This is a genomic window from Deinococcus aerius (genome assembly GCF_002897375.1).
Taxonomy (GTDB): domain Bacteria; phylum Deinococcota; class Deinococci; order Deinococcales; family Deinococcaceae; genus Deinococcus; species Deinococcus aerius.
Genome location: NZ_BFAG01000007.1, coordinates 55,205 through 112,875, shown reverse-complemented (window position 1 = coordinate 112,875; position 57,671 = coordinate 55,205). Strand labels below are relative to the sequence as shown.

Annotated in this window: 50 protein-coding genes and 2 pseudogenes (2 of these 52 running past the window's edge); 23 read left to right on the top strand and 29 right to left on the bottom strand. The window is 71.6% G+C overall.

Going from position 1 to position 57,671, the window contains the following annotated elements; all coding sequences use genetic code 11:
• The 4 genes from dinB to DAERI_RS11155 form a co-directional block, all read left to right on the top strand.
• Positions 1-235: the 3' portion of a DNA polymerase IV gene (dinB, locus tag DAERI_RS11170; RefSeq protein ID WP_103129508.1), read on the top strand. It extends 836 nt beyond the left edge of the window; the window shows 235 of its 1,071 coding nt (coding positions 837-1,071); its start codon lies off the left edge, out of view; its stop codon occupies positions 233-235.
• Positions 236-308: 73 nt separating this feature from the next.
• Positions 309-737: a hypothetical protein gene (locus DAERI_RS11165; RefSeq protein ID WP_201262737.1), complete on the top strand. Its 429-nt coding sequence runs from the start codon at positions 309-311 to the stop codon at positions 735-737.
• A 268-nt stretch (positions 738-1,005) separates the two neighbouring features.
• Positions 1,006-1,629 carry an NADPH-dependent F420 reductase gene (locus DAERI_RS11160; RefSeq protein WP_103129507.1) on the top strand — a complete coding sequence of 208 codons (624 nt, stop codon included), beginning with the start codon at positions 1,006-1,008 and terminating at the stop codon, positions 1,627-1,629.
• A 312-nt stretch (positions 1,630-1,941) separates the two neighbouring features.
• Entirely contained in the window at positions 1,942-3,807 is a 1,866-nt protein-coding gene (locus DAERI_RS11155) for an Ig-like domain-containing protein (RefSeq protein WP_165794170.1), read from the top strand.
• A 332-nt stretch (positions 3,808-4,139) separates the two neighbouring features.
• On the opposite strand, the gene DAERI_RS11150 is transcribed toward DAERI_RS11155, so the two are convergent.
• The 14 genes from DAERI_RS11150 to DAERI_RS23090 form a co-directional block, all read right to left on the bottom strand.
• Positions 4,140-6,125 carry a thiol-activated cytolysin family protein gene (locus DAERI_RS11150; protein WP_103129505.1) on the bottom strand — a complete coding sequence of 662 codons (1,986 nt, stop codon included), beginning with the start codon at positions 6,123-6,125 and terminating at the stop codon, positions 4,140-4,142.
• Between the two features lie 29 nt (positions 6,126-6,154).
• Positions 6,155-6,337 (bottom strand): hypothetical protein, encoded by a 183-nt coding sequence (locus DAERI_RS11145; RefSeq protein ID WP_103129504.1) that lies wholly within the window; start codon positions 6,335-6,337, stop codon positions 6,155-6,157.
• 88 nt (positions 6,338-6,425) lie between these two features.
• A complete protein-coding gene (locus DAERI_RS11140) occupies positions 6,426-7,004 on the bottom strand; it encodes an RICIN domain-containing protein (RefSeq protein ID WP_103129503.1) in 579 nt (192 codons plus the stop codon).
• Between the two features lie 95 nt (positions 7,005-7,099).
• Positions 7,100-7,474 carry a DUF6006 family protein gene (locus tag DAERI_RS11135; RefSeq protein ID WP_103129502.1) on the bottom strand — a complete coding sequence of 125 codons (375 nt, stop codon included), beginning with the start codon at positions 7,472-7,474 and terminating at the stop codon, positions 7,100-7,102.
• A 130-nt stretch (positions 7,475-7,604) separates the two neighbouring features.
• Positions 7,605-10,763: an ATP-binding protein gene (locus DAERI_RS11130; RefSeq protein ID WP_133162020.1), complete on the bottom strand. Its 3,159-nt coding sequence runs from the start codon at positions 10,761-10,763 to the stop codon at positions 7,605-7,607.
• 64 nt (positions 10,764-10,827) lie between these two features.
• Positions 10,828-11,577, bottom strand: a complete 750-nt coding sequence (locus DAERI_RS11125; protein WP_103129500.1) for an SDR family oxidoreductase — start codon at positions 11,575-11,577, stop codon at positions 10,828-10,830.
• 52 nt (positions 11,578-11,629) lie between these two features.
• Positions 11,630-12,358 (bottom strand): hypothetical protein, encoded by a 729-nt coding sequence (locus tag DAERI_RS11120; RefSeq protein ID WP_103129499.1) that lies wholly within the window; start codon positions 12,356-12,358, stop codon positions 11,630-11,632.
• 11 nt (positions 12,359-12,369) lie between these two features.
• On the bottom strand, positions 12,370-13,896 hold the full coding sequence (locus DAERI_RS11115; protein WP_103129498.1) for a hypothetical protein: 1,527 nt from the start codon (positions 13,894-13,896) through the stop codon (positions 12,370-12,372).
• A gap of 11 nt (positions 13,897-13,907) precedes the next feature.
• Positions 13,908-14,048, bottom strand: coding sequence for a hypothetical protein (locus tag DAERI_RS22420; RefSeq protein ID WP_165794169.1), 141 nt, complete (start codon positions 14,046-14,048; stop codon positions 13,908-13,910).
• A complete protein-coding gene (locus DAERI_RS21795; protein ID WP_165794168.1) occupies positions 14,045-14,284 on the bottom strand; it encodes a zinc ribbon domain-containing protein in 240 nt (79 codons plus the stop codon). Before DAERI_RS21795 ends, DAERI_RS22420 begins: the two co-directional genes overlap by 4 nt.
• A 31-nt stretch (positions 14,285-14,315) precedes the next feature.
• Positions 14,316-14,843 (bottom strand): hypothetical protein, encoded by a 528-nt coding sequence (locus tag DAERI_RS11110; RefSeq protein ID WP_103129497.1) that lies wholly within the window; start codon positions 14,841-14,843, stop codon positions 14,316-14,318.
• A 32-nt stretch (positions 14,844-14,875) separates the two neighbouring features.
• Positions 14,876-15,646, bottom strand: coding sequence for a beta/gamma crystallin family protein (locus DAERI_RS11105; RefSeq protein ID WP_103129496.1), 771 nt, complete (start codon positions 15,644-15,646; stop codon positions 14,876-14,878).
• A 44-nt stretch (positions 15,647-15,690) separates the two neighbouring features.
• Entirely contained in the window at positions 15,691-16,203 is a 513-nt protein-coding gene (locus DAERI_RS11100) for a hypothetical protein (RefSeq protein ID WP_103129495.1), read from the bottom strand.
• A gap of 348 nt (positions 16,204-16,551) precedes the next feature.
• Entirely contained in the window at positions 16,552-19,917 is a 3,366-nt protein-coding gene (locus DAERI_RS23090) for an ATP-binding protein (protein WP_103129494.1), read from the bottom strand.
• 430 nt (positions 19,918-20,347) lie between these two features.
• Between DAERI_RS23090 and DAERI_RS22015 the strand changes: the two genes are divergently transcribed.
• Entirely contained in the window at positions 20,348-20,941 is a 594-nt protein-coding gene (locus DAERI_RS22015; RefSeq protein WP_133162019.1) for a hypothetical protein, read from the top strand.
• A 209-nt stretch (positions 20,942-21,150) separates the two neighbouring features.
• Here the strand turns inward: DAERI_RS22015 and DAERI_RS11090 are convergent, their stop codons facing one another.
• The 5 genes from DAERI_RS11090 to DAERI_RS11070 form a co-directional block, all read right to left on the bottom strand.
• The gene (locus tag DAERI_RS11090; RefSeq protein WP_235610348.1) at positions 21,151-22,080 is read right to left on the bottom strand and encodes a formylglycine-generating enzyme family protein; all 930 of its coding nucleotides are present in this window, start codon (positions 22,078-22,080) and stop codon (positions 21,151-21,153) included.
• Between the two features lie 246 nt (positions 22,081-22,326).
• Positions 22,327-23,730, bottom strand: coding sequence for a sulfatase family protein (locus DAERI_RS11085; RefSeq protein ID WP_103129492.1), 1,404 nt, complete (start codon positions 23,728-23,730; stop codon positions 22,327-22,329).
• A 31-nt stretch (positions 23,731-23,761) separates the two neighbouring features.
• Positions 23,762-24,334, bottom strand: a complete 573-nt coding sequence (locus DAERI_RS11080) for a carbohydrate ABC transporter permease (protein ID WP_235610347.1) — start codon at positions 24,332-24,334, stop codon at positions 23,762-23,764.
• On the bottom strand, positions 24,247-24,918 hold the full coding sequence (locus DAERI_RS11075; RefSeq protein WP_235610346.1) for an ABC transporter substrate-binding protein: 672 nt from the start codon (positions 24,916-24,918) through the stop codon (positions 24,247-24,249). Before DAERI_RS11075 ends, DAERI_RS11080 begins: the two co-directional genes overlap by 88 nt.
• Before the next feature lie 29 nt (positions 24,919-24,947).
• Entirely contained in the window at positions 24,948-26,171 is a 1,224-nt protein-coding gene (locus DAERI_RS11070; RefSeq protein WP_235610345.1) for an ROK family transcriptional regulator, read from the bottom strand.
• A 352-nt stretch (positions 26,172-26,523) separates the two neighbouring features.
• Here DAERI_RS11070 and DAERI_RS11065 point away from each other — a divergent pair, with 352 nt between their 5' ends.
• From DAERI_RS11065 to xylA, 17 genes are all read left to right on the top strand, one after another.
• Positions 26,524-27,543, top strand: coding sequence for a LacI family DNA-binding transcriptional regulator (locus DAERI_RS11065; protein ID WP_103129490.1), 1,020 nt, complete (start codon positions 26,524-26,526; stop codon positions 27,541-27,543).
• Between the two features lie 105 nt (positions 27,544-27,648).
• Complete coding sequence (locus DAERI_RS11060; RefSeq protein ID WP_103129489.1) at positions 27,649-28,599, top strand: ABC transporter permease; 951 nt, start codon at positions 27,649-27,651, stop codon at positions 28,597-28,599.
• A complete protein-coding gene (locus tag DAERI_RS11055; protein ID WP_201262736.1) occupies positions 28,596-29,534 on the top strand; it encodes a carbohydrate ABC transporter permease in 939 nt (312 codons plus the stop codon). Before DAERI_RS11060 ends, DAERI_RS11055 begins: the two co-directional genes overlap by 4 nt.
• Before the next feature lie 63 nt (positions 29,535-29,597).
• Positions 29,598-31,172: a type 2 periplasmic-binding domain-containing protein gene (locus DAERI_RS11050; RefSeq protein WP_103129488.1), complete on the top strand. Its 1,575-nt coding sequence runs from the start codon at positions 29,598-29,600 to the stop codon at positions 31,170-31,172.
• A gap of 7 nt (positions 31,173-31,179) precedes the next feature.
• A complete protein-coding gene (locus DAERI_RS22580) occupies positions 31,180-32,184 on the top strand; it encodes a glycoside hydrolase family 31 protein (RefSeq protein WP_201262735.1) in 1,005 nt (334 codons plus the stop codon).
• Positions 32,100-32,720 (top strand): glycoside hydrolase family 31 family protein, encoded by a 621-nt coding sequence (locus DAERI_RS22575; protein WP_201262734.1) that lies wholly within the window; start codon positions 32,100-32,102, stop codon positions 32,718-32,720. The genes DAERI_RS22580 and DAERI_RS22575 overlap by 85 nt, the downstream gene beginning before the upstream one ends.
• On the top strand, positions 32,717-33,508 hold the full coding sequence (gene iolB / locus DAERI_RS11040) for a 5-deoxy-glucuronate isomerase (RefSeq protein WP_103129487.1): 792 nt from the start codon (positions 32,717-32,719) through the stop codon (positions 33,506-33,508). The genes DAERI_RS22575 and iolB overlap by 4 nt, the downstream gene beginning before the upstream one ends.
• Positions 33,505-34,149 carry a ThuA domain-containing protein gene (locus tag DAERI_RS11035; RefSeq protein WP_103129486.1) on the top strand — a complete coding sequence of 215 codons (645 nt, stop codon included), beginning with the start codon at positions 33,505-33,507 and terminating at the stop codon, positions 34,147-34,149. Before iolB ends, DAERI_RS11035 begins: the two co-directional genes overlap by 4 nt.
• Positions 34,134-35,219 carry a Gfo/Idh/MocA family protein gene (locus DAERI_RS11030; protein ID WP_103129485.1) on the top strand — a complete coding sequence of 362 codons (1,086 nt, stop codon included), beginning with the start codon at positions 34,134-34,136 and terminating at the stop codon, positions 35,217-35,219. The genes DAERI_RS11035 and DAERI_RS11030 overlap by 16 nt, the downstream gene beginning before the upstream one ends.
• A complete protein-coding gene (kduD, locus tag DAERI_RS11025) occupies positions 35,216-35,974 on the top strand; it encodes a 2-dehydro-3-deoxy-D-gluconate 5-dehydrogenase KduD (RefSeq protein ID WP_103129484.1) in 759 nt (252 codons plus the stop codon). The genes DAERI_RS11030 and kduD overlap by 4 nt, the downstream gene beginning before the upstream one ends.
• Before the next feature lie 9 nt (positions 35,975-35,983).
• Entirely contained in the window at positions 35,984-37,327 is a 1,344-nt protein-coding gene (locus DAERI_RS11020) for a GH1 family beta-glucosidase (RefSeq protein ID WP_103129483.1), read from the top strand.
• Positions 37,324-37,968, top strand: a complete 645-nt coding sequence (locus DAERI_RS11015) for a bifunctional 4-hydroxy-2-oxoglutarate aldolase/2-dehydro-3-deoxy-phosphogluconate aldolase (protein WP_103129482.1) — start codon at positions 37,324-37,326, stop codon at positions 37,966-37,968. The genes DAERI_RS11020 and DAERI_RS11015 overlap by 4 nt, the downstream gene beginning before the upstream one ends.
• Positions 37,965-38,885 carry a sugar kinase gene (locus DAERI_RS11010; RefSeq protein ID WP_103129481.1) on the top strand — a complete coding sequence of 307 codons (921 nt, stop codon included), beginning with the start codon at positions 37,965-37,967 and terminating at the stop codon, positions 38,883-38,885. The genes DAERI_RS11015 and DAERI_RS11010 overlap by 4 nt, the downstream gene beginning before the upstream one ends.
• Positions 38,882-40,036 (top strand): glycoside hydrolase family 88 protein, encoded by a 1,155-nt coding sequence (locus tag DAERI_RS11005; RefSeq protein ID WP_103129480.1) that lies wholly within the window; start codon positions 38,882-38,884, stop codon positions 40,034-40,036. The genes DAERI_RS11010 and DAERI_RS11005 overlap by 4 nt, the downstream gene beginning before the upstream one ends.
• Positions 40,037-40,040: 4 nt before the next feature.
• A complete protein-coding gene (locus DAERI_RS11000) occupies positions 40,041-41,648 on the top strand; it encodes a glycoside hydrolase family 43 protein (protein ID WP_201262733.1) in 1,608 nt (535 codons plus the stop codon).
• Positions 41,641-43,101, top strand: a complete 1,461-nt coding sequence (gene xylB, locus DAERI_RS10995; RefSeq protein WP_103129479.1) for a xylulokinase — start codon at positions 41,641-41,643, stop codon at positions 43,099-43,101. The genes DAERI_RS11000 and xylB overlap by 8 nt, the downstream gene beginning before the upstream one ends.
• A gap of 44 nt (positions 43,102-43,145) precedes the next feature.
• Positions 43,146-44,357, top strand: coding sequence for a xylose isomerase (xylA, locus tag DAERI_RS10990; protein WP_103129478.1), 1,212 nt, complete (start codon positions 43,146-43,148; stop codon positions 44,355-44,357).
• Positions 44,358-44,829: 472 nt separating this feature from the next.
• On the opposite strand, the pseudogene DAERI_RS10985 reads toward xylA, so the two are convergent.
• The 10 genes and pseudogenes from DAERI_RS10985 to DAERI_RS10940 form a co-directional block, all read right to left on the bottom strand.
• Positions 44,830-45,047: pseudogene (locus DAERI_RS10985) on the bottom strand (transposase); the annotation flags it as partial.
• Between the two features lie 114 nt (positions 45,048-45,161).
• A complete protein-coding gene (locus DAERI_RS10980) occupies positions 45,162-46,085 on the bottom strand; it encodes a hypothetical protein (protein WP_235610344.1) in 924 nt (307 codons plus the stop codon).
• Between the two features lie 562 nt (positions 46,086-46,647).
• Positions 46,648-47,208, bottom strand: a complete 561-nt coding sequence (locus DAERI_RS10975) for a hypothetical protein (protein ID WP_103129477.1) — start codon at positions 47,206-47,208, stop codon at positions 46,648-46,650.
• A 215-nt stretch (positions 47,209-47,423) separates the two neighbouring features.
• Positions 47,424-50,990 (bottom strand): discoidin domain-containing protein, encoded by a 3,567-nt coding sequence (locus DAERI_RS10970; protein WP_114149449.1) that lies wholly within the window; start codon positions 50,988-50,990, stop codon positions 47,424-47,426.
• 106 nt (positions 50,991-51,096) lie between these two features.
• Complete coding sequence (locus tag DAERI_RS10965) at positions 51,097-52,341, bottom strand: alginate lyase family protein (protein ID WP_103129475.1); 1,245 nt, start codon at positions 52,339-52,341, stop codon at positions 51,097-51,099.
• Between the two features lie 78 nt (positions 52,342-52,419).
• Positions 52,420-53,442 carry a LacI family DNA-binding transcriptional regulator gene (locus DAERI_RS10960; protein ID WP_201262732.1) on the bottom strand — a complete coding sequence of 341 codons (1,023 nt, stop codon included), beginning with the start codon at positions 53,440-53,442 and terminating at the stop codon, positions 52,420-52,422.
• A gap of 228 nt (positions 53,443-53,670) precedes the next feature.
• Positions 53,671-54,459 (bottom strand): DUF2264 C-terminal domain-containing protein, encoded by a 789-nt coding sequence (locus tag DAERI_RS23335; protein WP_369689457.1) that lies wholly within the window; start codon positions 54,457-54,459, stop codon positions 53,671-53,673.
• Positions 54,460-54,489: 30 nt separating this feature from the next.
• Positions 54,490-55,545: pseudogene (locus DAERI_RS23330) on the bottom strand (DUF2264 domain-containing protein); the annotation flags it as partial.
• Positions 55,546-55,600: 55 nt separating this feature from the next.
• Positions 55,601-56,188: a DUF4397 domain-containing protein gene (locus DAERI_RS10945; RefSeq protein ID WP_103129471.1), complete on the bottom strand. Its 588-nt coding sequence runs from the start codon at positions 56,186-56,188 to the stop codon at positions 55,601-55,603.
• Between the two features lie 5 nt (positions 56,189-56,193).
• Positions 56,194-56,517, bottom strand: coding sequence for a PadR family transcriptional regulator (locus DAERI_RS10940; RefSeq protein WP_103129470.1), 324 nt, complete (start codon positions 56,515-56,517; stop codon positions 56,194-56,196).
• A 552-nt stretch (positions 56,518-57,069) separates the two neighbouring features.
• Here DAERI_RS10940 and DAERI_RS10930 point away from each other — a divergent pair.
• Positions 57,070-57,671 carry the 5' portion of a hypothetical protein gene (locus DAERI_RS10930; RefSeq protein WP_103129468.1) on the top strand. It continues 253 nt past the right edge of the window, so only the first 602 of its 855 coding nucleotides appear in the window; its start codon is at positions 57,070-57,072; its stop codon lies beyond the right edge, outside the window.

The following is a 57,671-nucleotide window of genomic DNA, read 5'->3' as shown; positions in this document are numbered from 1 at the left end:
GGGCTACGTGGGCCGTACCGTGGTCCTGAAGCTCCGGTACGAGGACTGGACGCCGGTGACGCGGCGCAAGACGGTGGACCGCCCATTAAGTCGGGCCGAGGACCTGACGAACCTCGCCTCCAGTCTCCTCACGCCGGAGGTGCTGGCCGGGCGGGGCGTGCGGCTGCTGGGGGTCAGCGTCCTTAACCTGACTCGGCGGGGAGGCGGGCGGCCCGAGCCCCTGGTCCCCTCATGAAGCCTTGAGACAAGCACTTCGCCCGCATACTCCCCCCGGCCTCTCCCCCACCCTGGGGCGAGGAGGGAAGCACATGACCCGAAAGCCCGAGGAGAAGTACACCGACCCCGAACTGCGGGGGCGCCTGAAGGAGGAGATCATGGCCTCCGACAAGGGCGGCAAGCCCGGCCAGTGGTCCGCCCGCAAGAGCCAACTGCTCGCCCGCGAGTACGAGGGGCAGGGGGGCGGCTACATCGGCGAGAAGGACGAGGCCGCGCGCTCGCTGGAACACTGGACCGGGGAGGACTGGCAGACGGTGGACGGCGACGACCATGCCCGCCACGGGGGGAGCGTGAGCCGCTACCTCCCCAAAGCCGTCTGGGAGGCCCTGAGCCCCGAGGAGCGGCGCGAGGCCGAGCAGAGCAAGGTTCACGGCTCGGAAGAGGGCGAGCAGCACGTGGACTGGCCCCCCGCCGTCCGCCGCGCGATGGAGCGGTTCGAGCGCGAGCAGGGCGGGAAGTAAGTAGCTGCCGGGTGATGATTGCATCATCGCCCCGAGCGGAGCGAGAAGGCAAAAAGTGGCTGGTAGTGAAGGTAGAGCCCTCCCCGGGAACGGCACCGGGAAGGGCGGAACCGCCAGCCGCCAGCCCCTTAGACAGTCGGGCCTCATGAACCACCGTATCCTCTTCGGCTGAGTTCTCCCTTTCGTTCCCTCGCTTTCGCCCGGGGAACGTGTTCGATCTGCCCTTCCCGGAAGCCCATCAGGAGGTTTGATGGGGCGGGGGTGACCCATGAGAATCGGCATCATCGGTTCGGGGAACATCGGCGGCACGCTCGCCCGGCTTCTCTCGGCGCGGGGCCACGAGGTCTTCCTCGCCAACTCGCGGGGGCCGGACAGTCTGCGGGAGCTGGTGGCGGACCTCGGCCCAAACGTCCGCGCGGTCACGGTGCAGGGCGCGGCCCGGGAGGGCGAGGTCGTGATCGAGGCCATTCCTTTCGGGCGGCTGGCCGAGCTGCCGCGCGCCGAACTCGACGGAAAAATCCTCGTCACGGCGGCGAACTACTACCCGCAGCGCGACGGGCAGATCGACCTCGGCGGGCGGTCGGAGGCCGAGTACACCGCCCGGCTCCTGCCTGGCGTGAGGGTGGTCAAGGCCTTCAACACGATCTGGTTCAAACACCTCGCCCAGCAGGGCGACCCGGCGAAGGGGCCGGACGAGCGCCGCGCCATCTTCGTGGAGGCCGACGACCCGGAGGCGAAGACGGTCGTGTCGCGGCTGATCGATGAACTCGGCTTCGCAGCGGTGGACGGTGGCAGCCTACGGGACAGTACCCGCTTTCAGCCGGGCGCGCCGCTGTATAACCGGGACCTTACCGGGCGGGAGGCCAGGGAGGCTCTGGGTAAGGGGAGCTGACCCTTCCGGTCAGGCCGCCAGCGGGAGAACGAGGGCAAGAGCAACGGGGCGAGGGGTCGAACCAGGTCGGAGCCTTCATGGGGGGCGTATCTCCTCAGTGGACGGAGCGTAGAGGAGAGGTCCTGATTCCAGGATGACTGGGCGGCTGGGCGGCCTTGAGTGGGGCGAGGACCCCCAACAAACCGGAAATGGATGGGGGGGTTGCCCGGCGGGGCCGTCTCCTCTGCCTTCCCGCCGGGGCATTCCCCAATCACGTCCCAGTCAGGCCGCCTTGCCTACGGTGCGGGAGCCAAACGGCAAGGAGGTTTCCCCATGCGAAGCTTTACCCTGATCAGCGCGGTTCTACTGTCCGGCAGTCTCGTGGCCTGCGGCGGCGGCAGCGCGGTCCAGCCCGACACGACGATCAAGACCATCGAACTCACCCCCGCAAGCGTCAGCGTGAAGGTGGGCGAGGCGAGGACCCTCAGCGCCACCGCGAGGGACGCCCAGGGCCAGGTCGTGCCGAACACCACCTTCACCTGGAAGTCGAGCAGCGAGACCGTGGCGAAAGTGGCGGGCGGCGTCGTGACCGGCCAGAGCGCCGGGACCGCGAACATCACCGCCAGCGCGAACGGCGTCACCAGCAACGCCGCGGCCGTAACGGTGACCCAGGCCCAGCCCGCAGGCAACTTCGACCTCAGCCTGAGCGCCGACCGGCTGCCCGTGATCACTGGGACGAGCGCCAGCCTTACGGTGAATGTGACGCGCCAGGGCAGCTTCACGGGGGCCGTGACCCTGAACCTCAGCGGGCTGCCGGGTGGCGCGAGTGCCGCCCCCGTCACCATCCCCGAGGGCCAGACAAGCGCCACCGTGACGGTGAGCGCCGCCGCGAACGCCCCGCACTCCCAGCCCACGCCCGTGACGCTGACGGGCACGGGGGGAACCACGGTCACGAAGACGATCACCGTGACGGTGCGCGGCCCGGCGGGCAGCCTGGACACCACCTTCGGGTCGGGCGGGATCGCCGTCACGCCGGTGGGCGCGGGCGAGGACATCCCCTACGCCATGGCCGCCCAGCCCGACGGCAAGCTGGTCGTGGCGGGCCGCACCGGGGGCACTACCTCCGACGACTTCGGCGTGGTCCGCTACACCCGCGACGGGGCGCTGGACACCACCTTCGGCACCGGAGGCAAGGTGCTGATCGACTTCGCGGGTAAGTCGGACATCGCGCGTGCCGTGGCCGTGCAAGCTGATGGGAAGATCGTCGTCGCGGGCGGCGCCACCAATGCCGCCGGGGAGGAACGCTTCGGCGTGGCCCGGCTGACGGCGGACGGCACCCTGGACTCGGGCTTCGGGACGGGGGGTAAGGTCGTCACCGCCTTCCCGGACAGCAGCGGGGACCGGGCCACGGCGCTCCTCGTGCAGCCGGACGGGAACATCGTGGTCGGCGGACAGGCCAGCTTCGCCAGCAACGCGACGGGCGTGGACTTCGCCCTGGCCCGCCTCACCCCCTCGGGAAGTCTCGACGCGACCTTCGGCACGGGCGGGCGGGTCACCACCGCCATGACCTCCGGGGGCGCGGCGGACGCCATCCACGCCCTCGCGCTGCAAGGGGGCAAGATCGTCGCCGCCGGGGGCGAGGGCGATTTCAAGGTCGCCCGCTACACGGCCTCGGGTGCGCTCGACGCCTCCTTCGGCAGCGGGGGCAAGGTCAGCAGCGTCTTCGGCGGCAACATCGCCACCGCGAATGCGCTGGCCGTGGACGCCCAGAACCGCCTGGTGCTCGCCGGGCAGAGCCAGAACGACACCGCCGCCGTGCGCCTGACCGAGAACGGGGCGCTCGACCCCTCCTTCGGGGACGGGGGCAAGAAGATCATCCCCGTCAACCCGGACAACTGGGACAGCGCGACCGGGCTGAGCGTGCAGACGGACGGCAAGATTGTGCTGGGGGGCTGGGTGTACGGGGTGGGCTCGCAGAGCAACTTCGCGGTGACGCGGTTGAATGCGGGCGGGCAGCCGGACACCGGCTTCGGGCAGGGGGGCACGACCGTCACCCCCGTGGCCCCCGGCGTCAAGCCGGACGAGGCGCAGGCGCTGGTCCTCCAGCCCGACGAGCGTATTCCCGCCACCCGCATCGTCGCCGCCGGGCTGCGCAACGACAGCAACCAGGACTTCGCCCTCACCCGCTACTGGCCCTGAGCCTTTCCTGAACAGCGCGGCCTCCCGGTCAGAACCGGGAGGCCGCGCTCGTGGTTTGGGGGCTACCAGACCTGTCCCCCTGAGCATGGCGAACGGTCCCGAGACTTGGGGATGCTTCCCGGCGCTCGGCATGACCACACGGTTGCCCCGGCCTTCGCCAGTTCGGATTGAGGCCCAATCTGCCCCATCATCAGAAGGACCCTCCCCCTCTAGAGCCGGAAGGCCGGGGGGAGGGTCGCTCAGGGCTGGATTCTGAAAGTTTCCCTTGCCAAGTACGGGACCGCCGTTCAACCTCGCCGGAACCGCGCGCGTCATCTACTCGCCTATCCGGGTCAGTTCTGCTCGCGCACCCAGGTCACCGTCACCTGATCGCCGCCGCGCAGATGTTCGAGGTCGCCGAGGATGGCGGCGTGGCTGCGGGCGTTCACGCCGAAGTTGTCCTTGTCGATGTACAGCCGGGCTGCGGAGTTCAGGCTGGCGAGGGGGACCCGGAAGCTCGCCACCCGCCGGCTTGGCGTGACCTGCACCTCCTGAATCCCGTTGCCGCCCATGTCCACCAGTTTCAGCCACTTGTCGTAGATGTTGTTGCCCGCCTCGGGCGTTCCGGCCCCCAGCACGAGGACGAACTCGACCTGACCCTCGGGAATCTGCGGCTGGCGGCGCTTGATCTCGTAGTTCACGATGTTGGCTCGGTCATTCGTCGGGATGCGCCCGGTCGGCACGCCCGCCCAGGTGCCCTCCGCGCTCGTCACGGTGCAGTCGCGGCGGTCGTACACGACGCTGAAGCTGGTGCGGGCCACCTCGTTGTTCTTCAGGTAGCGCAGGGTGTACTTGATGGGCAGCCCCGGGTTGGCGGGGGAATAGCCCGCCGCCTCCGCGTCGGCGAGCAGCCCCTTGACCTGCTCGAACATCTCGGCGGCGTTCGCGGCGCGGATCGGCCCCACCGCCCGGGGCGCGCTGCCCCCGAAGGCGTAGTAGTAGATCTGGGTGCGGTCGAGGGTCCGCCGGGTCCGGGCGTCCAGCTCGGCGCGCGCCGAGGCCCCGCCGAAGTTGGCGGCGGCACCCAGCGCGGCCTGAAGGTCGTCCCGGCTCGCCTCGGTCTCGGCCACGAAGAAGATCGCCCGGCCGTAGCTCATGCTGGCGACGTACAGCGGCGGGTTGTCGGGCGTGATCTGCCCCTCGGGGTCGGTGAAGCGCTCGCCATCCCGGAAGACCGCCGTGGGGCTGCTCGGCGGCTCGAAGTTGACGGTGTAGAAGGGCTGGAGGAACTTGATGAAGTAGCGGTTCTTGCGGGCCTCCTGGTTCAGCCCCAGGTTGCTCTGCATCTCGAAGGTGCCGTAGCGGGCGTCGAGGCTGAGGCCCAGCAGCAGGCTGTTGTAGTCCGAGATCTGCTCCAGTTGCAGCCCGAACTGCGCCGCCGTGCCGCTCACCCCCTGGCGCAGCATGTTCTGCACGGCCTGGCGCACGGCGGGGCCGGAGACGCTGTCCAGGGGCGCCGAGTACCGCTCCTTGCCCCCCAGGTTCACGTTGTCCAGGGTCAGGGTGCCCCCCGCCCGGGAAATGGTGACGGGCGTGAAGACCCCGCTCTCGAACCCGCGCCCCTGCACGATGGCCCCGGGGTACAGCACCCCGGAATTGGGGTCCAGCAGCGGCAGCCCGTCCAGCGCCCGCACCTGCGAGTCGCCCCAACGTTGCGTGGTGCAGACACTCTGGGTGGCGAAGTCGAGGTCGCTCACCCGGCTCTCGGGGTCCCCCTGCGGCCCGTTCGGCCCGAGATCGGTGTTGAGGTCGCGCCCGTTGCGGAGGGCGGCGGCGGGGGTGCCCGCGGCGAGCAGGGCCCCCGGATTGATGAGGGTGCCCGGGTTGAGGAGGCCGATGGTGCCCGTGTTCGCGGGCGGGGCGCAATTCCCCCCGTCACCTATAGTCGTGGGATTCGGATAGAAGGCGACCCGGTTCGTCGCGGCGGTCCACACCGCCCGGCCACCCTCGAAGACCTGGTAGCGGTCTCCCTTACCCGGGCCAGCGCAGGGAATCTCGTCGCTTGCGGGAAAGCTCCAGCTCCCCTGCTCGTAGTTCTGGGTGGCCCAGGTCTGGCCGATGGTGCCGTGGACGGCATTCGCCCCGTGTTGCGGCGTCCAGTACACCATCCCGCCCTCAAACCACTGGCCGAAGGAGTCGGGCCGGGCCGGGGAACGGTTCACCGTCGTCGTGGGCGCACCGAAGCCCAGGGCCTGGGCCTTCTGCGCGATCTCGCTCTCCGGGGAGGCGAGGGCGGTGGAGGCGGTGAGGAGCAGCAGGGTCAGGGGAAGGTGCTTCATGGTGGGCTCCTTGGGAGGGAAAGGGACGCTCAACGCAGGCCACGCGGGGCGGCAGGCGGCTCACCCAGGGTGCGGAGGTACTCGGCCAGGTGCGCGGGGTCGGAGAAGTGCAGGCTCTCGCGGCGGCCCCGTTCCCGAAGTTCGGCGTGCCAGCCCCCCGACGGGCTGCCGGGCACGAGGGTCAGTTCCAGTTCGATGCGCGGCCGGGGCATGGGGCGGCCTCCTCACGACCCTTCGTGTGGCCGGGGTCGTCCGGGAGAAAGGGGGAGGAGCCGGGCGGCGGATGGGCGCCGCCCGCCCTCACCGGTCGCTGATCACGGGCAGGAAGGACCAGCGCTGGTTGTCGCCGCCGTGGCACGGGAACTGCTGGACGGGACCGTTCACCCGGGGGCTCCCGTAGGAGAGCGGAAGGTCCAGGCACAGCCCGCTCCTGACCGAGACCAGGCTGACGCCGCCGCCCGGGCCGGGCACCAGGTTCCAGCGCTGGTTGCTGGAGTCGAAGAGATTCGCACCCCAGATCTGGATCGCCGCGTGGCTCGCCGTACTCCAGTCCGCCACTTCCATGCGCCGCCCGTCCGCCGCGCGAACATCCGACGCGAGGGACAGCACGGTGACGCCGCCCGCCGGGTCGCGCCGCACCTGCCACAGGAAACCCAGCTCGGGGCGCCCGCCGGAATTGAAGGGGCAGGGCCTGGCCTCCACGGGTGTGCGGTCGCGCGTGTTCGGCACGAACAGGCACAGACTGCCGCCCGCCCCGCTCACCGAAGAGACGATCATCGCCCCGGCTTGCAGGGTCTCCTGCGCGGCGGCCCGCACCGGGAGCGAGAGGCCGAGTGAGGTGAGGGCGATGACGCCCGCCGTCTTCAAGGGGTGGTGCATGTCGTTCCTCCTCGTCGGGGTTTCAGGGGCCCGGGGGACGCCGCGCCGATCCCGGCTCGCGCCCCCACCGGGCTCATGGGAAGGGGACCACCCGGTCAGCGCTTCACGCAGCTCAGCGGGTAGGCGTTGTCCTGCCAGATCGTGTTGCCCGCGGCGGAGCGGCGGCCAGCGGCGGCCCGCAGGAACCAGTTCGTGCGGTCGCCGGTATACACGAAGCGGAAGTCGTTGCCGCTGACCCGGGGGCGCTCCAGGCGAACCCAGGGGCCGGAACCGTCCTTGAACCAGCCGCGGATGGCGACCCCGGAACTCGTGGTGCAGATGTCGCCGTCACACGAGGTCTGCGGGTCGTCCACCACGCGCCAGACCATCTGGGCGGGGCGACCGTCGATCAGGCAGGCCCAGTTGCCGAAGTACCACTGCGAGGGCACCGTGGACGCGCCCGCCAGCGAGGCCGAAGCGGCCAGAACCATACCCAACACTCTGTTCATCTCTTTCCCCCTTCTGGCCGCGCTCCGGCGACCGTGGCCGCAGGGTAGGAAAGGGGGCGACACCGGCCCGACACCGCCGCCGGGGCGGAGCGACACAAGCCGCCCGTCCCGCTCAGGCGGGCACGTTGAGCAGTTCCCGGGCGAGTGGCGTGTGCAGGAAGGCGGCCCGGAGGTCGGGGTCGTGCAGGCGCTCCAACCGGGCGCTCAGCTCCATTCGGGCGCGGTCCAGCGCCGCCGAGGCATCCTGGCCGTTGGCGGCCAGGGCGCGGGCGTGGGCCAGCCAGACGCCCTCCCCGAAGTGTTCGCGCAGCTCGCCCTGGGCGAGCAGTTGGGTCGCCTCCCGGGTGTCGGCGAGCGCCTGCGCCGCCTGTCCCAGCGCCAGCCGGGCCCCGGCGCGGGCGACCAGGGCCGACACGCGGTTGCTGCGCGAGTGGGTGGAGGTGGCGGCTTCCAGGGCCGTCTCGGCGGCCTCCAGCGCCGCCCGGTGATCCCCCAGGTCATTGAGCAACTCGGCCCGGACGTACAGGCAGTGGGACGTCAGGCGCTCGTTGCGGGTGGCCCGCGCGAGGTCCAGCGCCTCGTCGAGCGTCCGCCGCGCCTCGTCCAGCCGCCCCAGGCCGCGCAGGGCGCGCACGCGGGTGTCGAGGACGAACCCCGTCAGGTGCCGGAAGCCGTCCTCGCGGGTGATCGTCAGGGCGGCGTCGGTATCCGTGAGCGCCCGCCCGAAGGCCCCGAAGAGGGCCAGGAGCGTCGCGCGGTTGTTGTGCAGCCGGGCGAGGAGGTAGCGGTCGCGGGTGCCGGGCCACACCTCCAGCGCCCGGGTGAGGGCGGCGAGCGCCGCGTCCGCCTCGCCGCGCGTGAAGGCCATCACCGCCCGCCAGTTCAGGGCCTGCACGAGGAGGCCCGCGTCCAGCCCGGCGGCCAGCTCCTCGGCCTCCCGCACGAGGGAGAGGGCGCGGGCGTGGTCCTCGGCGTAATAGGCGGCTTCGGAAAGTTTTTGCAGCGCCTGGGCGGTGCCGCGCGCGTCGCCCGCCGCGCGGAAGAGGGCGAGCGACCGCTCGGCGGCCCCCAGGGCGACTTCGGGCCGCCCCTGGACCGAGTGGAGGGCCGCGCGGCGCAGCAGGGCGGCGGCGAGGGTGGGGCCGCCCGCGCTCGCCTCCAGCTCGTCCAGGTCGCGGGCTTGCCCGGCGTGGTCGCCCAGGCGGTAGGCGAGGTCCACCCGCTCCAGCAGGGCGGCGGGTCGGGCGGGGTGTCCGGCGGGCAGGCCCTCCAGGGCGCGGCCATACTGGGCGAGGGCGGTCGCGTGGGCGTAGCTCGCCACCGCCGCCCTCGCCGCCGCCAGCCAGTGTTCGGCGGCCTCGCGGGGCTGCCCGGCCTGCTCCAGGTGGGTGGCGATCACGGCGGGCGGGGCTCCCCGGCGCTCCAGGTCCTGCGCCAGGCGGCGGTGGATCAGGGTGCGGCGGGCCGTGCCCAGCGACCCCGCCAGCGTCCGGCGAACGAGGTCGTGGGCGAAGGCGTAGCCTCCTGGGCTCTCGCGCAGCAGCCGGGCGGCGGTGGCCTCCTCCAGCGCCGCCAGCGCCTCCCAGTCGTCGAGGGCGCTCGCCGGCGCCACCCCCTCCAGCGCGAAGGGTTCCCCGGCGAGGCTGCCCACCTCCAGGAGCCTGCGGGCCGCCGGGGAGAGGCGGGAGACGCGGCCCAGCACCGCCTCGCGCACGGTGGGGGGGATGGGGAGTTCGCGGTAGTCCTGGGTCTCCTCGTCGTAGGGGGTGGCCCACCCGCCCCCCGGAAGTTCGCGCAGCTCGCCCGCCTCGAACAGGCCCCGCAGCGTCTCCAGCAGGAAAAAGGCGTTGCCGCCCGTCGCCCGGTGGAGCCTGCGCGGAAAGAGCCGCGCCCGCTGCCCGGAGAGGGCCGTCACGAGTTCAGCGGTGTCCCCCTCGGTCAGCGGCTCCAGCTCCAGCACCTCGACCACCCCCTGCCGGACGAGGGCGTCGAGCGCCGCCGCCGCCTCGGGCCGCAGGGCGCCCACGCGCAGGGCGGCGAGGGTGGGCCGGGGGCGGCCCCGCTCGGCCAGGCGGGCGGCGGCGTAGTTGCCCAGCTCCAGGCTCGCCGGGTCGAAGTCGTGCAGGTCGTCACTCACCAGCAGGTCGACGCGGGTATACAGCACCTCCAGGAAGTCCGTGAAGGCGTCGAAGAGGCGCAACCGGTCCTCCTCGGAGCGCAGCGGCGGGGGCGGCTCGGGCCACAGCTCGGGCACCAGCCGCGACAGCTCGCGGCGCACGCCGGGCGCGAGGGGCAACTCCCCCTCCCGCGCCCACACCTTGCGGATGGCCCGGGCCAGGGTCGAGAAGGGCACCCCCGCGTCGAGCGGCTGCCCCCGGTTGACCAGGAAACGGCCCCGGGTGGCGGCGAAATCGCGCAGCAGGCGGCTCTTGCCCACCCCCGCCTCGCCCGTCAGCACCAGGGGCCGACCCGCCGCCCAGGCCGCCTCCAGCCGGGTCCAGGCCGACCCGCGCCCAATCAGAGGGGCATCCAGACCGGGGAGCCTCGGGCGGGAAAGGGGCTCGGGGGGCGGAACGCTGCGTCGTGCCCGCTCGGCCAGGGCGACCGTCTCCGGCAGGGGGTCGAGGGCAAATTCGCGCGCCAGCATCGCGCGGCAACGCTCGAAGATCGCCAGCGCCGCCTCCCGCTCGCCCAGCGCGAGGTGCAGCCGCATCGCCTCGCGGTAGGGCCGCTCGCGCAGGTCGTCGGCTCCCCGCAGCGTCTCCCAGGCGCCCAGGGCGCCCCGCAGGTCGCCCGCCGCCTCCAGCGCCGCCGCGTGCCGTTCCAGTGCCGAGCGCCATTCGGTATCCAGCGCCGTTCGCCGCGCTTCCAGCCAGTCCTCGAAGGCGGGGGCGCCGCGCAGGGTCAGCCCGTCGAGCAGGGGACCGCCGTAGAGGGCGAGCGCCCCGGCCAGGTCGTTCGCCCCCAACCGGGCTTGAAACTGTGCCGCGTCGCTGTCCTCCCAGCCGCGCAGGGCCACCGTGTCCGGGGTGAGGGCCAGGAATGGGCCGAGGGGCGTGCCGCCCAGGCGGTGCAGTTCCTGGCGCAGGTTCTTGCGGGCCGCGCCCTCGTCCAGCTCGGTCCACAGCAGGTCGGCCAGGACGGAACGGGATGCGGGGCCTTCCAGGGCCAGGTACGCGAGCAGCGCCAGCGCCTTGCGGGTGGGGAGCCGCACCTCGCCGCCCTCCAGCCAGACCCCGGCCTGGCCGAGCAGTCGCAACCGTGGGGGCATGGGCCGAGTGTACGTCCGGCGGGCGGCGTACGGGGCGCACCAGAACGCCTGGACGTTCAGGCCCTCAGCCCAACGTCTTCCCTCCATTCACCGAGAGCGTCTGCCCCGTGATGAAACTGGCCCCCGGGGACGCGAGGTAGGCCACGAGCGCCGCCACCTCCTCCGGCTGCCCCTGCCGACCCAGCGGGACGCCCCGGAGGTAGGCCTCCACCGCCTCCGGGTCGGCGTCCGTGTGCCGCTCCACCGGCACCCAGCCGGGCGCGACGAGATTCACGGTGATCCCCTGCGGCCCGAGTTCCACCGCCCACGAGCGCGTCAGGCCCACCATCGCCGCCTTCGCCGCCACATAGTGCCCGAACTCGGGGTTACCGAGGTCCACCACCTCGCTCCCGATGTTGACGACTCGTCCCCGCAGGGCGCGCAGGTCGGGCAGGGCCGCCTGGAGCAGCAGCAGGGGCGCCTTGACGAAAAACGTCAACTGGCCCAGGTGATCCTGCCAGGTCTGCCGCTCGACCGGGATGGTGGGTTGCGGCCCGGTCGCGTTGTTCACGAGCACTCCCACCGGGCCGAGTTCGGCGCGAATCCGCGCTATCCCGTCGGCCACCGCCCCCTCGTCGGTCACGTCGAAGCGGAAAGCCTGCGCGATTCCCCCGTTCGCCACGATCTCCTCGACCGTACGCCGCGCCCCCTCGTCGTCGTGCGCGTAGTTCACGGCGACGGGCCAGCCGTCCGCGGCGAGGCGCAGGGCCATTGCCCGGCCGAGGCCGCGGGACGCTCCGGTGACGAGGGCACAGCCGGGAAGTGTGTTGGACATGCCCCCATCGTGCCATCCCGAGCAGGACAGGCCCCGCCGGAGCCTGGCCGGCCTACCTTTGGCAATCCAGCCGCACCCGGAAGCTGGGGGTGGGAGTCGTGTAGCTGGCCCCGCCCGCGCGGCGGCGAATGGCATCCTCGAAGCCCTTGGGATTGATCTGGAACAGGAACTTGACGGGCTTTTGCGCTCTGGCCGGGTCGGTGCCGGAGGAATAGAACTTGAGTTGCCGGATCACCACCCCGCCCTGGGGCAGGGAGGCGAAGGTCAGCCCCTGCACATCCAGCGGGTCCACATTCAGGGTCCGGCCGTCCGGCAGGGCGAGTTGAATCCCCTCGCCCGTGCCGCTCACTCCAGTGTCGGTGGGGGACAGCGTGCCCCGGGCTCCATTTCGCAACTCGACCGTGAGGCCCCACCCCGGCGCCTCCAGGGGCGTGCCCGGATCACGCTTGATCGCCTCCAGCCTCGTCACCTTCAGCCGCCAGATCCCGTTGAACAGGGTTTCGCCCAGGCACCCCTCCAGCGAGGGCCGCTGGTTGGCGCCGCCCGGGGTTTGGTTGGCGGCTGTGGCCGCGCTGCCGAGCGTGAGGGTGGTGCCCTTCAGGGTCGAGTTGATCCCCAGTAACTTCAACGCCGAGAGCGGCACGTAGGTCTGGCCGTTCACCACGATGGCCTTGTCCGGGGCGACCTGGCCGCCCACGATGATGCTGTACTGGGTGCCCGCCGCCAGCGCGAGCCCGGTGAGGAGGGCGAGGACCGGAAGGAAACGTTTGGATCTGGACATGGGACCTCCCATCAGAACAGCAGCAGGGTGAACCCCTTGTCGGGGTTGGCGTAGTAGTCGTCCTCGGTGCGGCGGGTGACGACCACGACCGAGTCGTCCTCGTAGACCACGCCCGAGAGCGCCGGGAAGGGGCAGGAGGGCGCGAAGCAGGTGCCCTCGTCGTCCGTCAGGGTGGCGGAGGCAAAGGTGTTCCGGGTGTCGAAGCCGAAGACGACGCGCCACTGGCCCCTGGCACTCTCGATGGAAAACCCGCAGGGCGCGGTCGTCGCGGCGGCCCCGGTGAGTTGGGAGTTGTAGCAGCGCACGATCTGCCCCCCGGCGGGTTTCGTCACGTCCACGATCACGGCGGCCTTGAGAAAGCCCCCGAAGCCCAGGCTCTGGACCGCGTTGCCCTCGGCCCTGATCGCCGTCGGCCCGCGCCCCAGCACGCCGATGCCCGTGGGGGACTCGCCGCCCACGCCGGTGGCCCGGGAAGTGCCGTACACGCCGAAGCCCGAGCCCTTGTGTTCGCCGCGCACCCCGTACCCGTACTGCCCGCTGTTCACCCCCTCCACGCCGACCGAGTTCACGTCGGAGGGGGCCGCCGTGGTGCCCCGCACGCCCGTGCCGGTGGCGCTCGTGCCGCTGACGCCGGTGCCCGCCGTGCTCGTGCCGCCCACGCCGACGGAGTTGACGGCATCGGCCCGGCCCTGAATTCCGGCCCCGGCGGCGTTCGAGGTGTTCTCGCCGTACACGCCCGTTCCCGAGACGCTGACCGTCCCCTTCACCCCGTAGCCCTTCTCGCTCGTGCCCTGGACGCCGGTGCCGCTCGCGCTGCTGCCGCGCACGCCCGAACCCGCGGCACTCTCGCCCCAGACGCCACTGGAGCCGGGTCCGCCGCTGTTCACCCCGCGCACCCCGGCGCCGCCGCTGACCCTCCCCTCGCCGTACACGCCCGCCACACCGCCGCCGCTCACCGCCGACACGCCGTAGCCCGACTCGCTGTAGGCCCGCACGCCCGCGCCCCCCAGACTGATCCCGCTCACCCCGTCGCCGCCCGCGTTGGGGCTGGAGGCCAGCAGCGCCGTCCCCGCCCCGCTGTTCGTGACGGAAAAGGCCGGGTTGGGGCTGTTCACGCTGCCGGAGAAGGGCAGGGGGAGCTTTCCGCCGCCCCCCGATCCGCTCACGATGAGCTTTCCGCTCTGCGAGCTGTCGATGGTGATGTTCGGCCCGGCCTCCAGCGCGAGGCTGCCCGTCTTGCCGTTGAGGCTCGCCACGCCCGCGCCCCCCGGCGGGCCGACCTGATCCACCCCGCACTCCACCGCGCCGCCCTCACCGATGCCGCGCACGAACTGCCCGGCCTGACACGGGCCGCCGGTGATCCTCGCCTGCTTCCCCTCCAGCCCCGATCTCAGGGTGCTGAAGTTGGCGTTGACCTCGCCCGCGCGGATGGGTGTGCCGGGCGTGAACACGGTAAAGCTCTCTGCCCCCAGCGCCGCCGTGCCCAGCAGGGCGAGGGAAACGCCGGTGACGAAGGCCCTTTTGTCGCCTCTGTGCATGGTTGTCCCCCTCACTGCCAGGTCGCCCCGTCCCAGGTGCTGCCGTCCCAGGTGCCGCCCGCCGCAGTCGAGCCGCCCCCGCCGCAGGCTGTCAGCAGGCCCACGAGCAGCGCGAGGACCAGGAGGTCCCGGGCCAGTGTTCTCCTTCTCATGTCTCACCTCGCTGAAGTCGTGGCGACGGGCCTTCCTTCCCGTCCTGTGCGGCGAGGGCCTGCCCGCACCCCGCGCAGTAGCGGCTGTAGGGGGAGGTGATGCCCGCCCCACACGCGGGACAATGCTCCAGCAACCGCGTCCCGTCATTCACGCAGTACCGCTCGCCCGACTGCACCGGCACCGCGCGCAGGCAGCGGGGGCAGAGGCGGTAGGCCACTCTCGGGTCCTCGGGCACGGGCGCCCCTTCCTTTCCCCGGGGAGGGCCGTCACTGCGGGTAGCCGTGCAGGGCAATCGCGTCGATTTCCTCGTAGGCGTCCGGGTCGTGGTTCGGGTCAATCACCACCTTGACGGCCCGCACCAGGTAGCTCGTCTTGGGAAAGGTGGCGATGAAGTTCACCGTGTAGCCGGGCTGGGTGGTGTCCTTGCCCGACCAGACGAGGTGGGGGGTGCCCCCGGGATCGATGGCGAAGATCCGGCGGACAAAGCCGTTGCCGAACGTCTGCCGCACGAGCACCGCCGTCGCGTAGACGGGTTTGGCGAAGGCGACGGTGATGGACTGCTCCAGGCCGTTCCTGCTCGCGGGTGCCCAGGCCGTGTCACGGTCCCCGTAGGTCATGGTGTTGGGTTCGCCCAGGGCCTGTTTCGCACTCCAACTGGAGCTGCCGTACTCGGAGCTGCGGGTGACGACCGCGCTCGCCCACTGCTTGAGGAGGTCCCCCTGGGCGGAGGCGGGGAGGGCGGTCAGGGCGGCGAGGCCCAGGAGGAGGAGCCCGCGGCGGGATGCTCTGTTCACGTCCTGCTCCTTTCTGAGAGTCCGTCTCGGCCTCAGAACAGCCCGATGGCGGAGGAAATGCGGTCGTTCCAGAAGTCGCCGACCCACGGCACGCTGGTATTGCGGCCCACCGTGAAGGAGCGGCCCCCGAAGTGGATGTGCTCGAAGCAGGTGATCGCCTCGTCGCCCGTGCGGAGCGACGAGATCTCGTCGTTCCACGACACCCGGTCCCACGAGAAGAACAGGAACCCCGTAACTTTCATCGTGCGCTGCGTGAGGTCGTCGAAGGCGTGCCGGGGATCGAGCGTGATCCTCTCGCCACCGAAATCGATGTGTTCGAAAAACTCGGCTGGGCGACCTGCGACGTGGTGGAGGGGCACCACGCCCCCGCGTTCCAGGGCGGCCGTCAGGTCCTCCGGCAGTTGCCCGGTCTCCCGCAGGTGACGGCGCAGCGCCGCCTTCGAGGGGAAGGCCTTGAGGTGGCCCGTCTCCAGCAAGGCAGTATCCAGGTAGAAGTGGAGGGGCTGCCCGCCAAAGCGGGTCACGTCCCCCGGGCCGTACAAGGTGCCCTCCAGACGGAAGGGGCGGGGCACCGGGGCCTGCTCGGTCGGGGGTGGTCCCTCCTCCAACAAGGCTCGCCGGAGCATTTCAGGGGTGGTGGGGGTGGCGGCCGGTTCCGGCTGTCCGGCCCGCCGCACGGCCCGCACCTGAGTGGGGGTCAGGGTGGGGGCGGCCTGCCGGGCGAACTGTTCGAGGGTGGTCACGCCGCCGCGCTCGAAGTGGGCGAGCAGTTCTTCGGGGGTCATCAGGGGAGAAGTGGTCATCTCGGCTCCTTGGGGGTGAACCGCAGCAGGAACGGCAGGCCCGCTCACATCTGGCTCAGGCCTAGTTCCATCAGCCGGGCTCCGGCGGCCTCAAAGTCGGGGTGGAGCGCCGCCGCACTCGCCAGCCCCGCGCCGATCAGGGCGAGTTCCTCCGGGCCGATGGGTTTGGGCTCGTCGGGGTTGGGGGGCCAGGGGCCGTGCCCCGGAATCTTGATCACGATGCGCCCGTTCCCGCAGTCGTCGATAAAGCGGGAGATCAGGCCGCTCGCGTAACCCTGGACACTCCCCCGGGCCTCGCCGGGCAGGGCCTCGGCGAGCGCCTGGAGGGACACCACTTGGCTCACCAGCGCCTCCCCGAGTTCCCGCGCGACGGCGAGCCGCGGGGGCAGCGGCTGGGGATTGAGCGCGGCCAGCCGGACACGGTCCAGGGCCTGCCGGATCACCGGCCCCCACGGCCCGACCGGCTCGGGGTCGTCCGGGTTGGGGTAGCCGCCGGTCAACCCGCCGATCAGCGAGACCAGCGCCCGAGAGGAGAGGGTGAGCTGAGAATTCGTCATGTCGTGCTCCTTGTGATCGTCCGGCAGCCTCCGGTCCTTGGAAGCCGCCTGCCTGTAGCCCGCGAATGGACACCGCCCCTGAACCTCACGTCTCCTTCCACCGCCAGGGTGAGGGAGGCCAGGTCAGGGGCCGGTCAGGGAAAGAGGGCTTTTCGCCGGTGACGGGATCAGGCGGGCCGGGCGTTCAGATGGGCGCGAGGGTCAGGAAGGCAGTCCGACCGGGCGGGGCAAAGGGCAACGACCGGAGACGGAGCCCCACACCGGAGTTGCGGTGAGACCCCTCCCCCGTTTCCAATGGGGCAAGCACTCCCCAAGGTGAGCCCTCAGGACAATTCCTGGCACGCCGGCCTACGACAGGGCGTGTCCGGCAAATTGGCCTTCGAGAAAGCGCGCCCGGAACTCGGGAGGCACGTGCCGCTCGGCGGTCGCCCGCACCCACTCCCGGGCCAGGGCGAAAGCGGGGGCGCCGTCTTCCCCGGCGGCCTCCAGGGCGCGGCCCAGGGTGAAGAGTGCCTCGCCGCGCGTGAGAAAGGCGGGTTCGAGCGTCCGCAGGAGCCGCTCGGCCTCCCGGGCGCACCCCAGGGCCTCGGCGGGGCGGCGCAGGGCGAGCAGGGCCTGGGCCGAGCGCGTGGCGGCGGCAATCTCCAGGCCGCCCAGGTCGTTCGCGCGGGCCAGGGTGCCCGCCCCCCGGGCGAGCGCCAGGGCCTCCTCGGGCGGGGCGGCGAGGGCGCTGGCGAGCCAGACCCTAGCCTGCGACAGCGGGCGGGGCGCGGCGCCCAGGGCCTCCTCGGCGTCGGCGAACCACTCGGACGGGTCCTCACCCCGGCGCAGCGCGAGCATTCCCAGCGCCACCAGCGTGCGCGAACGGTACGGTCCCGGCACGCCGGGCCAGCCCTGGGCGAGGGCCAGATCATTCGCGGCCCGCTCGGATTGCCCCAGCGTCAGCCACACCTCGGCGGCCAGGGTGGGGAAGTATCCGGCGTGCCAGGAGCCCTCCCGGGTCGCCTCCCGCGCCCGGGCGAACTCGCGCAGGGCGAGGTCGTACTGCCCCAGGCTCGCGTAAGCCTGCCCGATGTTGGCGTGCCCCACGGCGGCGCCGCTGGAATCGCCGTCCATGCGCGACTCGATCTCGTGCGCGCGCTGTGCGGCGGCGAGCGACCCCCGCGCGTCCCCCTGGTCGAGGAGGTTCACCGAGAGGTTATACAGCGTGGCCGCGAGGTCGGAGAGGTGGCCGCCGCGCTCGAACAGGTCGCAGGCGCGGCGGTGCAGCGCGGTGGCCTCGCGGTGCCGCTCCAGGTGGTCGAGAACCGCCCCCAGGTTGCTCAGGTTGGCCGCCAGGCTCTGCGACTCCCCCAGCCCCTCCAAGGCGGCGACGGCCCGCCGCAGCGCCTCCGCGGCCTCGGTCATGCGTCCCTGGAGCCACAGGGCGCTCCCCACGCTCGCCTCCAGGTTCGCGCGCTGCTCGGTGACGGCGGGCGTCTCGGTGAAGGTCTCCGCCAGCGCCTCCAGCCCCCGCCGGGCCGCCGCCTCCGTCTGCGCCCCCTCCTGGGAGGCGAGGTGCAGTTCGGACTGGAGCTGCCAGGCGCGGGCGCGCTCCAGCGGGGTGCGGGCCACGGCAAACAGCTCGTCCAGCGCCTCCTGCCGGGCGGCGCGGTCGTCGAGGTGGCCCAGGGTCTCCGCGCGGGCTTGCAGGGCGCCAAAGGCGGCGTGGGGATCGTCCGCCCGCCTCGCCGCGTCCGCCGCCTGGCGGTAGAAGTCGGCGGCCTCCAGCAACCGCAGGGTGCCCTGCGCCGCCCGCGCGGCCTTGAGGAGCCACGGCACCGCCTGGCGGAAGTCGCCGCCCTCCAGCCAGTGCCCGCCCACGCGCGCCGCGTTCCCCTCCCGCCCCGCCAGTGCCCGCGCCGCCCCCCGGTGGAGCAACTGGCGCACCGCGCCCGGCGTGCCCGCCCGCACCGCCTCGTACACGAGGTCGTGAGAGAAGCGGTTCTCGCGCACGATCTGCGCCGCCTCCAGCTCCTCCCAGGCGGCCACCGCGTCCAGGATGGGGGCCTTGAGGACCTCCGCCACGAGTTCGAGGTCGAAGTCGCTTTGCAGCACCGCCGCCGCTCGGGCGGCCTGGAGGGCGGGGCCGGAGAGGCGCTCCAGCCGCCGGGCGAGGAGCGGCCCCACCCGACCGGGGGGCGGCAGGCGCGCGGGCAACCCCTGCTCCAGCCCGCCCGTCTCGATCAGGTGCCGGACGGTTTCGAGCAGGAACAGGGGATTACCCCCCGCGTAACGGCGCAGCCCCGCCCGCAGCTCCGGCTCGTGCGGCACCCCCAGGTCGTCCATCAGGGCGTCCAGGTCGGCCTCCCCCAGCGGGTGCAATTCGATCACCACCGCCACGCCCGCGTCCACCAGGTTCTGGATGGCCGCCTCCAGGTCCGGCGGGAGTTCGCCCCGTCGGTATGTGTCGATGAAGTGCGGCAAGCCCCCCGGCTGCCCCAGCGGGAACGCCGCCGACATCATGAAGGCGCCGAAGTCGTGCGAGGCCGGGTCGAAATACTGGATGTCGTCGGTCACGAAGGCGGCCAGGCCCTCGCTCGTGGCCCGCACGAGGTGGAGGGTCGCCTGCTTGAAGCGCAGGGTGTCGGCCTCGTCCTGAAGCGGCGGCACCTGTGCGCCGGGCTCGGCGAGTTCGGGCAGGATGCGCGAGAGTTCGCGCCGCTCCCAGGGCTCCAGCACCGCGCCCGGGCAGCGGGCGAGCCCGGCGCGCAGGTTGCGGGCCGCCGTGGCGAAGGGTTGCCCCATGTCGCCGGGACGGCCCTCCAGCAGCAGCACCTCGCCCTTGCTCGCCGCGAAGTCGCGCGCGAGGCGGGTCTTGCCCGACCCCGGCTCGCCGCTCAGGAAGATGACCTGGCCCGCTTGCCAGGCCTCCTCCATCCGCGCCCATTCCCGGTCGCGGCCCACGAGGTGCGGCGGGCGCAGGGCCGCGAGCGGGATGCTCCCCCCGCCCGTTCTCGGGGGCACGGGAACCCGGCCCCGCTCGATGTCGCGCAGCAGCGCCGCCGTCTCGGGCAGCGGCTCGACGCCGAACTCGCGCCGCAGCAGGGCCTCACAGCGGCGGTAGGCGTCCAGGGCGGCGGCGCGGTCACCGCGCAGGTAGTGCAGCCGCATGAGGCGGCGCCAGGCATCCTCGGAGACGGGGTCGAGGTCGAGCAGGTCCTTGGTCCGGGCCACCGCCCCGTCGTAATCACCCTCGCGCTCCAGCCGGGCGGCCTCCTCGCGCGCCGCCCCCGCCCGCCACTCGGCCCAGCGCCCCCGCTCGGCGAGCAGCCAGTCGTCCAGGTCGGGGCAGTCGTCGTAGTTCAGTCCCTCCAGCACGTCCCCGCCGGGGGAGGCGAGGTCCGCGTACTGCCCCCGGGTCAGGGCGTCCCGGGCCTCCAGGGCGTCCACCCGCAGCCCCGGCGCGAGGCACAGCAGCTCCCCGCCCTCCACGAGGTCCGTGCCCGTGGCGGCGCGCAGCTTGCGCAGCATTTGCACGAGGTTGTTGCGGGCACTCGCCTCGCGGGTTTCGGGCCACAGCAGGGCGGTCAGGCGGGCGCGGCGGGTGGGGCCCTCCAGCGCGAGCCAGGCGAGCAGGGCGGCGGTCTTGCGTTCCGGGTGCAGCCGCTGGCCGTCCGGCCCCAGGAGCCGGGCGGTGCCGAGCAGCTCGTAGTGCCACGGCAGGGCATTCATGATTCCTTCAGCGTACACCCCGGCGGCGGCGGCGACGTCGCGGCCAGCTCCCGCCGCACCTGAGGCGGTAGGCAAGGCGGTGGCAAGCCGAGAATCTGCACGCCGCCCTGAAACGCGGGGGCGACTTGGGAGACACAGGACTGACGCGGCCTGAACGTGTCCCCACACCACTGCCCTGCGCCTCCGTTGCGTTCATGTGGGGTTGCGTGGCTGGCCAGGTCTCGGCTGCTCGGCGGCCAGTGAGATGCAGGAAACACGAATACTGCACGGCGTCCGTGCTTCGGCTCGATCAGCTTCAGAACGTGCTGCTCCACTCGTCGCCCGCGTCCTGGGGAGCCCCCCCCTGCTTTAAACCGTGTCTTGACGGATCGTCAGGGCAGGTACGCTCCAAGTTCGCCCGGATGCGGGAGTTGCTTCCGTAGAATGGGTCGTGATGCGCCCTGTGGTCTTCGTCTGCCTGCTGCTGAACTCACTCGCGTCTGCTCAAGTCAACCCGAAGGTGATTGACCTGGCTGAGTTGCCGTTTACGTTGAGCGTGCCCGGCCACCTGGCCATGGACGCGGAGTCTGCGAAGTACGGGATTCGATTTGGTCAGATCATCAGTATTTCGTTCGGTGATGCGTCGACTGATCCGAATTACGGCATCACGATCAAATACGTGGAACCATTGAGCCGAGCAAAAGCGAAGGAACTCGGGGTTAGTGGTAGTGATGAGCAACGCACGGCGACGTGGGCTGCGCAAACGTATGCCATCGAACGGAAAAACTACCCGAAAGCAAAGTTCATGCCCTTACGTGCGGCGACGTTTCCAGGAGTCTCGGGTTGGGCGTGGTCGAAGGTCATTACGACTCCGGGTTGGTTGGAAACGGCTGGCACGTACTGGGAGTTCCAGAAGTATGGGTATAACGATGGGGCATCCCTGTATGTTTCTGTCACGGCGTACCCAGGTTTCGAGAAACAAGGTCAGGCGTTGTACAACATGGCCATGCGTTCGTTAAAGTTCCGGGATGGTGTGCGTCGCTAACAGGGCCACGGCGGTGCCTGTGTTCACTGCGCGTCACCGCCTTTGCCTTTGACCGTTTCCAAAGGTAGCAAGCCCTGGTCACGACCACCACCCGCACGCCCCGCTCCGGCAACGCGACCAAACGGAAAGATGATCCCCGTTGGTCCCCCGCCCTTTGCCGAGGTCGCCCACATCAGCTCCCCACACCCCGGCCCGACCCTCGCGGCCTCTCAGAGGCCCGGGCGCACGACGCAGCGAAACCCGAGGTGCGACGTGGACGAGTCGGCCTCCTGCCCCTGCCGCGCCGCCGGGCGGTAGCGGGAGCAGTAGTTCGGGGCGCAGAGGTGCGAGCCGCCCTTGATCACCCGCCGCGCTCGCCCGCCGCCGGCGGAGAGGTCCACCCGCGGGTTGCGCGGCAGGCAGCACGGGCGGGCCGCCCGCTCCGCGTGCCCGCCGAAGTGATCGCGGGTCCACTCCCACACGTTGCCGATCATGTCGAGCAGCCCGTACCCACCCGGGGGAAACGCCCCGACCGGGGAGGTCCGCTCGTACCCGTCCGTGGCGAGGTTCTCCCAGGGAAACCTCCCCTGCCAGGTGTTCGCCAGCAGGCGGCCCCCGGGGCGTTCCTCGTCGCCCCAGGCGAAGGTGGCGCCGTCCAGTCCCCCCCGGGCGGCGAACTCCCACTCGGCCTCGGTCGGCAGGTCCTTGCCCGCCCAGGCGGCGTAGGCGGCGGCGTCCTCGAGGGCGACATGCACGGCGGGATGCTCGTCCCGGCCCGCGAGCGTGCTGCCCGGACCCTCGGGATGACGCCAGCACGCGCCGGGCACGTAGGCCCACCACGCGGCGTAGTCGTGCAGCCCCACCGGGCCGGGCGGGGGCCGGAACACCAGGGAGCCGGGCACCAGGGCCTCCGGCGGGACGCCCGGAAAGTCCGCGGGCTCCGGGGCGCGCTCGGCCAGCGTCACGTATCCGGTCTCCCCGGCGAACCGGCGGAACTGGGCGTTCGTGACGGGGTGAGGGTCCATCCAGAAGCCGTCCACGTGAACGCGGTGGGCCGGGCGCTCCTCGGGGTAGTGGTGGTCGGAGCCCATCTGGAAGGCGCCGCCGGGAATCCACAGCATGGCGTCCCCGGGTGGAGGGGTGGGGTGGGTGGGCGTCATGCGTGGGCCTCGTCAGACGGGCGGGGTGGGAATGGGTCGCTGGTGGAGGTCAGGGCTTCACCCTTCCCGCAGGGTACAGGCGCCCGGCCTGGGAGCGAGGTAGATGAGCCCGTCCGCCGCATCGCGCGTGGCCGGGTGACGGGCAGGAGAGACCTTTCGCGGAGGATGGCTGCGGGAAGGGTCAGGGACACGGCACTCGCCTCGCTCGGGTTCGGGGAACGCCGACGCCAGGAGACGCTGTGGCCCTCAGCCGTGTTCCACAGTGAAGGGCACCCGGACCTCCCCGCCCTCCGCCTCACGCAGCGCCTCCACCGCGCGCCAGTGCAGGGGCGAGGTCACGGCCCCGTCCAGCAGGGGGTCCCGCGTCTCCCTCATCCACCCGAAGAGCCGGGCGAGCAGGGCTCGGTGAACCTCCCGGTACTCGGGCCGGTCGGCCAGGTTCTCTCGCTCCAGCGGGTCGGCGGTCAGGTCGTAGAGTTCGGTCAGGGGGTGGTAGGCGAGCATGGGGTACTTCGGGTCCTCGGTGTCGACCCGTGGCCGCCACGACTGCGAGGTGTTCATGAACGCGGGCGCGGCGCTGAAGTTCACGATGAGCTTGAACCGCTCGGTGCGGACGGCCCGCCGGGGATCGTAGTAGTCGTGGAAGGTGATCTCCGAGAACACCTCGGGGCGCGGCGGGGAGGCTTCCCCGTCCAGCACGGGGAGGAAGCTCCGGCCCTGTACATTCGGGGGCGCGGGGAGGTCCAGCGCCTCCAGCAGGGTCGGCACGACATCGACGTTGGAGAGCAGCTCCCCCTGCACGCGCCCCCCGGTCCAGCCGCGCGCCGGATAGCGGACGATGAACGCGATCTCCAGCCCGGGGTCGTACAGCGAGCCCTTCGCGCGGGGAAAGGACAGCCCGTGGTCGGTGGTGAAGAGGATCAGGGTGTTCTCCTCCAGCCCCAGGGCCCGCAGTTCCCTCAGCACCCGGCCAACGCAGGCGTCCAGGTACCGCACGGCCCCCTGAAGCTCCGCCGTCTCCGCCCGCGCGCCCGGCGTGTCGCTCAGGTACGGCGGGATGGACAGGCCCAGGGAGTCGTCGGGTTCGATGTAGTCGCCGATGAAGCCGAGGTAGTCGCGTTCCTCTCGGATTTTCGGGGTGAGGCGGTGCGGCTCGTAGTACCCGAGCTGGAGGTAGAACGGTTGGTCCTGGCCTGCCCGGCGCCGCAGGACCTCCAGCGCCCGCCCGGTCATCACGTCCCCGGGCGCGTCGTCGTTCGCGGCCTCGCCCACCGCCTCGTCGAAGCCGCAGCGCCGCGCGACCTGCTCCATGGTCTCGTGCCGGAGTTCGTGGTGAACGCCGACGAGCGCGGTGTGGTACCCGGCCTCTCGTAAAAGCCCCGCGAGGTGCCGCTCCCCGGCGTGCAGGTCCCAGGCGAAGTTGGCGTGCGTCAGGCCCATCACGCCGTTGGTGTGCGGGTAGCGTCCGGTGAACAGCGCGGCCCGCGACGGGCTGCACTGCGGCGCGACGCAGAACATCCGCCCAAACCTCACGCCGTCCGCCGCCAGCGCGTCGATGTGGGGTGTGTGGACGGTCGGGATGCCGTAGCAGCCCAGGAAGGTACCGAGGTCGTGGCAGTTGATCAGGAGGATGTTGGGGCGGGGGGGCATCAAGGGGTCTCCGTTGGGTGGGGGGGCGCGTTCAGCCTTTGACGGCGCCGAGCGTCAGGCCCCGCACGATGTGTTTCTGCGCGAAGATCACGAGGATCACGGCGGGGATCGTCGCCACCGTCGCGGCGGCGGCCATCTCGCCGTAGCGGATGCTGTACTCCTGCGCGAAGGCGGCGATGCCGATGGGGATGGTGGCGCTCCTCGGGGTGCTCGTCAGGGTGAGGGCCAGCAGGAAGTCCTTCCAACTGAAGATGAACGCGAGGAGGGCCGCCGCCGCGACGCCCGGGCGGGTGATCGGCAGGACGACCCGGGTGAGCGTGTGCAGCCGCGAGCAGCCGTCGATGGCGGCGGCCTCCTCCAGCTCCCGGGGAACGTCCGCGAAGAAGCTCTGCAGGATGAACACGGCGAGTGGCAGGTTGATCACCGCGTGCGCGACCGCGACGGCGATCAGGGTGTCGTACAGCCCCAGCCTGCGGGCGATGACGTAGAAGGGTCCGGCAAACACCACGGGCGGGATCAGGTTGAGCAGCAGCAGCCACCAGGTGAGGCCGCCGCGCACCGCCGGGGGCCAGCGGAAGCGGGTGAGGCTGTAGGCGCCCAGCACCCCGACGAACGTGACGATGACGGTGCTGCCCAGGCCGACGCCCTCGCGGCCTTTTCCACGTCCGCCCAGGTTTTCGGGGCCGCCAGGCCCGCCTTGTCGAACAGGTCCTTGCGGTAGTACAGGAGCTGGATGTTCCCGTTGATGGGGAGACCCAGGATCTCGCCGTTCCTGGTGGAGTTCCCCAGGCGGGCGTCCCAGCGGGTGGCGTAGTCGTACTCGATGATCTGCGGGTCGAGTTTGAAGTTCGGGTCAATCTTCCTCAGGGGCGTGATCTGCCCGTCCGCGTAGAAGCGCATGTACCACTGCTCGTTGAGGTTGACGAGGTCGAACTCGCTCTCCCTCGCGGTGACGGCGTTCTGGGTTTTTTGCAGCATCCCGGCGAAGGGGGTCACGTTCAGGTTGACCCGGTTGCCGGTCTCCTTCTGGTACTGCTCGGCGATGGCCCTGAAGCCCGGAAACCAGGGGGAGTCGTTGATCAGGATGGTGACCGTCTGCCCGCTCCCCTGCGCGCCGCCGCCGGAAAGCGCGAGGGTCAGGCCGGTGAGCAGGGCGGGAACGGCGAAGCGGGTGCGGGAACGGTTCATCGGGTCTCCTCGCGGGGCTGCCGCGCGTGCTAGGCGGGGGTGGGCGGGGCCATGTGGTGCAGGGCGTGCCGGGCGGCGCCCAGCGGCGCGGCGGTGTCGCGGTCGGCGGTGGAGAGGACGAGGTGGAGTTCGCGGCCCAGGATGGGTTGCAGCCGGGTGCGGGCCTCGTGCAGCAGGTGCCGCCGGAACTCCTCCCCGCCGCCCGAGACGAAGCCCCCCAGGACGACGTTGGTGACCTCGAAGACGTTCACCGCGTTGGCGACGCCGATGCCCAGGAAGCGGACGAGGTGTTCGACCAGCCCCCGCGCATGCGGGTCGCCACTCCCCGCGAGATGCAGGGCGTCGGCGAGTTCGGCGGGGCGGCCGAGGTGGTTGAGGGCGGCCCCGGGGTGCAGGTCGCGGAGTTCGTCCAGCAGGCGGCGGAAGGCCCGGGCCGAGGCGTACATCTCCAGGCAGCCGCGGTTGCCGCACACGCAGGGCAGCCCGTCCGGCACGACGGTGGTGTGGCCGATCAATCCCGCGTTCCCGAACATCCCGGTCAGGGGCACGCCCGCGCGCATCAGCCGCAGCCCGATGCCCTGGGCCACATCGAAATACAGGAAGGGCTGTTCACTCTGGCCCGGCTGACGGCCCGCCTCGGCCAGGGTCAGGGCGTCGATCTGGTGCAGGAGGTGGACGGGGACGCCCAGCGCGGCGTGCAGGTGCCGCTCCACCGGCCAGTCGCGCAGCGTCGGCACCCGCGGCGTGCTGAGCCACACCCCCCGCCCCTGGTCGATAAAGCCGGTCACGGCCAGCCCGCAGGTTTGCAGGGGTGCCCGGCCCGCGACCTGACCCGTCACGAAGGCCTGAACTCCGGCCAGCCACTCCTCCAGCAACCGCGGCGCCTCCAGGCCGAGGTCGAGGGTCCAGTGCCAGGCCGCCAGGACATCGCCCGCCAGGTCGGTGAGAACCGCCCGGACGACGGGCAGCTCGACCTCCAGCCCCAGGACCGTCCCGGCCCGGGGGTTGTACCGATACAGGGCGGGGGGGCGGCCCCCAGTGGACTCGCCCTGCCCCGAGCGCTCGATCAACCCGTCCTGTTGCAGGGCGCCGAGCGCCTTGAGGACGGTCGGCTGGCTGATGCCGGTGCGGCGCACGAGCTCCTCCACGGTCAGTTCCCCAGAGGTTTTGAGGGCTTGCAAAACGGCGTTCCGGCTGCTGGACGGGCGACCGGGCCGTTGAGCCATCGGCCCGGCCAGTTCTCGCTGACCCATAGAACACTCCTGTTTTGACAAAGACTTTAACTAAAGCTTTTAGTAAAGTCAAACCAGGGGTTGGACCGGGAGGAATTGCCACCTCTGCCCGCGCGCGGCCCGGCTGGCGCAACACCCTCTATCCCGGGACGAGCCCTCAGACCGCCCGGGCAACAGGACCGCCCACCGGAGGCAGGACCCGCCCGGCACTCCCCGCCGCCCAACGACCCGGTGCAAAAGCAGGCTGGTCTCTCCCCCAGCCTTGACACACCCCTGACGCGGGAGTACGCTTGCGTTAACGTTAGCAATCAAACCAGCCCTCCCGCCCATCCTCGCGCGTATCTTGCGTTAACCTTAACGCAAGCAGGTGCCTATGCCAGATTCGAGTGGTACGACAATCACCCTGCATGACGTGGCCCAGGCGGCCCAGGTGTCGGTCATGACGGCCTCGCGGGCGCTGAACGACAGTGGCCGCATTGCCCGGGACACCCAGCGCCGCGTGCAGGAGGCGGCGGCCCGGCTGGGCTATGTGCCCAACGCCTCGGCCCGGCGGCTCAAGGGCGGGCGAACCGGGGTGCTGGGGCTGATCGTGCATGACCTCGCGCCCATGTTCGCGGAGATGGCGAACGGGGCGAGCGAGGCGGCCAGCGAGAGTGGGCTGGATGTCTTGCTGTACACCACCCGCTCCAATCCCGGGCGCGAGCGCGAGCGGGTGGCGATGGTGCGCGGCGGGCTGGCCGACGGGTTGATCATCGCGCTGCCCCGCTCGGACGACGCCTACCTGTGCTCGCTGGAGTCCAGCGCCGTCCCGGTGGTGCTGATCAACCACTACGCCGAGGGCAAGCGGCTGTCCGCCGTGCGCGGGGACAACTACTTCGGGGCGCGGGCCGCCGCCGAGCATCTGGTCGGGCTGGGCCACCGCCGCATCGCCTTTCTCAGTGGTGACCCGCTCTCGGGCCAGAGTACCGAGCGCCAGCGCGCCTACAGCGACGTGATGCGGGAGGCCGGCTTGCCTGAGCGCGTGGTCCACGCCAACTTCCTTCAGCGGCGCGCCTTTGAGGTCACGCGCGAACTGCTGGAGGGGCCAAATCCCCCCACCGCCGTCTTCGCGGCGAACGACTACAGCGCCTACGGCGCCATCGACGCGGTCAAGGACGCCGGGCTGCGGGTGCCGGACGACGTGTCGGTGGTCGGCTTCGACGACGTGCCCGCCAGCGCGCAGATGCACCCCGCGCTGACCACGGTTCGCCACCCCTTTCACGATCTGGGCGTGGAGGCGGCCAAGCTCCTCCTCGACCTGCTGGCCGGGCGGGCCGAACCCGGCACCGTGCGCGAATTGCCCAGCACCCTGATCGTCCGCGCCTCCACCGCGCCGCCGGGAGCCTCGCGGTGAGTCCCGGGACCGCGCCGCCCTCCTTCCTGTTCAGGCCGCCACGTTCTTTCCGTCTTCCCCCGTCCGCCCGACCCGCGTGGAGCGCGGCCCTGGAGGTGCAAGCGTATGGCTGCGAGTAAACTCCCCCTGAGAACGGGGGCCAGGCCCCCACTCCTGACCCGGCTGCGGCGCGACTTCGCCCGGCACAAGTGGGTGTACCTGATGCTGCTGCCGGTGGTGGCGTACTTCGCGGTGTTCGAGTACGGGCCGCTGTACGGGCTCCAGATCGCCTTCAAGGACTACGCCCCGCTGCGCGGCATCTGGGACAGCCCCTGGGTCGGTTTCCAGTGGTTCCAGGACTTCTTCCACTCCTTCTACTTCCAGCGCGTGGTCGTCAACACGCTGATGATCAACGTGTGGGACCTGGTCTTCGGCTTCCCCGCGCCCATCATCCTGGCCCTGCTGCTCAACGAGGTCACCAGCGAGCGCTTCAAGCGCTTCGTGCAGACGATCACCTACCTGCCGCACTTCATCTCCGTCGTGGTGGTGGCCGGGCTGACCCTGGACGTGTTCGCGCGCAGCGGTGTTGTTAACGATATCATCGCCGCCTTCGGCGGGGAGCGGATCGGCTTTTTCGGGGACCCGGCGTACTTCCGCAGCCTGTACGTCGGCTCGGGCATCTGGCAGTCGGTGGGCTGGGGCTCGATCATCTACCTCGCCGCGCTGCTCTCGATCAACCCCACGCTCTATGAGGCCGCCAAGGTGGACGGGGCCAACCGCTGGCAGCAGATGCTCCACGTGACCCTGCCGGGCCTGGTGCCCATCGTGATGACGCTGCTCATCCTGCGGCTGGGCCAGATGACGACCGTGGGCTTCGAGAAGATCATCCTGCTGTACAACCCGTCCGTCTACGAGACCGCGGACGTGATCTCGACCACCGTGTACCGGCGCGGCCTGCTGGAGGCGAACTACTCCTACGGGGCGGCGGTGGGCCTGGTGAATGCCGTCGTGAGCCTGGTCCTCCTGCTGCTGGCGAACCGACTCTCGCGCCGCTTCACCGGAAGGGGGCTGTGGTGAGCGTTCCCAGCGAGCGAATCCTAGCGCCCGCCGCCCCCGCCCGCCGGACCCTCCGTCCGGGGCTGCGCAAGAGTACCGGGGAAAAGGTCTTCGACACCTTCAACGTGCTGCTGCTGCTCGCCCTGGTGATCGTCACCTTCTACCCCTTCTACTACGTGGTCGTCGCGTCCCTGAGCGACCCCGCCCGGCTCGCCGCGCACGAGGGCCTGCTGCTGTGGCCGCTGGGCTTTTCCACCGACGCCTACCGCGCGGTGTGGGACAACCCGCTGATCCGCAGCGGCTACCTCAACACCCTCTTCTACGTGGTGGTCGGCACGGCCCTGAACGTCCTGCTCACCTGCCTGGGGGCCTACGCCCTCACCCGGCCCGGCCTGCGGGTCGCCAAGCCGGTGCTGCTGCTGATCATCGCCAGCATGTTCTTCTCGGGCGGGCTGATCCCCACCTTCCTGCTCGTCAAGGACCTGGGGCTGCTCGACACCCGCTGGGCCTTGATCCTGCCCACCGCCATCAGCGCGTGGAACCTGCTGATCCTGAAAACCGCCTTCGAGGACGTGCCGCGCGAGCTGGAGGAGGCCGCGCGCATCGACGGGGCCTCGGACCTCACCATCCTGCGGCACGTGTACCTGCCGCTCACGCTGCCCACCATCGCCGTGATCGCGCTGTTCTACGCGGTCGGCCACTGGAACTCCTACTTCAGCGCGCTGATCTACCTCAAGGACCGCAGCCTGTATCCCCTCCAGATGGTGTTGCAGGAGATCCTGGTTGCCAACCAGACCTCGGACATGATGACCGGGCAGGCCGACGACCGCGAGTCCATCGCCGCCACCATCAAGTACGCCACCATCATCGCGGCCACGCTGCCGATCCTGTTCCTCTACCCCTTCCTGCAACGCTACTTCGTCAAGGGGGTGATGATCGGCGGCGTCAAGGAATGAACGCGCTTAGGCCCCCCTCCCCTCCCCCACCACCCCCGCACTTCCCCCGAAAGAAGGTCTGACATGCGCCACAAGGTCACGCTCGCCGCCCTCCTCGCCCTCGCCACCGCCGCCCAGGCGGCCCCCGAGCCCCTCAAGCTCCCCATCGTCACCAAGCCGCTCAAGCTCAGCTACTGGGTGCCCATCAGCCCCAACGCGGCGGCCGTGGTCAAGAGCTACGACGACATCGGCGCGTACAAGGAGGTCCAGAAACGCACGGGGATTGAGTTAACGTTCACACACGTGCCCTACACCGGCAACACGCCCGCCCAGGCCCTCTCGCTGATGGCGGCCTCGGGTGAGCTGAACGACATCATCGAGTACAACTGGAACTTCTACCCCGGCGGCCCCGAAAAGGCGCTCAAGGACGGGCTGATTATCCGCCTGAACGATTACGTCGACCAGTACGCCCCCAACCTCAAGGCGCTGCTGGACAAGAACCCCAAGATCCGCAAGGAGATCACGACCGCCGACGGGGACATCTTCGCCTTCCCGTTCCTGCGGGTCGACCCCAGCCTGCGGGTCTTCTCCGGCCCGGTCATCCGCCAGGACTGGCTGACCAAGGTGCGCCTGCCCGCGCCCACCACCATCGACGGGTGGTACCGGACGCTGAGGGCGTTCAAGACCCGCGATCCCAACGGCAACGGCAAGGCCGACGAGCTGCCCTGGGTGTGGAACGGCCAGAGCTTCGCCAACGGCAGCGACGCCCTGCTGGGGGCCTTTGGCGGCGCCTTCGCCCTTCAGGGGGGCTTTTTCCTGAAGGACGGCAAGGTGACCCACCACGCGCTGGAACCCGAGTACAAGAACTTCCTCGCCACCATGCGGAAGTGGTACGCCGAGGGGCTGATCGATCCCGACTACGTGGTCGCCAACCAGAACCAATTCGACGCCAAGATGCTCAACAACCTGGCGGGCTCGACCTTGGGCTTCGCGGGCGGGACCCTCACGCGCCTGAACGACCTCGCCAAGACGCCCGGCTTCAAGCTGGTCGGCGCGGCCTACCCCAGCGGCAAGGACCGGGTGGGCTACAACTCCAACCCCGACGCCAACAAGATCTTCCCCGGCACGGGCGCGGCGATCTCCAGCAAGAACCGCAACATCCGGGAGACGGTCAAGCTGCTCGACTACGCCTACAGCAAGGACGGCTCGATGCTGTTCAACTTCGGCATCCTGGGGCAGAGCTACGTCATGCAGAACGGCCAGCCGGTGTTCACGGCGGACGTGCGGAACAACGACAAGCTCCCCTTCTCGCAGTCCCTCGCCCGCTATGCCCGCGGCTCCTTCGACGGCCCCTTCGTGCAGGACCCGCGCGTGCCGGTGCGCTCGCCCGAGGCGCTCGCCGCCAACAAGACCTGGCGCCGGGCCTCGACCGCCCTGCTGCTGCCGCCCATCTCGCCCGCCGCCGAGGACGCCTCGCGCTTCGCCTCGATCATGAACGATGTCCAGACCTACCTGGCGGAGATGTCGACCCGCTACATCACCGGGCGCGAGAGCCTGGACGCCTACGACCGCTTCCAGGCGACCCTGAAGAACCAGGGCCTGCTCGACGCCCGCGCGATCATGCAAAAGGCCCTCGACCGCTACAACGCGAAGAAGTGAGGCGGCCTTGACGACCAAGGACCTTCCCGGCACCTCGCTGTTCGTCCCCCACCGGCCCGGGGAGGGCTGGTGGGGCGGGCTGAACGACGACGGCCTCCACATGCCCTTCGGCCGCGCGCCCCTGAGCCGCGACCTCGCCCGCGACCTGAGCGGCAACCAGGGCGCTCCCCTGCTGCTCTCGGACCAGGGCCGCTACCTCTGGAGTGACGCCCCCTTCGCCTTCGAGGTGGACGGGACCGGGCTGCGCCTGCGCGGGGAAGCCCGACTGGAGGAGGGGTTCGGGACGCTGCGGGGCGCTTTCCTCGCCGCCTCGGCGCGCCACTTCCCGCCCAGCGGGACGCTCCCCGACGAGCGGCTCTTTACCCGCCCGCAGTACAATACCTGGATCGAACACGGGTACGGCGGCACCCAGGAGGGGGTGCTGGCCTACGCCCGGGGCATCCTGGACCACGGCTTCCCCACCGGCGTGTTGATGATCGACGACAACTGGCACCGCGGCTACGGGCACTGGGACTTCGACCGGAAGCGTTTTCCCGACCCCGCGGCGCTCGTGCGCCAGCTTCAGGAGATGGGCTTCCCGGTCATGCTGTGGGTCTGCCCCTTCGTGAGCCCCGACAGCGAGGAGTTCCGCTGGCTGGAAAAACGCGGCCTGCTGCTGCTGGACGCCTCCGGCCAGGTCGCCCTGCGCCGCTGGTGGAACGGGTACAGCGCCGTCCTCGACCTGACCCACCCCGGCGCCGTGAACTGGATGAACGAGCAGCTTGGCCGCCTGCAAGCCGACTACGGGGTGGACGGCTTCAAGCTCGACGCGGGCGACCCCATCTTCTACCGGGCGGACGACCGTATGGTGGGGGTGGGCGGCCCGGCGGCCCAGTGCGAGGCGTGGGCGCGGCTGGGGCTGCGCTTTCCCCTCAACGAGTACCGGGCGTGCTGGAAGCTCGGCGGGCAGGCCCTCGCCCAGCGGCTCAAGGACAAGGCACACATTGGGACGAGTTCGGCCTCGCCAGCCTGATCCCCAGCGGGCTGGCGCAGGGGCTGATCGGGCACCCCTACACCTGCGCGGACATGGTGGGCGGCGGCGACATCGAGACGTTCATCAAGCCGGGCTTCCAGATGGACGCGGAGCTGTTCGTGCGCTACGCGCAGGCGGCGGCCCTCTTCCCCATGCTCCAGTTCTCGACCGCCCCGTGGCGGGTGCTGGACGGGGCGCACCTCGCCCTGTGCCGCGAGATGGCCGAGCTGCATGTGCGGCACGCGGACGAGATCCTGACGCTCGCCCGCCACGCCGCCCGCACCGGGGAGCCCATCCTCCGCTCGCTGGAGTACGTCTACCCCCACCAGGGCTACGCCGGGGTGGGCGACCAGTTCCTGCTGGGCGACGACCTGCTCGTCGCGCCGGTGCTGACGAAGGGCGCCCGCGAGCGCGAGGTCGTCTTTCCGCCCGGGCGCTGGCGGGGGGACGACGGCCATGTGGTCGAGGGCCCCGCGCGCCTCGTCGTCCCCGCCCCCCTGGAACGCCTGCCCCGCTACCGCAAGGAGACCCCGTGACGTTTTTTCATAGCCTCAGCGGCCCGCACGCCGTCCCCCAGGACCACGGCTGCGCGCTGCTGGGGTTCGAGCGCCTGCACCTCACACCGGGCCAGACGCATTCGGGCCAGACTGGTGAGCGCGAGGTGCTGCTCGTCGTCCTATCCGGCAAGGCAAGGGTGGAGGTCAGTGGGCGGGTCTTCGAGTCCGTTGGCGGAAGGCCGAACGTCTTCGCGGGCCTGCCGCACTCGGTCTACCTGCCCAGGAACAGCACCTACACCGTCACCGCGCTCAGCAGGCTGGAGGCCGCCCTGCCCTCCGCCCCGTCCGACCTCGACACCGAGCCCTACGAGATCAGGCCCGAGCAGGTCAACACCGGGCAGTGGGGGACGCTGAACTACACCCGCCAGTTCCGCGAAATCCTGGTCCAGCCCAACGGCCTGCCGGCTTCCAGACTCATCGTGGGCGAGACCATCACCCCCAGCGGCAACTGGAGCACCTACCCGCCCCACAAGCACGAGGTCAACGAGGGACCAGAAGTCTTCCACGAGGAGATGTACTACTTCCGGGTGTCCTCCCCCGAGGGCTTCGGGCTGGCGCGGCACTACTCGCCGGAACGGGGGTATGACACGACCTACACCGTCCGGGACGACACGCTGCTCTCCATCCCGCACGGGTACCACACCTACGCGGCGGCGCCCGGCTACCAGAGCTACTACCTGTGGTTCCTGGCCGGGGATGGGCGGACGCAGGGGGTGCGGCTCGACCCGGAGGTCGGCTGGGTGCAGAAGACCGTGGGGATGGTGTGAGGCACGCGCTGATGCTCTCCGGCGGCTGGGAGGGCCACCAGCCGGAGCGGACCACCGCCCGCTTCGCCGCGGCCCTGGGGCGGCGCGGGTTCGAGGTGGCCGTGCGCGAGAACCTCACGGCGCTGGAGGAGCCCCCGCTGCTGGGTCAGGCCGACCTGATCGTGATGAACTGGACGATGGGCACGCTCAGCCCGGACCAGTCGCGGTGCCTGCGCGCGGCGGTGGAGGCGGGCGCGGGGCTGGGCGGCTGGCACGGCGGCCTGGCCGACGCCTTCCGGGCCGACACGGCGTATCAGTTCATGGTGGGCGGGCAGTTCGTCGCGCATCCCGGCGACCGGGTGACGTACACGGTGGTGCCGGAACCCGGCCATCCGCTCGCCGAGGGGCTCCCCGAGTTCGAGGTGACGAGCGAGCAGTACTACCTACACGTCGACCCCAACAACGAGGTGATCGCCACGACCACCTTCGCGGGCGAGGGGGCGCCGTGGGTGGCGGGGCACCGGATGCCGGTCGCCTGGACCCGGCGGCACGGGCAGGGCCGGGTCTTCTACTGCTCCGTCGGGCACGACGACGCGACCTTTGACGCCTGCCCCGCCGCGCAGGACCTGATCGAGAGGGGGCTGGCGTGGGCAGCGCGCTGAGGGTCGGCGTGGTGGGCTGCGGCGACATCGCCGCGACGTACCTGCGGAACGCCGCCCGCTTCCCCGAGTTCACGGTGGTCGCGTGCGCCGACCAGAACGAGACGGCAGCCCGATCCCGTGCCGAGGAGTTCGGCGTCCCCGCCCGGGGCGTGCCGGACCTGCTCGCCGCGCCCGACGTGGATGTGGTGCTCAACCTCACCCCGCCGGACGCGCACGCGGAGGTCAGTTTGAGCGCCCTGCGCGCGGGAAAGCACGTCTACAGCGAGAAGCCGCTGGCGACGAATGGGGCAGACGGGCGGCGCATCCTGGCTGAGGCGCGGGAACGGGACCTGCGGGTCGGCTGCGCGCCCGACACCTTCCTGGGGGTGGGGCTGGAGACGGCCCGCGCGCTCGTGGAGGCCGGGAGCATCAGGCGCGTCACCTCCGCCAGCGCCTTTTTCACGGCGGCGGACCGCGAGGGGTGGCACCCCAACCCCGCCTTCTTCTACGCGCCGGGGGGCGGGCCGCTGCTCGACATGGGGCCGTACTACCTGACCGCGCTGGTGACGCTGCTGGGCCCGGTCGCGGAGGTGACGGCCCTGCGCGGCATCGGACGACCGACGCGCACGGTGAGCAGCGAGCCGCGCCGGGGCGAGGTCATCCCCGTGACCGTGCCCACGCACGACGTGGTGGCCCTGCGCTTCGCCGGCGGTGCCCTGGCAAACCTGGTGACCAGCTTCGAGGCCCACCGCTCGGCCTCGCCCCACCTGGAGCTGCACGGCGAGGCGGGCACGCTGGTCCTGCCCGACCCCAACACCTTCGGCGGACCGCTGCGCCGCTACGAGCCGGGAACGAAAACCTGGGAGGACGTGCCGCTGCGAGACGGGCCGACCGACAACGCGCGGGGCCTGGGGCTGGCGGACCTGTGCGCGGCGATCCGTGAGGGGAGGCCCCACCGCGCGAGCGGTGACCTCGCCCTGCACGTGCTCGACGTGATGGAAGCCGTTGCAGAGTCCGCACAGCAGGGCCGCCACGTGCGGCTGGAGGACGTGGACCTGACCTCCGCGCCCGAACGGCAGGTGCCCGCGTGACCTCTCCCTTCTCGCTGGAGGGCCGCGTGGCCCTGGTGACTGGGGGCGCGGGCGGCATCGGGCAGGCGGTCGCGCTGGGGCTGGCTCAGGCGGGCGCGGATGTGGCCGTCGTGGTCCACAGCGGCACCGCCGAGACGACTGGCGCGGGAGTCGAGAGGGCCGGGCGGCGGTTCCTGAGCGTTCAGGCCGATCTCGCCGGCCCGGCAACGGTCGCGCCCCTCGTCGCGGAGGTCGAGGCGGGCCTGGGTCCCATCGACATCCTCGTGAACAACGCGGGGATCATCCGCCGCCAGGACGCCGCGGAGTACCCGGAGGAGGACTGGCGGGCGGTGCTCGACGTGAACCTGAACGCGGTGTGGCACCTCTCTCAGGCGGTGGGGCGCTCCATGCTCGCCCGGGGGCGCGGCAAGATCATCAACGTCGCCTCGCTGCTCTCCTTTCAGGGCGGGGTGCGGGTGCCCGCGTACGCGGCGAGCAAGCACGCCGTGGCGGGGCTAACCAAGGCCCTCGCCAACGAGTGGGCGGCCCGCGGGGTGAACGTGAACGCCATCGCGCCGGGCTACATCGAGACCGGCAACACCTCGGCCCTGCGCGCGGACCCGGAGCGGTCGCGCCAGATTCTGGAACGCATTCCCGCCGGGCGGTGGGGCAGTCCCGCCGACCTCGCGGGGGCCGCCGTCTTTCTCGCGTCGGGGGCCAGCGACTACGTCCACGGGCATGTGCTCGTCGTGGACGGGGGCTGGCTGGCCCGTTAGGAGCACAACGTGAGTTTTCCCGAGAACTTTGCCTGGGGCGCGGCCACCGCCTCCTACCAGATCGAGGGCGCCGTGCGCGAGGGCGGGCGGGGCTCCTCGGTGTGGGACGACTTCACCCGCGCCGGACGCTCGCACGAGCGGCAGACGGGCGACGTGGCCTGCGACCACTACCACCGCTACCGCGAGGACGTGGCCCTGATGCGCGAGTTCGGGCTGGGCGCGTACCGCTTCTCGGTCGCCTGGCCGCGCATCCAGCCGGAGGGGCGCGGAGCCGTGAACGAGGCAGGGCTGGACTTCTACGACCGCCTGGTGGACGAGCTGCTCGCGGCGAACGTGACCCCCTGGCTCACCCTCTTCCACTGGGACCTGCCCTCGGCCCTCCAGGTGCGCGGCGGCTGGCTCAACCCGGACGTGCCCGGGTATTTCGCCGAGTACGCCGCCATCCTCGCCGAGCGCTTCTCCGACCGGGTGGCGCACTGGATGACCCTCAACGAGCCGCAGTGCTTCATCGGGCTGGGGCTGCACACCGGCGAACACGCGCCGGGCCTTACGCTCTCCCGCGCGGACGCGCTGCAAGCGGGGCACCACGCCCTGCTCGCGCACGGGCACGCGGTCCGGGCGCTGCGGGCGGGGGCGCGGCAGCCCCTGCGGATCGGCTTCGCGCCCGTGGGCGTGGGGGCCGTGCCCGCCAGCGAGGAGGCGCGGGACGTGGAGGCCGCCCGCGCGTGGATGTTCGGCGTGCGCGACGACCTGTGGAACAACGCCTGGTGGGCCGACCCCGTGCTGCTGGGCCGCTACCCGGAGGAGGGCCTGGCCCGCTACGGGGCGGACGCGCCGCGGGTGGCGGAGGGCGACCTCGCCGTGATCTCCGAGCCCACCGACTTCTACGGGGTGAATCTCTACCACGGGGCGACGATCCGCGCGGGCGAAGGAGGGCCGGAGAAGGTGCCCACCCGCGAGGGGCACCCGCAGACGGCCTACGACTGGAAGCTCACCCCCGAGGTGATGCGCTGGGCGCCGCGCTTCTACCACGAACGCTACGGCCTGCCCGTCGTGATCACCGAGAACGGCATGGCGGGCCTGGACTGGGTGAGCCTGGACGGGCGGGTGGACGACCCGCAGCGCATCGACTTCACCCGCCGCTACCTGCGCGAGCTGCGCCGGGCCTGCGCGGAGGGCGTGCCCGTGGAGGGCTACTTCCACTGGACCTGGACGGACAACTTCGAGTGGGCGCAGGGGTTTTCCAAGCGCTTCGGGCTGATCCACACCGACTTCGTGACCCAGGTGAGGACCCCCAAGGCGTCGGCGGCGTGGTACCGCGACGTGATCGCCAGCAACGGGGCGAACCTATGACGGTCCCCGGGCCGGACGTGACGGGTGCCCTGGGTGCGGCGCGGGTCGTCGGCGTGCTGCGGGCCGGGACCCCGGCGGCGGCGGTGGAGGCGGCCCGGGCGAGCGTCCGCGCAGGACTCGGCGCGCTGGAATTGACCTTCACCACGCCCGGCGTCTCCGAGGCGCTGGCTGAATTGCGGGGGGAGCGGGTGCTGCTGGGCGCGGGCACCGTGATGAACGCGTCTCAGGCGGAGGAGGCCGTGGCGGCGGGCGCATCCTTCCTGGTGAGCCCCCACCTCGGGGAGGACGTAGCCGCCTTCGCCCGGGAGGCGGGCGTGCCCTACCTGCCCGGGGTGCTGACCCCGGGCGAGGTCGTGCGCGCCCTGGCGCTGGGCGTCCCCGCCGTGAAGCTGTTTCCGGCCCGGGCGCTGGGCGGCCCCGCCTACCTGCGCGACCTGCGCGGGCCGCTGCCGGGGCTGCGCGTGATGGCGACGGGCGGCATCGAGCCGCGCGAGGTGGGCGGCTACCTCGCGGCGGGCGCCCTCGCCGTGGGGCTGGGGGGCCAGCTCTTCCCGGGCACGGCGCTGCGTTCGGGCGACTGGGAGGCCGTGGAGGTCGCTGTCCGCGGCGCCCTCCGGGCCGCGGGGCCGGTGGGCGCATGAGGTTCGACCTGATCGGCGTGGGCGAGGCGATGGTGGAACTCTTCGCCGACGAGCCACTGGGGGAGGCGGCGGTGCTGCGGCGGCGCTGGGGCGGGGACGTGCTGAACGCCCTCGTCGCCGCCAGCCGGGCGGGGGGCCGGGTCAGCCTCGTGACCTGGGTGGGCGACGACCCCTTCGGCCCGGGCCTGCGGCGCGAGTGGGAGGCCGAGGGGGTGGACGTGTCGCGGGCGCCCCTGGTCCCCGGCGAGAACGGGGTGTACTTCATCTCGCTCGTGAACGGCGAGCGCGAGTTCACGTACCGGCGGGCGGGCAGCGCCGCGAGTCACCTGGCTCCCGAACACCTCGACGCCGCGCACCTCGCGTCCACGCGGACGCTGCTGCTGTCTGGGATCACCCAGGCCCTCTCCGACAGCGCCCAGGCCGCGACGCTGGAGGCCGCCCGGATCGCCCGGGCCGCGGGCGTCACGGTGGCCTTCGACCCGAACTACCGCGCGTCCCTGTGGGCGGCCCGGGGCGGGGCGCCCGCGGCCCGGCGGGCCTGGGGGGAACTGGCCCCCCTGGTGGACGTGCTGCTCCCCAGCCTGCCCGCCGACCTGCCCGCGCTGGGCCTGCCCGAACACCTTCCCGCCGACGAGGCGCTCGCGCGGCTCGGCGAGTGCGTCCCCCTGGTGGCCCTCAAGGCCGCCGAGCGGGGGGCCTACCTCGCGGCCCGCGGCGCCGTGGCCCACGTGCCCGCCCAGCCCGTCGCCGTGGTGGACAGCACCGGCGCGGGCGACGCGTGGAACGGCGACTTTCTCCTCAGCCTGGCCCGCGGCGCGCTCCCGCACGACGCGGCGGCCCACGCGCACCGCGCCAGCGCCCACGTGCTGCGCCACCGCGGCGCCATTCCCCCCCACACCCGTCAGGAGACGACATGACCGACACCGTCCTCAAGCCCCTGCCCACGGAAACCGAGCTGCGCGGTGCGCTGGCCCGCGCCCTGGGCACCGTCGGGGATCACCGCCGGGCCTTTACCCACGTGTTCCCGGACGACACCACGCGCGCGGGGCGCTACCCGGCCCGGGCCTCCAACGTGGGGTGGACGACCGGCTTCTCCACCGGCCTGTTCTGGCTGGCCTACGAACACACCGGCGACCCCGCGTTCCGGGAGAGCGCCGAGGCGCACGTGGCGAGCTTCGCCGAGCGGCTGGCGCTGCGCGCGGACGTGGGGCACCACGACCTCGGCTTTCTCTACACCCTGTCGTGCGTGGCGGCCTGGCGCCTGACCGGGAACCCGCAGGCCCGGGCCGCCGCCCTGGAGGCCGCGGAACTGCTCCATGCCCGCTTCCTGCCCCGCGCGGGGATCATCCAGGCGTGGGGAGACCTGAACGACCCCCGGCAGCGCGGGCGCATGATCGTGGACTGCCTGATGAACCTGCCGCTGCTGCACTGGGCCGCGCGCGAGAGCGGCGAGGCGCGCTACCGCGAGGCGGCGATCTCGCACGCCCGGCAGGCCGCCCGCTTCCTGGTGCGCGGGGACCACAGCACCCACCACACCTTCTACTTCGACCCGGAGACGGGGACGCCCCTGCATGGCCGCACCCACCAGGGCCACGCCGACGACTCCACCTGGTCGCGCGGGCAGGCCTGGGGCGTGTACGGCTTCGCCCTGAACGCCGCGCTCTCCGGGGACGGCGAGCTGCTGCGGGTCGCGTGCCGGGTCGCCGACCACTACCTCGAGCGGCTGCCCGCCGACCTCGTGCCGTACTGGGACTTCCACTTCCGCGAGCCGTCCCCGGAGCCGCGCGACTCCTCGGCGGCCGCCATCGCCGCCTGCGGGCTGCTGGCCCTGGCGGAGCAGCTTCCGGCGGGCCAGGGGGAGCGCTACCGCGAGTGGGGCCTGGCGACCCTGGGCTCGCTCGCCCGCGCCTACACCCCGGGGGAGGAGGACGGCAGCGACGCCCTGCTGCTGCACGGGGTCTACAGCCGCCCCGAGAATGTCGGCGTGGACGAGGGGACGCTGTGGGGCGACTACTTCTACCTCGAGGCCCTGACGCGCGCGACCCGGGCCTGGACCCCATACTGGTGAGGCCGTGACTGGAACCCTGAGCGCCGTCATCGAGAACCCCGTGCTGCGGGGCTTTCACCCCGACCCCTCGATCCTGCGGGTGGGCGGCACGTACTACCTCGCCACGAGCACCTTCGAGTGGTGGCCCGGCGTGCGGGTCCACCGCTCGGACGACCTCGTGACCTGGACCCCGTGCGGGCACCTGCTGAATGAGGAGCGTCTGCTCCGCCTGGGCGGGGTCCCCGACTCGGGCGGCATCTGGGCGCCGCACCTCTCGCACGACGGGGAACGCTTTCACCTCGTCTACACCGTCGTGCAGGCGTGGGGGGACCTCGACGCGCCCAAGGACAGCCCCAACTACCACGTCAGCGCCCCCGCCCTGGAGGGACCCTGGAGCGACCCGGTCTACCTCACCTCGGGCGGCTTCGACCCCTCGCTGCACTTCACGCCGGATGGGCGCGCCTGGCTGCTGTACGCGCTGTGGGACCACCGCCCGGGGTTCAACGCCTTTCCCGGCATCGCCGCGCACGAGTACGACCCGGCGGCGGGGCGGCTGGTCGGCGAGCGGCGCCTGGTCTACACGGGCACGAGCATCGGCCTCACCGAGGGGCCGCACCTGTACGAGCGGGACGGGTGGTTTTACCTCGTGGTCGCCGAGGGCGGCACGAGTTACCGTCATGCCGTGACCGTCGCCCGTTCCCGCCAGCCCCTCGGCCCCTACGAGACGCACCCCGGCAACCCGCTGCTGACGAGCGTGGATAGCCCGGACCTCCCCCTCCAGAAGGCGGGGCACGCCAGCCTGGTGGACACGCCGGACGGGGAGTGGTACCTCGCGCACCTGTGCGGGCGCCCCCTCGCGCGGCGGCTGCCGAACGGGCGGCGCCCCTGCCCGCTGGGCCGGGAGACCGCGCTTCAGGCCCTGACCTGGGGCGAGGACGGCTGGCCGCGCCTGGCGCAGGGGGGGAACGCGCCGCGGGTGGCGGTGCCCGCGCCCCCCGCCGCCCGGCCCCGCCCGCGCCCCGCCGTGTGGCGGGACGATTTCGACGGTCCCACCCTGGGGGACGAGTGGCAGACCCTGCGCGCCCCCGCCACGCCCGAGTGGTGCGACCTGGGCTCGAACCCCGGCTGGCTGCGGCTGAGGGGCCGCGCCCCCCTGAACGCCCTCGACCGGCAGTCCCTGGTGGGCCGCCGCCTCGACGAGCTGCGGGCCGAGGCGCGCACCCGGGTGCGCTGCGAGCCCCGGCACTTCCAGCATTCGGCGGGCCTGGCCCTGTACTACGACACCGCCAACTGGCTCTCCCTGAGCGTCTCGCGAGGCGACCAGGGCCTGCTGGCGAGCGTCACCCGCTGCCACCACCGCCGGTACGCGGCCCCGCTGGGCCGGGCGGTGCGGCTCGCGCACGGCGACGTTCACCTGCGGGTGCGCTACCTGGACGGGGACGCCACCTTCAGCGTGTCGGAGAACGGCGAGGCGTGGGAGGACCTCGCCACGGTGGACGCCAGCTTCCTGTGCGACGAGGTCGAGGGCGGGCTGGGCTTCACCGGCACCTTCGTCGCGCTGTGGGCGCAGGACCTGGAGGGGCTGGGCTTCACGGCGGACTTCGACTTCCTGGAGTACCGCACCGATGTCTGAGGTCACGCTGGGGGTGGACCTGGGCACCAGCGGCGTGAAGGCCGTCGCGCTGGACCGGGAGGGGCAGGTCGTGGCCGAGGTGACCCGGGGCTACCCGCTGCTCACCCCGCGCCCCGGCTGGACCGAGCAGAACCCGGCGGACTGGGTGAACGCGGCGGTGGACGCCCTGCGGTCCCTCACCGGGGCTCTCGGGGACCACCGCCCGCTCGCCCTGGGCCTCTCCGGCCAGATGCACGGCCTGGTCGCCCTCGACGCCCGCGGCGGGGTGATTCGCCCCGCGCCCCTGTGGAACGACCAGCGCACCGGGGAGGCGGTCGAGGAGATCGAGGCCCGCATCCCCCGCGCCGACCTGATCGCCCGCACCGGCAACCGGGCCGTGACCGGCTTCCAGCTGCCCAAGCTGCTGTGGCTGCGCTCTGCCGAGCCGGAGAACTTCGCCCGGGTGCGCCACGCCCTGCTCCCCAAGGACTACCTGGGGTACGTCCTCACCGGGGAGCTGGCGACCGAACCGTCGGACGCCTCGGGGGTGGGGGCGCTCAACCTGGCGAGCCGGGACTGGGACGGGGACGTGCTGGCCGCCCTGGAGCTGCCGCGGGACCTCTTCCCCCCCGTGCGGGAGTCCTGGGCGGTGGTGGGGTCCCTCCGGGCCGACCTGGCGCGGGCGACGGGCCTTCCGGCGGGGCTGCCGGTCGTGGCGGGCGGGGGGGACAACGCGGCGGCGGGTGTGGCCCTGGGCCTCTCCAGCCGCCGCCCCGGGGTGGGCAGCGTGAGCCTGGGCACGAGCGGCGTGGTGTTCGCGCCCCTGACCCGGCCCACACCGGACCCACAGGGCCGCGTCCACCTGTTCTGCCACGCCGACGGCGGGTACCACCTGCTCGGCGTGACCCTCTCGGCGGCGGGGGCGCTGGGGTGGCTGCACAGCCGGATCGCCCCGGAGGTCCCGCTGGCGACCCTGCTCGCCGAGGCGGGGGCCGTGCCGGACGGGGCGGAGGGGCTGACCTTCCTGCCCTTCCTGGCGGGCGAGCGCAGCCCGCACATGAACCCCGAGCTGCGCGCGAGCTGGGTGGGCCTCTCGCTCGCGCACGGGCGGGGGCACCTCACCCGGGCGCTGCTGGAGGGGGTGGCCTTCAGCCTGGCCGACGCCTACGCGGTGATGCGGCCCCTGGCCCCCCTCGACGCGCTCGCAGCGACGGGCGGGGGCGCGCGCAGCGACCTGTGGCTGGGCCTGGTCGCGGGGGCGCTGGGACTGGAGGTGCGGCGCCCCGAGCGGGAACCGGGCGCGGCCCACGGCGCGGCCATCCTGGCGATGCCCGCCGCGGGCCTGTTCCCCGACCTTCCCGCCGCGGTGGAGGGCCTGTCCCCGGGAACCCGACCTGTTCCGCCACGGGTGGGCCTGGGCGGGGCGTACCCGCGCTACCGTGAGACGTTCGTGCGGCTGTACGGCCCCGGCTGACCTTCCACCCTCCCCCCCCCTTCGACCACAGCGAGGAACCAGACATGCAGGATTACCGCCCCTCCAGGGAAGACAAATTCACCTTCGGCCTGTGGACGGTGGGCAACCCCGGCCGCGACCCCTTCGGTGAACCGACGAGAAAGCCCCTGAGCGCCCCCTACATCGTGCAGAAGCTCGCCGAACTCGGTGCCTACGGGGTGAATCTCCACGACAACGACCTCGTGCCCATCGACGCCTCCGCCCAGGAACGTGACCGCCTCGTCCGCGAGTTCCGGCAGGCGCTCTCCGACCACGGGCTCGTCGTCCCGATGGCGACCACCAACCTGTTCACCGACCCTGCCTTCAAGGACGGCGCCTTCACCTCCGCCGACGCGCGGGTGCGGGCCTACGCCCTCCAAAAGGTCATGCACTCCATGGACCTCGGCGCGGAGCTGGGCGCGACCACCTACGTCTTCTGGGGTGGACGGGAAGGAACGGAAGTGGACGCCGGGGGCAAGCTGCTCGACGCCCTCTCGTGGTTCCGCGACTCCTTGAACTTCCTGGCCCAGTACAGCCAGGATCAGGGCTACGGCTACCGCTTCGCGCTGGAACCCAAGCCCAACGAGCCGCGCGGCGACATCTTCCTGCCGACGGTCGGCTCGGCGCTGGGGTTCATCGCCACCCTCGACCAGCCGGACCTCTTCGGGCTCAACCCCGAATTCGCCCACGAGACGATGGCGGGGCTCTCCTTCCCGCACGCCGTCGCGCAGGCGCTCGACGCCGGGAAACTCTTCCACATCGACCTCAACGACCAGAAGCCGGGGAGATTCGACCAGGATCTGAGGTTCGGGGCCGAGAACCTCAAGGGCGCCTTTTTCACCGTGCAACTGCTGGAGGAGGGGGGCTACGACGGGCCGCGGCACTTCGACGCCCACGCGCTGCGCACCGAGGACGAGGCCGGGGTGTGGGCCTTTGCGCGGGGGTGTATGCGGACGTACCTGATCCTGAGGGAGAAGGCCGAGCAGTTCCGGGCCGACCCCGAGATTCAGGCGGCCCTCGCGGCCTACCGGGTGGAGGACGCGGAACTGGCGGAGTTGACGGGGAAGTTCAGCCGCGAGAACGCGCAGGCCCTGAAGAGTCGGACCTTCGACCGCGAGGCGCTGGGACGGCGCGGACCCGGCCTGGAACACCTCGACCAGCTCACCCTCGAACTCCTGCTCGGCCTGCGCTCCCCCGTGCAGGGGGCGCCCTCCGCCCGAATCGAGGCCCGGGGGTGAGCTGAGCCTGGCATCTGTCCGCCGGTGGGTTGTGGCGAGCTGCTGGGGCTTCCCGGCCCACGATGATCCACCGGCTCGCGCACACGGGTTATAAGCCAACGCGGATCGACCCCCCCACCCTCACCCTCGTTCCCGACGGCCTCCGCGACCTCACGGGAGAGAACGTCCAGCTCGGGGACATCCTGGCCTCCGTGCCGGACGCAGGATCTGCTGGACATCCGGGCGCGCGGCGCCGGGGTCGTGTTTGGTCGGGCGGTAGGGCACGGGCCTGGTCCCAACACCGGCAGTGGGCACGCCTTCACCTCGGGCCGGTCCTTCGTGACGTGCTTGCGCGGGTCCGTCTGCGGCAGGATGATCGGACCAAACAACTGGTCTGGGAACTCAAAGACCGGGGAAGAGTCAGCGAACGGCACTTCGTCGCCCCAAAACCCACATCGCGCCCGAACTCTTTCGCCGACTCCGTCCGGTGGTGCCAGCGCTGGGCCTGGGTTCGTACGATCCCGGGTGGGGAACGTCGTTCGGCAGGTCCTCCCCCTGTGCCCCGGTCCGACTGCTCCACAGCGGCGCGTTCAGCACCTCGCGCGACGGGTTCTTCCGCTGCGGCGCAGCTTCGGGGCCCAAGGCCGGATAGGGCAGCAGAACGTGGTACGGCTCGTCATCCACGTCACTCGGGTAAGCTCGCCGGACCATCCCTCATCCTGCTGCCCACAGACTTCTGCGGCTCCACTTGGATCGCCTTCGACCCGGCCTCTCACCGCGCACGGCAGCACGGATGCGCGTCATCGGCCCATCATCCCGGGTTCGCTACCGTGCGCGGCAAGGAGCTGTTATGTCCCAGAAACCCGAACTTCCCCCTGCTGTCCCCCCGCCGTCTCCGGGACGGGTGTACGTCCTGCGCATCTGGCATGAGTCCGGGAACCTTCCGACCGGGCCCTCCTGGCGGGCTTCCCTCAAGGAAGGCACGCTGGGCGAACGGCGGTACTTCGCCAGCATCGACGACTGCATCGACCACCTGTACGGCGAACTGATTCGCCGCTGAAGTCGTGGGGTGGCCGCGCACGGGCTCACCCCCCGGGGAGTGACCATGACCCACCGGCGGGGTGGCTTCGTGAACCCCACCTCGTCCAGCCGCACATCGAAGCGTTCGAGGGAACTGAAGGTCTTCAGGGCGGTAGGTACCTGTGACCGGGGAGTGGCCCCGCTGATGTCGGCAGGATCGGCAGTTCCCTTGGCAAGGGGCGTGACCTGGCCGCGCAGGTCGTAACGCAGCAGGGCGGCCTCACGCTGCACCATGAGCTTGGGCACCACCCCCGAGGCGGGCACGCGGATCACGGTCATGGCCTGCACCTTCTGCGCGGGCTTGAGGCTGAGTTCCAGCCGCTCGGTCGTGCCTTCCCGCGCCACCGCCTGGACGAACTCGTGGGTGCGGTCCTGGGCGTCTACCGCCGCGAATTTCAGGTCGGCCCAGGAGTAGCGCACGTCCTTCTTCTGCGGGTTGTGGACGGTGTAGTGCAGCACCAGCAGCTTCTCGCCCACCTGGGGGTAATACACCGTGTTGCCGATCACGACGCGGCCCACGCTGTACTCGGCCTTCAGCAACGTGAAGTTGAGGGGGCTGGCCTTGCCCAGCGTGAAGGTCTCGCCCAGTTTGGCCGGCGCGCCGTCCTGTTGGGTGGTGCCCAGGACGACCCGCGGCGCCGTGGGACTGGTCGGGGGCCGTGCGGCCACCGCAGGCGGAGAGGGTGGTGACGGCGAGAGCCAGCAGCAGCAGTTTCGCGTTCTTCATGGCGTTCCTCCTGGAAGGCGGCCTTGCGTGTGCCGCCTTCAGTCACCGGAACGTAGAAGGGTGCGAATGATGAGCGAATGGTGCTGCACCTTCAGGGTGCGCGGGGGCCGATTCTGCACCACTGCTGCCCCGAAAACAGGCGTCCCGGCTGCGACGCAGCCCCCGCCCTACTGCTGGGGCGTCGGCCCAAAAACACAGACTACGCCAAGCGAGACATAGGGCCTCTTTGAGCGGGTGGAGTTGCACGGCGACGTTCGAGATGGCCGCGCCTCTCCGGTCATGGCTTAAATGGCGCCGGTTCACCGGGAGTCACGTCAACGGTTGATCCGATCACCGGGACAGGCCAGTGGATGGCGAAGGTCTTGCGCTCCCGCTCCACACAGCGAACTCCAGCGGCGCGGGAAGGTGCGGAGTGCCTTGTTCCAAGCCGCGCGGATGCTCTTACGCGCGGCCCGCCCGTCTCCCCGCGGAGTACGGTTGACGGCCCACCCGTTGACCGGCGGGCTACCCTCCAGCCGTCAACTCCAGCCGGGTGAACAGTTCCTCCGGGACCCCCTCCTCGCGCAGGAGGCCCTCCATCAGGGCGAGCATCCGGGCGGGATCGGCGGCGGTGTGGTACAGCAGGTCGGGGCCGCCGCCGGGGCCATTAACCGGGATCCTCCACCGCGGCAATGTCACGCCCGGCACGAAGGCTCCCGGGTCCACCGGCACCCTCACGCTGTCGGTGACGAGCGAGCGGTAGATCATGGAGGAGGAGAGGTGGAGCCGGGCGGTGGGCCGCTGCGCCCCCATCAACGTCCACTCGCCGTCGGTGCAGACGACGCTGCGGCGGAAGGAGCCGTAGATCAGGCCCCGGCAGCCATTTTCCCCGCCGCGCAGGGGACCGAGCAGGCTGCGCCCGTGGGTGGGCGGGAGGGGTGCCCCGGCGAGTTCCAGCAGGGCGCGGCCCCGCTCCCGGGCGCCCGCGAGGGACCCCGGCTGTGCCCAGGTGAAGTGGTTGCCCGCGCCGCTGGGCCGGACGTAGAGCGGCGCTTCGGGGGGCGTGGCCGCAGCCCGCGCGCCCACCTGGCCGGGGGCCAGCAGCCCCAGCAGGCCAGGGGCCAGCCCCTGCCGCGCGCGGTCGCCGAGCCGAGTGCCGAGTCATGGTCGTTCCTCCTGGGTGGGGAGAGCGGGCTGCCCCAGCAGGATTTTCGCGGGGCCGGGGGCCTTCATGCTGCTCCTAGTCCAGAATCTCCCCGGAAAAAGGCCCGGGGCGGTCAGGCCCCGGGCTCCCCGCTGGGTCACTGCCCGTGCAGGACCACTTCGGTCAGGCTGTTCCACATGTTGGCGGTGCTGCCGTACCCCACCACGCGCACGTAGCGGGCCTGCGCGCTGGCGAAGTCGAAGGCCTCCAGGTCCCGGGAGGTGCCGCTGCTCTCCCCGCCGTAGACCGTGCGCCACGCCGCGCCGTCGTTCGAGACCTGCACGTCGAAGTAGGTCTTGCGCCCGTCCCCGTTGAAAAAGGCGATCTCCACGTAGCCGAGCTGGCGGGTCTGCCCCAGGTCGTACTGGATCCACTGCCCGTTGCCGAAGGCGGACCAGCGGGTGTCGAGCTTGCCGTCCAGGGTGTTCTCGGGGACGTTCGTGCCGTCCACGCCGCTGGCGGTCACGGCGGTCACCGGCACGGCGGGCAGCATCTCGACGGGGGTGCCCCGCGCGGTCGAGAAGTGGACCGTGTAACTCGCCACCCCGAACGGCTTGCCGACCGAGAACACCATCAGGCGCGTGGTGCCGGGCACGGAACTCGCCTTGGCGGGCAGGACAAAGGTGCCCGGGCCGCTCGTGACCCCCTTGACGTTGGGCACCTTGGTCTCGCCCGCGGGCAGGATCACGTTGTAGCTGAAGGTCTCAGGCGAGAAGCCGGGCAGCGACTGGCCATTCACCTTGAGGTCACTCAGGCGGGCCCGCTCGAACGAGTACGCCTGCCACTCGCTCAGGGGGGTGACCCGGAGCCCCTGCGGCGCCGCTGTCGGCACCGGCTCGCCCGCCTGGAGCGGCACGAACAGCACGGACAGGGTGGTGCTGCCGACGTTCCCCATCTTCAGCGCGAGCTTCTGAATGCCGGTGTTCACGGTCTGCCCCGCCGGGTTGGGCGAGGTGGGCAGCGGGGCGGCGGGCATGGCGCTGAAGAGCGCGTCGCCCGGCCCGGCGAGGACCGTCACCCACAGCCGCTTGGCGCTGCCGCGCGACAGCAGGGCCGAGCGCCCGCCGTCGAGGACCTCGATGTTCGCGGCGGTGTGCATGAACCAGTTCACCTCGGCGGGGGCCTTCGTCTGGATCTCGTCTTGCAGCAGCATCATGCGCCGCTCGTCGAGCAGGGCCAGGCCGCGGCGCACGCTCGTCGCCTGCGCGTCGTACGCGGCGCTCAGGTCCGCCACCACGAAGGCCGACTGCGGGCTGGAGCCGCGCGCGACGATCTCCGCGCGGGCGACCGGGTTCTGGTCGGGGCCGGCGCCGGGGTTGATGACCAGGGTGTTCTGGCCCTCGGCGCGCTTGCGGTAGTAGGTCCAGCGCGCCCCGCCCGGGCTGTAGTCGAAGTAGCCCGGCAGGTTGTAGTTCTCTTGGCCCAGGTCCTCGGCCCAGCGGATGCCCAGGGCGTCGAACACGAAGGAGCCCAGGTCGAGGTCGTTGTGCCCGTCGGCGTTCCCGCCCGCCTTGAAGCCCGCGAACACGGCGTTCACGTTGTCCCAGGCGCTGCGCAGGGTCGCCACGTCGGCGTCCTCGAAGAAGTTGTCGAGCGGCGCCCCCGCCAGCGAGGCCGTCACCGGGGTGTACCACAGGAAGTCCTGCGCGGTGGGCGAGGGGTTGCGCTGCTCGTATGCCGCCCACACCGGCTTGTTAAAGGTGCGGGCCAGCCAGAAGAGCGAGGCGTCGTACACCAGCCCCGGCCCGGTGTCCCCGTAGTTGAAGGTCTGCGACGGGCCGTTGAGCCCCACCCCGAAGTCGCCCGTCTTCGCCAGGCCGGGATAGGCCCCCAGGATGCCCTGGTCGGTGCCCAGCGCCGTCTGCGAGGCGGCGAGGTAGGCCACGAGGTACCGGGTGGCGAAGGCCCAGTACCCGGCGCCCTCCGACCAGGAGCCGTCGGGCTTGTACTCGGGCAGGGCGTACCGCATGGACTCCAGCCCCGAGTACAGCACCTCCTCGGCGACCTGGGGGGCCTCGTCGCCCACCGCGAGGGCGCCCATCCCCAGCCCGCCGTTCACGACGAGGTTCCAGTTGATCTTGGCGGTCGTCCAGAACCAGCGGCTGTCGGCGCCCTCCTTCAGGCCGCGGTAGACCCGGATGCCCTGCATCAGCCCTTTTTGCACGATGGCGCCGCGCACGGCCGCGCGCTGCTCGGGGGTCAGGGCGTCATAGAGCCAGTCGTAGCCCAGGGCGAAGGCGTGCGTCATCTCCGCCACGTCGAGGAAGTGGGTGGGGTTCCAGTCGGGGAAGTTGGCGGCGGCCTCCAGCTCCTTCCAGGCGCGCTCGGCATACGCGGGGTTGCGGTCGAGCTGGTAGAGCAGGCCCAGGGTGGACACCCGGCTCAGCACCTGCCGCGAGGTCGCCAGCAGGCGCAGGCCGTCGGGAATCTCGTAGCGGGAGGGGGCCTGGGTGAGCAGGCGGTCGGCCTGGCCCTTGAGTTTGTCGTACCACGCCCGCAGGGTCGCGTCGCTGTCCTTGGCCGCGCGCAGGCGGTCGAAATCAGCGGCGGTCGCCAGCAGCCGGGGGTGTTCGGCCTTCAGCTTTGAAACATTGCGCAGGGCGGTGATCGCCTCCTGCACCTGCGGCGAGGGGGGAGGCAGGGGTCGTTCGGTCACCAGGGTGGCTCCCTCCAGCTTGATCTGCCCGATCTGGGGCGTCCATTCCAGCGTCGAGGCCGGGTTGAATTCGAGCCGCACAAAACGGGTGCCCGGCGCGAACCGGAGGCGGTAGGTCGCCTTGCTCCACCCGGCGGTGATAAAGGTCAGGGCCGAGCGCGTGGCCGTCACCGGGGTGAAGCTGGCGCCGTCACCCGACGTGGAAAAGGTGGGGTCGAGGGGCGCCTCCGCCGCGTTGAAGTACGCCGTCGCCTCCAGCCCGTCGATGTCCGTACTCGACTGGTAGGCCACGTAGCGGCCCGGCCCCACGCCCCGGCGGCTGAGGCGCGAGGTGTCGCCCGCGAAGTTCTGGGGATTGGTCACGTCGAGCCGCAGGGTGGGGATGGTGGCGTCGTACGCCTTGCCCAGGTCGTTCAGGTCGTCCACCGCGTAGCCCGGCTGGGTGTAGCCCTCCAGCCGCACCTGCCCGAGCTGTACCGTCCAGTCCTGCTTGGAGTTCGGCCCGAACTCGACCCTCACAAAGCGCGTTCCCGCGGGCAGGGCCACGCTGTAGGTGGCCTTGCTCCACCCTCCCGCCTGGTAGGCGAGGGGCGAGCGCGCCGCACTCACGGCGGTGAAATTCCCGTCGTTGCCCGCCGCGAGGAACAGCAGGTCGTCGGGGGCCTCCGCCGCGTTGAAGTAGGCGGTCGCCTCCAGGCGGGTGAGGTCGGTGGCCGAGTGGTACGTGACAAACCGTCCGGCGCCCACCCCGCGCTTGGCGAGCCGGGTGCCGTCCCCGCCGAAGTTCTGGGGGTCGGTGGTGTAGAGCCGCAGCTTGTCCGCCCCCGCCTGCTCGTAGACCTGGGTGAGGTCGGCCAGATCGTCCGCGAAGCTGGTGCCAGCCGTGGACAGGTTGCCCAGCCGGGGCGACCCAGGCTGCGCCGCCGTGGGTGTGGGGGAGACTCCGCAGGCGGACAGCCAGGCGGCGAGGGCCAGCGACGCGGCCAACCAGTTTGGTCTTCTCTTCATCAACTTCCTCCGGGTGGGAGAGCGGGAGCTGTGCGGCGGGGGGGAACGGTCACGCGGGGTCAACCCCTGTGCCGGGCGGTGGGTCGGGGCCGGTCGTCATCGCGGCTCAGGGGGTGGTGGGGCGGGCGTACAGGGCGGTCCCGAAGCCCAGCAGCGTGTGGTTGTACCCCTCGCCGCCCAACCGGGCACGGACATCGAGGACGATCTGGCGGCTGTAGGTGGTGTTGAACTGCCTGCGGTCGTGGTAGTGGTTGTGCATGATCTCCCACACCGGGTAGCGCTGGATGCCGTCTCCCCGCACTTTGGCTATGTCGTCGGGGAGAGGCTGGGTCTTGCTGGCGGGGCACCGCCGCAACGTGGCGGACTGCCCCCGGCTGAGGATGTAGTTCGCCTCGAACTCGTAGCCGCGCAGCAAGCGGTACTCGTGGGCGCTGTACAGGGCGTCGCTGCCCTGGTTGTAGGCGATCTCCGCCGCGCCCGCGAGGTAGCCCAGCCCCATCTGGGCGTGTTCCTGGTCGCGGCAGGTCTCGGCCACCTCGTACGTCACGGGAGCGATGTAGTTTTGCAGGGCACCACTGCCCTGGGTTCCCATGTAGCGGTCCCAGCCCCGGTTGAACATGGGGATGTCGTCCAGGAACACGCCCATCGCCATCATCGCGTTGATGACCGCCGCGTCCCAGTTGCCCGCGTAGGTGTCGGGCAGGAAGTTCTGGATGACACCGTAGAACTTGTCCCTCAGCATTCGCGCGAAGCTCTGATGGGCGGCGCTGGTCCACCCCGGGGACGAGGTGGGCTTGTACGTATGCTTGATGATCTCGGCGGCGTTCGCCCACTGCACGGCGGTGTGGGCGGCGAGCAGTTCGGCGTTGGAACCGTCGATGGTCGGGGACACTTCGCTGTAGGCGTTCATGATGCGGATGGCCGCCTTGGCGTGCTGCTCCTGCCCGGTGACATACCACTCCAGCGCGTTGGCAAAGGCCGCGAAGGAGTCCTCGCGCATCTCCAGATCGCCGCTGCCATAGGGACCCGACGGGTCCGCGTATGGCCCTCCCTTCCGCGTCGTGATCTGGCTTTTGGGCCGCGCCACGTGCGCCGGGGACGCGAAGGGCGATGACGTGAGCCTCACCCAACCGCTGGAGGTCGGCTCCGTCCGGTTCTGCACCGCGAGCCGAATGCGGTCGAGGTTGGCGCGGCTCAGGGCGATGCCGGGATGCCGAAACGAGGTGATGCCCGAGGTCGCCTGGGGAGCGAGGGTCCCGGTGGTCCCGGACCCGGCCAGGTCCGGCGCCCGCCCACAGGCGGCGAGCAGGGAAGCGGTGAGACCGAGGGCGAGCAGGGTAAGTGGCCGCATGGGTCCTCCAGGAGGCAACACGAGTCCGGGGCGGGCCACTCGACTTGTGGTCCACCGGGGCGGGGGGAGCGTCTGGAATCAGGCCTGGTGTTCTTGACCCACTGGTCCCGTCGAGTGGCGGACCACGAGTTCGCTCATGAGTTCCACCCGCCGGCCGGAAGCACCTCCCCCCTGTTGCGCCTCCTGAAGCAGCCGGACGGCGGTGGCCCCGATGTCCAGGAAGGGATGGCGAACCGTGGTCAGGGCGGGATGGACCACGGCGGCGGCGGGAACGTCGTCGAACCCCACGATGGAGAGGTCGTTCGGAATGCGCAGCCCGTGATCCTTGGCCGCGTCCATCGCGCCGAAGGCGGACTCGTCGTTCGCGGCGAAGATGGCGGTGGGCCGCTCGGGAAGGGCCAGCAGTTCGCAGGTGGCGGCAAACCCGCGCGGGCGCGAGAAGTCGCCGGTTCGGATCAGGTCTTCACCGCCGGGCAGGCCGTGGGCGGCGAGCGCGTCCAGAAACCCCCGCAGGCGCTCTGGCCCCTGGCCGGACCCCGAGGCGCCGGTGATAAAGCCGATGCGGCGGTGCCCGAGGTGCGCGAGATGCTCCGTCGCCTGCCGCGCGCCCCAGTAGTTGTCGGCCCCCACGGTCGTCAGGGGAGTCTCACCCAGGTAGTTCACGAGGACCGCGGGAAAACGCGGCTGCTCCAGGGCGCGGATGTAGTCGTCCGAGTCGCCCGAGACGACGATCAACACCCCGTCGCACAGGCTGCTCACCGTCCCGATCACGCGCTCGCGCTCGCGCTGCGCCGTGACGGACGTGGTGTAGAGCATCAGGTCCAGCCCGACGTTGCGCGCGGCCATGCTCGCCCCGCGCGCGATCTCCGCGAAGACGGGCGAGGCCAGGTCGTTCACGACCATCCCCAGGACCCCCGTGCGGCCCCCCTTGAGGCTGCGCGCGGACAGGTTGGCGACGTAGCCCAGGTCCCGGGCCACCTCCAGCACCCGCTGGCGGGTCCCCTCCGAAACCCGCCCCGTGTTGTTGAGAACGCTGGACACGGTGGCGACCGAGACCCCGGCCTGCCTCGCCACGTCCGTCAGGGTGATGGGTGAATTCAAGGCCATTCTCCTTAGCGGCGATGCGGGGCCATGCTCAGGCGGACACGTGGCTTAACGGCACGGCTCGAGGCCGTCCTGATCTATGCTGAAACGTTTAGGCAAACGTACACCCTCCGGGGTGGGCCGTCAAGGGGAGGGCTTGATGGCGGGCCAGCGCCTGCTCCTGGTCGCCGGGTCAACGGGCGCTGCCCGGTGAGGCTTTCTCCCGGGGGAGGGCTGCGGAAGACCTCAGGGACTGGCCCCCAGGGCCAGGCGGATGGCCTTCCCGCCGTGGGTCAGGCCCAGGGCGCCTTTCTCCAGGGAGACTCGGGGCGGCGATTCCCAGACGGCCCGGACCTCCCCGGCACCCGTGCCCGGTAGGCCGAGTACCGCGCACGCGAGGAGGTGTTCGCCCGGCGCGAGTTCCCCGCGCAGGGTGGGAATGACGGTGCGCGGGTGGAGCAGGTTGGTGTTCGGCGCGGCGCGCACGACCTCCCCGGTGCGGGCGCCCAGGAGGTCGCGGATGCCGCTCGCGCCCGCCGGGAAGAGGCTCAGCGCGCCGCCCACGTCCACGGCCACCCCGTGCCCGGTGCCCGCGCGGTCCTGGCCGTCGTCCCCGGTGCGGTCGAGCGCCCAGCCGCCCTCGGCGCTCCACAGGTGCCGCCCCGTGCGGACGCGGTGGACGCGGACATGCCAGGGCAGGGCCGGGAGCAGCCACGTCTCGACCTCCACGTCGGGCCAGGGCCGCCAGCGGGAGAACAGGGCGTCTCCCCCCACCCGGCAGTCCCGGCTGCGCTCGCGCGGGCGGAAATGCTCGGGGTCGTCCGCCAGGGCCAGCACCGAATCGAACGCCCCCTTGGACAGGTCCCCGTGGCCCACCGGCACGCTGAAGCCGAAGGCCGTGGAGTAGGCGAACTTGGCGTACTTCTCCGGCCCGTGGTTGGGCCACGTCGCCGTCTGCCGCCCGCTGAGGATGAACACGTGGCCCCGGGCGTCGTCGCGGCACACCAGGACGCCCGGATGCGGCTGGGGGCGCACGGCGTCCAGGGCGGGGAGGTCCTCCTCCTCCGCCTGCCAGAAGGGGTGGCCCTGCGGCAGGGCGAGCGGCAGGAAGAACTTCAGCGCCCAGTACGGGGACTGGGGCGAGTTGTACTCCTCGGCCATGTTGAGGTTGGGGTAGGCGTAACCGATGGAGAGGACCCCGGCGGCGTCGAAGATGGGCCGCCGCGCCTACCAGCGCAGGTGCCGCAGCCACAGCCCCCTCAGGACGCCCCAGGGCAGCGCCTCCACCCCCGCGTACGCGAGGGCGCCCCAGAACGCGCCCATGGCGAAGCGGTAGGTCAGGCTGCGCCCGAACGGGACGGCCGCGCCGCCAGGTGCGAACCAGTGCAGGAAGTCGCGGGCGAACAGCGCGGCCCGCTCCCGGTAGAGGGCGGCCCGCTGCGGGTCGCGCCCGCCGCGCAGCGCGGCGTAGATCAGCCCGTAGAAGTGCAGCGCGAACGGCACGTAGTAGTCGAGCTGCACCCGGCCGTCCTCCACCGCGCCGTCGGCGTACCAACCGTCCCCCTGGTAGAACTCGTCCAGGCACGCGAGCGCCGCGTCCCGCGCCCCGGCGCCAAAGGGGGCGCCGACTTCTTCCAGGACGACATTGACGAGGACCCGGAAAAACAGCCAGTTGTTGTCCCCGCACTGCACCCGGTTGATCCGGGCGAGCCAGGCCCCCACCCGCGCCCGCTCGCCCGGGGTCAGGGGGTCCCACACCTCGCCCCGTGCCAGGGTGAGGCCCAGGGCGAGCGCGGCCATCTCCACGAGGAGCTGCGCGCCCGGGGCCGGATCGCCCCAGTACTCGGGGTGGCGGGGGTCGGTGCCGTTCACCAGGCCGCGCCGCCACCGCGCCCAGCCGGGCCAGCTCCCGCCGCCCGCCGCGAGCGGCGCCAGACCCCACAGCGGGCGGGCGAAGCCCTCGAGTTCCGCCGCGGCGTCCGGGTAGTGCGCTCCCGTGACGCCGACCCGCACCCGCGCCCCACCCGCGCTGGCGTGCCGCTCCAGCGGGGCGACGAGGGCCAGGAGCGCGCGCTGGAGGTCCGCCCGCGAGCGCAGCGGGAGGTCCGCCAGCGGATTCACGCCCGCGGGGCGGGGCCGCCCCTCCCGGGCGCGCCCGACTTCACCCGCCCGCGGTTCAATACGGCCCCGCGCCCACCGGGTGTCCTGCCGGACGGCCCGTCCTGCCCACTTCCCCCCGCTCCCGAACGTAGAAGAAGTCCGCCGAGCGGGTCACCAGGGCGAGCGGATTCAGGGTGTAGTGCGTGCCCACCTCAAGTTCAACGTCGAAGTCCCCGGAGCAGAACACCCGGCAGATCCGGCTGGACGCCCAGTCCATCCTCACCTGGACCTGGTGTTCCCCCTCCGTGACCTCGTAGGTTCGCCTTTCCCCAAAGGCCAGCGGCTCCACCTCCTGGCCGTCGATCAGGACCCGCAACCGGCGAATCAAGCCGAAATACTGTCTTCTTCTGCGAAGGGTGATCGTGGGCCTTCCGGTTCCCCCGGGAGTTCTGAGCGGCGTGAGGGGCATGGACGGCTCTGCGGCCCCGGACTGGAGTGGGGCGCGCATCTGGAGGGCGGCGGGCAGGAACGTCAGCGCGTGCAGCAGGGGCCGGGGGGCGACCTCGCACTCCGCGGCCCAGTCGCGCAGGTACTGCTCGCGGCGGTCGCCGGGGAGGAGGCGGCACACGGCCCCGAGCAGGCGGGTCCAGAGCGGCGGCCTCACGCGGACTACCCCCGCCCGCTGGAGAGCCGGGCCGCGCCGCGCCCAGGCAGACGGGGGGCACCGCGCAGTTCCTGCTCGGCGAGCCGGATGCCCGCCGCCGACAGCTTGTAGTACCGGCGTTTGCGGCGGCCCTCGGCCTTCTCGTCAATCTCTTCCAGGGCCGAGGTGAGATACCCCGCGCGGTCCAGGCGGTCGAGCGCCGGGTACAGGGCGCCGTTGCTGAGGTTGGCGGCCCGGCCGAGTTCCAGGCCGTAGTGCTCCCTGTCGAGGTCCGCATACATCAGTTCCAGGATCCGCAGGATGGTGAGGGACATGCGGAATTTACCCATAGTCAAACGATGACCCTACCCATGGTCAAAGTCAAGAAAAGGCCCGGAAGGTCAGCGGAGTTCCCCGCCACGCGCGCCGGGCTTTCCCGCCCTTCCCTGGCCCCCGTCCGTGCGTGGCAGACCCGAAGGCGCCGCGCCTGCCCGATCCCGCTGCCCGGCCCCTTCTCCACCCGGCAGTTGTGGGGGGCAACCTGCCCCGGGGGCGCCCCCACCCGCGGGGTCTTCGTGGTCACCGCCGCTCCGCGTCCTCTGCCTCCCGGCCCCTGAACCGCGAGCGGTTACCCCCTGTCGCTCGCGCATCCCGGGCTCCCGGCGGCGTTTCCCGACGGCCACTGCCCGTCCCTGATCCGACTGACGATCCGCCGTTCGAACGCCCGGCTGGGTGACGTTCGGGCCTACCCGCTCCTTCGTGGCCCACAGCCCACGGGAGGGGGCGGCGGCACGACACGTCCGGCCCCCGCGGGGCACATCGGGCATGTCATCCTCCAGCCATCCTGCCCCCGGTACGGTCTGCCCAGTTCGCGCCCAGCGGCGCGGCCAAAGGAGACCGACATGACCAAGAAGCTGCTATGCACCCTGGCCCTGGCCCTCACCGCCGCCGCCCTGGCCCACCAGGGGCACGACCACGCCGCCACCTTCACCCTGGCCGGAAAGGACACGGCCTTCACGCTCGCCGGGCCCGCCAGCGTGGCGCCGGGATACACCGCCTTCGCCTTCAGCAACACGACCGGGCAGCCCTTCACGCCCGTCCTGGCGCGGCTCAAGGGGAATGTGAGCGACGCCGACGTGAAGGCGGCCCTGGGCAAGCTGATGGCGTCGCAGGGCGAGGACATGGGCGCCATCGAGAAGATCGCGGAGTTCGCGGGCGGCAGCGGCGGCGTGATGCCGGGCGGCACCTTCGAGTTCGGCACCACCCTCACGCCCGGCCGCTACGTGGTGTTCGGCTTCGGCGCGAGCGAGGACGGCAAGCCCCTGTACGACCTGGGGCAGTACCGCTCCTTCAATGTCACGGGCACGGCGAGCGGCGCGACGGCGCCCCGGGCGGACGTGAAGGCCACCCTGCAGGACTACAAGGTCGTGCTCCCCGCCACCGTAAAGGCCGGAAAGCAGGTCTGGCAGGTCTCCAACGCGGGCCAGGAGACGCACCACCTCAT

Coding starts and splice junctions, on each gene's coding strand:
- DAERI_RS11165 (WP_201262737.1), top strand. CDS start 309: ATGACCCGAAAGCCCGAGGAGAAGTACACCGACCCCGAACTGCGGGGG.
- DAERI_RS11160 (WP_103129507.1), top strand. CDS start 1,006: ATGAGAATCGGCATCATCGGTTCGGGGAACATCGGCGGCACGCTCGCC.
- DAERI_RS11155 (WP_165794170.1), top strand. CDS start 1,942: ATGCGAAGCTTTACCCTGATCAGCGCGGTTCTACTGTCCGGCAGTCTC.
- DAERI_RS11150 (WP_103129505.1), bottom strand. CDS start 6,125: ATGAAGCACCTTCCCCTGACCCTGCTGCTCCTCACCGCCTCCACCGCC.
- DAERI_RS11145 (WP_103129504.1), bottom strand. CDS start 6,337: ATGCCCCGGCCGCGCATCGAACTGGAACTGACCCTCGTGCCCGGCAGC.
- DAERI_RS11140 (WP_103129503.1), bottom strand. CDS start 7,004: ATGCACCACCCCTTGAAGACGGCGGGCGTCATCGCCCTCACCTCACTC.
- DAERI_RS11135 (WP_103129502.1), bottom strand. CDS start 7,474: ATGGTTCTGGCCGCTTCGGCCTCGCTGGCGGGCGCGTCCACGGTGCCC.
- DAERI_RS11130 (WP_133162020.1), bottom strand. CDS start 10,763: ATGCCCCCACGGTTGCGACTGCTCGGCCAGGCCGGGGTCTGGCTGGAG.
- DAERI_RS11125 (WP_103129500.1), bottom strand. CDS start 11,577: ATGTCCAACACACTTCCCGGCTGTGCCCTCGTCACCGGAGCGTCCCGC.
- DAERI_RS11120 (WP_103129499.1), bottom strand. CDS start 12,358: ATGTCCAGATCCAAACGTTTCCTTCCGGTCCTCGCCCTCCTCACCGGG.
- DAERI_RS11115 (WP_103129498.1), bottom strand. CDS start 13,896: ATGCACAGAGGCGACAAAAGGGCCTTCGTCACCGGCGTTTCCCTCGCC.
- DAERI_RS22420 (WP_165794169.1), bottom strand. CDS start 14,048: ATGAGAAGGAGAACACTGGCCCGGGACCTCCTGGTCCTCGCGCTGCTC.
- DAERI_RS11105 (WP_103129496.1), bottom strand. CDS start 15,646: ATGACCACTTCTCCCCTGATGACCCCCGAAGAACTGCTCGCCCACTTC.
- DAERI_RS11100 (WP_103129495.1), bottom strand. CDS start 16,203: ATGACGAATTCTCAGCTCACCCTCTCCTCTCGGGCGCTGGTCTCGCTG.
- DAERI_RS23090 (WP_103129494.1), bottom strand. CDS start 19,917: ATGAATGCCCTGCCGTGGCACTACGAGCTGCTCGGCACCGCCCGGCTC.
- DAERI_RS11090 (WP_235610348.1), bottom strand. CDS start 22,080: ATGACGCCCACCCACCCCACCCCTCCACCCGGGGACGCCATGCTGTGG.
- DAERI_RS11085 (WP_103129492.1), bottom strand. CDS start 23,730: ATGCCCCCCCGCCCCAACATCCTCCTGATCAACTGCCACGACCTCGGT.
- DAERI_RS11075 (WP_235610346.1), bottom strand. CDS start 24,918: ATGAACCGTTCCCGCACCCGCTTCGCCGTTCCCGCCCTGCTCACCGGC.
- DAERI_RS11070 (WP_235610345.1), bottom strand. CDS start 26,171: ATGGGTCAGCGAGAACTGGCCGGGCCGATGGCTCAACGGCCCGGTCGC.
- DAERI_RS11065 (WP_103129490.1), top strand. CDS start 26,524: ATGCCAGATTCGAGTGGTACGACAATCACCCTGCATGACGTGGCCCAG.
- DAERI_RS11060 (WP_103129489.1), top strand. CDS start 27,649: ATGGCTGCGAGTAAACTCCCCCTGAGAACGGGGGCCAGGCCCCCACTC.
- DAERI_RS11050 (WP_103129488.1), top strand. CDS start 29,598: ATGCGCCACAAGGTCACGCTCGCCGCCCTCCTCGCCCTCGCCACCGCC.
- DAERI_RS11015 (WP_103129482.1), top strand. CDS start 37,324: ATGACGGTCCCCGGGCCGGACGTGACGGGTGCCCTGGGTGCGGCGCGG.
- DAERI_RS11010 (WP_103129481.1), top strand. CDS start 37,965: ATGAGGTTCGACCTGATCGGCGTGGGCGAGGCGATGGTGGAACTCTTC.
- DAERI_RS11005 (WP_103129480.1), top strand. CDS start 38,882: ATGACCGACACCGTCCTCAAGCCCCTGCCCACGGAAACCGAGCTGCGC.
- xylB (WP_103129479.1), top strand. CDS start 41,641: ATGTCTGAGGTCACGCTGGGGGTGGACCTGGGCACCAGCGGCGTGAAG.
- xylA (WP_103129478.1), top strand. CDS start 43,146: ATGCAGGATTACCGCCCCTCCAGGGAAGACAAATTCACCTTCGGCCTG.
- DAERI_RS10970 (WP_114149449.1), bottom strand. CDS start 50,990: ATGAAGAGAAGACCAAACTGGTTGGCCGCGTCGCTGGCCCTCGCCGCC.
- DAERI_RS10965 (WP_103129475.1), bottom strand. CDS start 52,341: ATGCGGCCACTTACCCTGCTCGCCCTCGGTCTCACCGCTTCCCTGCTC.
- DAERI_RS10940 (WP_103129470.1), bottom strand. CDS start 56,517: ATGGGTAAATTCCGCATGTCCCTCACCATCCTGCGGATCCTGGAACTG.